The following is a 55715-nucleotide window of genomic DNA, read 5'->3' as shown; positions in this document are numbered from 1 at the left end:
TTTTCCTTGCACCGCAACGGGTTCGGGCGTGTCCGCACCGACCACCACGGCGACCACCCACCGCACTCACGCCGTTACGCGGAAAGGCTCAATGACCGTCGGAGCCGGCTTCGCCGGTGTCACCCGGCTGTTGTTCGATCGGGAGACCGACATTCCCGGCGTCGTGGGGAAACTGCGCGACCCCCGACAATGGCCCGGCCAATCGGTGCCGGCGGTGCAACCGCACCATGTGCTGATCGGCCTGGGCAACATCATGGGAAACCCGGGTGGGCCACCCCGCTCGGCCGCGGCGTTGCCGCCCCCCGACCCGGCCCGGTCCGGCGAGGGCGCAGGTGTCACCGTCGGAATCTGCGACACCGGGATCTGGCGGCAGGCTGGCGACTATCACCCACAGTGGCTCGGCGGCGCATATCTCCCGCAGCTCGACGACGAGGATCCGCTCTACGTCCACACCGACGTGCTCGCCCCGCAGGGCGGGCACGGCACCTTCGTCGCGGGGTTGGTCCGGCAGGCCGCGCCGGGGGTGCGCGTCGACCCGGAGCAGGCCCTGGACCCGAACGGTGTGGGGGACGAGGCGATGGTGGTGGCCGCCCTGAGCCGGCTCGCGCCGCAGGTCTCCGTGTTCAACCTCTCGCTGGGGGGATACACCCTGGACGATCAGCCTTCGCTGCCACTGGCCAACGCGTTGGCTGTGCTGCCGGCGACGAGCGCCGTGGTCGCGGCGGCAGGCAACGCCGGCACCAGCCGTCCGGTCTGGCCTGCCGCCCTGGACCGGGTGCTGGCGGTCGCGGCGGTCAGCCAGACGGCCGGTGGTGTGGTGCCGGCGATCGACAGCGGCTTCGGGCCCTGGGTGGACGCCTGCGCCCTCGGTGAGCGCCACAGCACCTACGTCGAGGGGCAGCTACCGTTGCCCGGTCGGCCGGTACGGCAGTTCCACGGGTTCGCCACCTGGGCTGGCACCTCGTTCGCCACCGCGTACGTCTCCGGGCGGCTCGCCGCCCTGATGACCGCCGGGGGCCTCAGCGCGGACGAGGCGCGCGCGACCCTGCTCGCCGCTCCCCGCTGGCATCCCGACTACGGGGTGCTCGTCGGATGAGCCGCGTCAGCGGTCGGGCGGTGGCCCGGTGACCGGTGCAAGCGTGACCAGCCTGTTGTCCGCCGCCGCCGACGGGGACGAGTCGGCCTGGGCCGAGTTGGTTCGCCGGTACACCCCGCTCGTCTATTCGGTCATCCGGGCGTACGACCTCGGTCGGGCCGATGCGGCCGATGTCAACCAGACCGTCTGGCTTCGCCTGGTGGAGCAGTTGGGTCGGGTACGCGAACCTGAGGCGCTGCCGGGCTGGCTGGCCACCACGACCCGGCGCGAGTGCTACCGGTTGTCCCGCCTGAGCCGCCGGGACCAGCCCGTCGACCCGTACGACGACTCGCTCGAGACCTACCGCGGGTTCTCCCGTGAGCTGGCCGGGATGGCTCCTGCCCCGGACGACGAGTTGCTGCGCGCGGAGCGGCGGCAGGCGTTGCGCGAGGGTTTCGTGCAGCTTCCGCCGCGCTGCCAGGCGTTGTTGGCGCTGCTGACCGCCGACCCGCCGATGAGCTATCGGGAGGTCGCCGCGCGGTTGGGCGTTCCGGTCGGCAGCATCGGACCTACCCAGGCCCGTTGCCTGCGTAGGCTGCGGGGATGCCCGGCGATCGTCGAGTTTCTCGGCGCGTCCACCATCGGTACGAACGGGGGTGAACCGGATGGAGCCGTGGCTGCCGGCCGATGACGAGGCACTGACGACAGAGTTGGGCGCGGCGTTGTGGGACACCGGGCCGGTCTCGGAGGCGTACCTGAGCGCGGCGTTGGCAGCGTTCACCTGGCGTGCCGTGGACGCGGATCTTGCCGTCGCCGAGCTGACGTTCGACTCGGCGGTTGACGCCGAGTTGGTGGGAATGACCCGGTCCGCTGCGTCCGCGCGGACGCTCTCCTTCCGCAACGGGCCGGTGGTGGTGGAGATCGAGGTGAGCGAGGCCGGGATCGTCGGGCAGCTCTCCCCGTCCGGTGGCGGACGGGTGAGTGCCCGCACGGCCTCCGGCACGTACGACGAGGCGTCGGTGGACGCGGTGGGCTTCTTCTCGTTGGGCGTCCCACCGCCGGGCCCGGTCCAGTTGTGCGCGCGCACCGTCGGGTACGCGGTGTCCACCGCCTGGGTCTGTCTGCGCTGACCGCTGGCCCGCTTCCGGGGCGACGGTGCGCACCCGATGTCCGATCCTGGCCGGACCGACGAGGGTGGGGCATGGGCCGGATGGCCCACGCCCCACCCGGAGGTGGCGACGACCGGCGTTACTTCTGCTCGGTGTCCATCAGGTACTGCACCCCACCGAGGTCGGCGCGCTCAGTGCCGTCGGCGTCCGGCCCGAACTGGGTCACGTTGAGCACGGATTCCTTGGCCAGGGCGGTTTCAGCCGAGAAGGCCAGTGAGAACTCGAGGCGCTCACCGGGCTTCAACAGCAGCCCGCTGATGCTGGCCTTCGCCGGTTCCACGATCTCCAACTCGGTCTTGCCGACCTGGCGGACTCCCGTACCGACCTTGCCGGTGGCCTGCCAGCGCTCGAACAGGGTCGGGCCGAGGTCGACGAAGACCCTGGCACCCCGAACCTGCTCTGCCGGCTGGGTGAAGACCAGGTCGTTCTTGGTCTCCACGGCGAGCACGTTGCCGATGGCGAACGGCCGGACGACCCGCGGCCCGCCCGGCGTGAGCCGGACCGAGTCGACGTTGCGCCAGGCGATGTTGTTGTTGTGCAGGGTGTTGACGCTGTTGCTGGGGCCCTCGAAGGTCATCGGGTCGGTGGGCGACACCCAGCGCGCCAACAGGCAGAAGTGGCCCGGTCCGGGCACCCCGGTCCACGGGATCGTCACCGTGGTGACACCCGGATAGACGGTCACGCTGGCCGCGCCGATCTGGGTCCAGTGCGTCGGCCAGGTGGCGCCGCCGCCCGGGGTCGTCCGGTAGATCCGCAGCACCCCGTTGTCGACGCCCGAGCCGTACGGGCCGGCGTTGCGCAACTTCACGAAGAGGTAGTTGGTGACGCCGACGATGGGGTTCTGACTGACGGCACACTCGACGGCGGTCGGGCAGACCTTGATGTCGGGGCTTGCCCACAGCGGGCTGTACGAGTGTGGCTGGACGCCGATGTCGGCGGTGACGTCCTTCATGTAGACGTCGGTACGGGCCGCCGCGGCGGCCTTCTCCTGCTGTGCCTCGCCGGGTGCCGCGGCGGCTGTGGTGACCGCCAGCAGACCCGCAAGCGCCGCGCCCGTGAGTACAGCCAGCGTCGAGCGGCGGACACGTTTCCCTACCTTGCCCATGACAGGCTTCTCCCATCGACGGGGGGGCGTCGAACTCGGCATGTTTCCATGCCGTTTCGGCGCGATGACGTAGTGGAAGAGTCGTGACTGCGCCGGGAAATACCGTCACCGGGCTTTGCCGTCAGATGGCGCCAGGACCGGCAAAAGAGACCTGCATCGATGTCTGTGGGTGGGTCATCGACGGTCAGCCCACACAGGTCCCGCCGCGCCCGCCGACGCGGCTCCGCCCGGCGAAACCGCACCCCGAGCCGAGCGGTGCAGTACTAGCCCTAAGCCGTCTCGCGCCGACCTGCGCCGAAACGCCTGAAGTCTGAGCTCTCGCTCAGCGGCTTCGACGCTGGTGCCGGGGTTGCCCCGATGCACCTCATCGGCCGTTGCGCGGTAGTAGTCGTCCTCGCCCGACCGGACCGCCTCGTGGTAGCCGAAGGCGAAGCAGCAGTCGTGGCCCCGTAGCAGTTCGGGGGGCTGACCCGAACGGCCCGCCAGATAGCCGGCGGCAACGCCGAGGATCACATGGGACGGATCGTGGAAGGCCGGGTGTGTCGGCCGGTGCCAGTCGCCACTCACCGTCGGCAGTTCGGCGTAGGGGGTGCCCGGTCGCACACTGCGGCGATCGCGCTGCCCGGCCCGGGTGCCCGCGGCGAAGCCGTACTCGGAACAGCAGTCCGGCTCCTTGCGGGGGCCCGGCGGGGTGACCGGTGGCCGACCGGTGTAGGCGGCACGGTAACCGTTGAGGGCGGCCTTGGCGACCAGCAACGGGTGGTGGGGACCGGGGTGCGTTGCCGTGATCCGGTCGGCCCCGGCGGGGACCGACTGCCACCGTCCTGACCGCGAGCGCGCCATCAGTCGACGCACCGCCGCCCAGGCGGACTCCTTACCGGCGAACCGGCGGCTGCCGTACCGCGTGTGCCGCACGTACCAGCCGCCCCCGGCCAGGGTGCCCACCGCGATGAACGTCGGATCGGCTTCCGAGGTGTCCTTCAGTTCCCACCACATGAAGCAGGCGTCATCGACGCTGAGCGGTGGTCCGATCGGCTCCCCGGCGTCGACGTCCACGATGGACGATCGTACGCCTGGTTGGGACGCCGACGCCGTCCGCGATGACGTTCGTGAGTGGCTGGTCGAACGGCTCGGCCACCCCGACGCGGTGCTGGCCTGCGTCGAGACCGGCTTCCTGAGGAAGGTTCTGTGCTCGGTCGGGGTGCAGCGGCAGTACACCGGCACCGCCGGCTGGGTGGAAAGCAGCCAGGTCGGGCTGTTCCTGGCCTATGTGTCACCCGCCGGGCGGGCGATGATCGATCGCCGGCTCTACCCACCCGAGGCAACCTGGTGCGCCCAGCCCGACCGCCTCGCCACCGCCGGCGTCCCCGACCCGGTCCGGTTCGCGACGAAGCCCAGCCTCGACCGGCAGATGATCACCGCCGCGCTCGACGTCGCCGTCCCGTTCAGGTGGGTGACCGGCGACGAGGTCTATGGTGCCGACCCCGGTCTCCGCGCCGACCTGGAACACCGCGAGATCGGCTACGTTCTGGCCGTCAGCTGCGGCCGACGCGTGCACGTCAGCGCTACCACCGGAGCACTGGTCGTTCTGGCGGTGAACATCCCAAGCCCGAGCCCGCCGATCCCACTACCGGCGCAGACAGGCCAGGTGACGTTGGAGTACCAGCCAAGCCCTTCTAGGCGTAGGCGCGGGCCTGAAGGTCGTACAGCTCCGCGTAGAGGCCGCCACTCGCGGCGAGGTCCGCGTGGGTGCCGACCTCCGAGACGCTGCCGTGTTCCAGAACCACGATCAGGTCGGCCATACGCACCGTGGAGAAGCGGTGCGAAACCAGGACGGTGATCGCACCCGTGGCCGCGCGGGTCTCGGTGACGAGGTCGGCGAAGCGCTCGAAGAGCGCCTGCTCGGCGGTCGCGTCCAGGGCGGAGGCGGGTTCGTCCAGGGCGACCAGAAGCGGGCTGCGGCGCAGCAGCGTGCGGGCCAGCCCGAGTTTCTGCCACTGGCCGCCGGAGAGTTCGGTGCCGTCGCCGTACCCGCGGCCGAGCAGGCCGTCCAGGCCGTCGGGGACCAGCGCCTGGACAGGGCCCGCCTCGGCCGCGTCGAGTGCCTGCTGCAGGGCCTGGTCGTCGTCGATCCGGTCGAGGTCGCCGATGCCGGTGTTGTCCCGCAGTCGCAGTTCCAGCCGGGCGAAGTCCTGGAACAGGGTGGACACCCGGCGCTGCCAGTCGGCAGGGGCGGCGGAGGCGAGGTCGAGGCCGTCCACCAGGATTCTTCCCGAGGTCGGCCGGTACAACCCGCACAGCAGTTTGACCAGGGTGCTCTTGCCCGCCCCGTTCTCGCCGACCACGGCGAGCGCGGTGCCTGCCGGGATGTCGAGGGTGACGTCGTCGAGGATCTTCCGGTCGGTGTTCGGGTATGTGAAGCTCACGTGGTCGAGCCGGATGCCGCGAGTCAGGACGGCGGGTGGTTGCGCCGAGCCAGGCCCGGTACGAGCGGCGGACGCGGCGGCGGCAGCGCGCAGTGTCCGGATCCGCTCCATCGTGCCACCGGCCGCCTGGAGAATCGTCAGCAGGCCGAGTCCATTGGACACCTGGAAGGAGATCTGCGCAGCCAGAGTGATCACCAGAATCACGTCGCCCAGCCCCGAGCCGCCCTGCAGCGCCTGCCGGACCACCAGATAGATCGCACCGCCGTAGGCCGCGGCGAAGGTGAGCTGCCCTGCTGCGCGCAGCAGGGCAGCGGAAGTCTGGGCCCGGCGCAGCGCGGTCGTCGTGGTGGCCCAGTCGCGCTGGTGGCGTTCGATAAGTACGGCCTCAGCACCCGACAGGCGGACCTCCTTGACCGATGCGAGCGTGGTGGAGGTCTCCAGCAGGTGCCGGCCGAGGCGCGTCAGCGGGGCGGTGCCCTCCTTCGCCCGATCCACCAGACGCTGAGCCCGGTTGCCTGCCAGGACAGGGATCGCTCCGGCGAGGGGAAGCAGCAGCAGCCACGTGTTGAGCGAGCCGAGCAGGACCGCGGTCAGGCCCATCTGCAGGATCAGGCCGCCGATCTGCAGAACGGCCTCCAGGGAGGCGCGGGTGCGGGGAAGTTCCTCGCGAACCAACGCGAGGGTGTCGGCGTAGGCGGGGGTGTCCAGTTGTTCGAGGCTGCCGACGCCGTGGGCGAGCGTGATCAGGTCGTTCTGGAGTTCGACCTCGCTGAGGTCGCCCAGTTCGAAGTAGGAGAGGTGAGCGAAGTGGTTCATCATGAGTTCGAAGACCAGCAGCGCTGCCGTTACCAGCGCCAGCCGCGCGGCGGTGCCCGAGTCGTGATTGACCGCTGCGGTGGTGAGCGACTTGAGGCACAACGCGATCAGCGGGGTGGACAGGAATCCGGCGGCCAGCATCGCTGCGGCACGCGCGAGGCGCCCCGGATCGCAGCGGAAAGCGAGCCGGAGAAGTTGGCGGACCGCAAGGATGGTGGTCATCGGGTCGCTCCATCGATCCTCGGCAGGAGTCGTTCGGTCGTCGACGGGCCGGCGGCTTCGTCCGCGGTGAAGCGTTCCGCCTGAATCCTGAAGAGCTCGGCGTAGCTTCCGTCGAGTTCCATCAACTGCTCGTGCGTGCCGGATTCGGCCACCCTGCCGTCGGCGAGTACGACGATGCGGTCGGCACGACGCACGCTGGAGAAGCGGTGCGAGACGATGACGCTGGTCACGCCCTTGGTCATGTCCAGAAAACGTTCGAAGAACGCGGCTTCCGCACGGACGTCGAGTTGGGCGGTGGGTTCGTCGAGCACCAGGAGGGAGGCCCCGCACTCCAGCGCCAGCAAGGCTCTGGCCAGGGCGATCCGCTGCCACTGGCCGCCGGACAGGTCGGTGCCACCTTCGTACTCGGCGCTGAGGACCGTGTCCAAGCCGTGCGGGAGGCCGTCGATGATCTCCAGTGCGCCTGCGCGCCGGGCCGCGGCGCGGAGCGCGCTGCGGTCGTCGAACAGATCCGGCCGGCCCAGCCCGATGTTCTCGGCGGCGGTGAGGTGGAAGCGGGTGAAGTCCTGGAAGATCACGGCGATGCGCCGGTGCCAGGCCGACGACGAGGTACGGGCGAGATCGGCGCCGCCCGCGGTGATCCGGCCGCTGGTGGGCTCGTGCAGTTTGATCAGGAGCTTTACCAGCGTCGTCTTTCCCGCGCCGTTGAGGCCGACGATCGCCGTCGAAGTCCCGGGTACGAGTTCGAGGTTGATCCCGTCGAGCACGGCGGGGGCGCCGTCGTGGTAGCGAAACCCGACGCCTTCGAAGCGTATCGCCTCGGCCGGATCGAAGACGTGACCATGGTCGTGCTGCCGATCGTGGCCGCCGCCGTCCGCAGCGACCTGTTCCAGGCGGGTCAGCGCGTCGTGGGCGGCCAACCCGTAGAGCGTCTGGATGTCGCTCTCCGGGAAGTGCACGCCGAAGCGCATGGGAATCAGCACGGCCTGAAGAGCAACCGACAGTTGGAGCAGCGTCAGCGAGCCGTCAGTGCCGTCCTCGGCCAGGGCCGACAGCGCCGCGCCCCCGCCGAGCAGGCCGAACACGGCCAGCCCGACGAAGGGCCAGAACAGCAGCCTGCGCCGGGTCGCCCACAGCGGTTCCAGGTAGCCGCGCGCCTCCTTGCCGTGGCGTTGCCGGAGCCAGGGGACCAGGCCGAGCACCCGTGCCTCTTTGGCCAGCCCAGCTCCGGTCGCCGTCCGCCGCAGGTAGGACAGTCGCCGTCTCGGACCGGCCAGGGTCGCCCGTACCGCGCCGAAGCGGTTCAGCGATCCGCGCTGCCCGAACCTGATCACGATGGCCGTCACGGCCACGAGCACACCGGTGCCCGGTCCCAAGACCAGGGAAACCATGACCGCAGCCCCGACAAGTTGGGTGTAGCGGGCGATCAGGGCCAGAGCTCCGGCGGCGGCATCGCCCGGAGTGGGGACCACGCGTTCGAAGCCGTTGCGGGCGTCCGAGAGCACATCGAGCACGTCCTGCCGCTCCAGGTCCGCGACCGGAAGATCACGCAACGCACAGGCCATCAGTCGGACGATGCAGGCGCCATCGACCTGACGCACCACCAGTTCGGCCAGCACCGACTGGAACGGGACAAGAAGCTGTTGCAGCACGAAAGCCGCGACGGCCAGCATCAGCGCGAGCCCGATCCGACCCATGCCGCCACGGCCGTCGAAATGTGACATAGCATCAGGGATTTTCGATATCAGGCTACTTGTCGCGAGGATGAAGGCGATCGGGAGCAGGCCGACTGCGAGGTGGAGCGCAACCACGCCGGCGATCAATCCCGGGTGGGCGTGGCGCAGCAGCCGGACAGTGGCGAGCCATCGAACGGCGCGTCGTCGGAGCGGTCCGGCGCCCGGGGCGGGCGTCGTGGCAGGCATCACGGAACTCCGTCAGGGCGTGAAGAGCGAGCAAACGGCGTGGATGAATGGGCAACTTGCCGGGATTTGATTGCGATCGGAGGAAGGAAACAGTGGGCTCCTTCTCGCCCGGGAACGCCGCTGTCACCGGGAGGCTCGCGGTCCAGAGTCTGACCCAGACCTGGTGGTACGTCAAGAATTTCACTGATCGTCATCTACGGATGCTGTACAAGGGATTGACCTTCTGATCCGCCGGACGAGTCGGTCTAGACATACCTCCGTCGATGTGGTTACCGTTGCACCCCGTGTTCGGTCGGACCTGCGTGTCCAGTCCGGTCCGCTTCGCACCCTTCGCGCTCTCGAGGGTGACGCGCAGCGATTCCGGGCTTGTCGGCTGACGGTTCTGCCCTGCCCCGGCGACAGTTCGTGCACGAGCGCAAGGCCGTTCCGAGCCGGGTCTCAGTGCTGAGGCACCCGTCCCGACGCTCCTTTCGTCAGTCTCCTCACCGGTATGCCAGATTCTCCGCCATGTCCGTGCGTCGCCGACCGCTCAGCCGTCGCCCCACCATCACTCGTCCGTCGTCTTGTGGAACCTTCTCCCGCGTCGCCCCGGGGTGACGCCTGACCTGAGGAATCCGGCAATGCAGCACCTCGGTGCCCGTTCGTTGACGTTTCAAGGAAACCGATCCGAAACCGCCCCCATGACGTGGGGTCAGCGCGCCATCTGGAAGGCCATTCGCTGGCTCGACGACGATGCGCACTACTTCAACATCCGCCGTATCGCGAAGGTCCCGCCCGGTGTCACCACGGCACAGGTCGAGGCGGTGCTCAGCACATTCGTCTCGCGCCACGAAGTGCTGCGTACCCGCTTCCACGAGAGGGCCGAAGGACCCGTCCAGGAGGTCTGGGCCGAGGGTGCACTGTCCCTCGCAGTGGTGGAGGCGGCCTCCGGTGCGGCCGACGACGTCGCTGCCGAACTGGCACGAGAGCTGGTGAGCGTCACCTTTCGTCACGCCGAGGAGTGGCCCTTCCGGTGCGCGCTCGTCCTGGAGGACGGATGTCCAGCCTCCGCCGTGCTGGTGTTCTCGCACCTGGCGGTCGACTTCTGGGGCGTGCGGGAACTCGAGCGCGACCTGCAGCAGCTGCTCGCCGGAACCGGGTCGCCGGAACCGGAGTGGCGGCCGATCGACCAGGCACGCTTCGAGACGGAGGGTCCTGGTGCCGCCCGTGGTGCGGCGGCGGTGGAGTACTGGCGTCGGACGCTTCACACCGTGCCGCCGACGCTGTTTCGTACGGTGGACGGCGAGGCCAGGCCCGAGCGCTTCGTCCGGATGGGGATGGACTCCCCGGCCGCTGCGGTCGCCGCGACCGTGCTCGCCGAACGCTGCCAGGTCAGCACCGGCACCGTGCTGCTGGCTGCCACGGCGGCCGTGCTCGGCGCCTACACCGGGCACGACACCGTGGCGCTGCAGCTCATCGCCGTCAACCGGCATGACGAGCGCACCCGTCGGCTCGTGGCCCCCATGGTGGAGAACGCGCTGTTCGCATTGGATGTCGGCGACGACACCTTCGAACAGACGGTGCGTCGGACCTTCCTGACCGGAATGAACGCCTACCGTCATGCCCAGTACGACCCATCGGCCGTGGACGAGATTCTTGACGAGGCGCGCAAGCGCAGCAACGGCGCACTCAACCTCGGCTGCTTCTTCAACGACAAACGTATGCACGACCGTTGGGAGAACCTGCCGGAGACCGATGTGGGCCCGGACGGGCTGCGTGCACTCCTCAGCCGGACCCGGGTCACCTTCGTGGGTTCATGGGAGCGCCAGGACGCCACATTCTTCCTGCACACCGGATACGCGCCCGACACCTGCCTGCTCTATCTCTTGGCCGACACCGAGCTGATCCCGCGCAATGACATCGACCTCCTGCTGCGCGCCTTCGAGACTCTCCTGGTCGACAGTGCCACAGGCACTCTCGACCTGGCCGACTTCCGGTCGACCCGGGCAGCAACCAGTATCGAGAAGAACCTTGGAGAGACCGCCCCATGACCAATACCGCGACAATCTGGGACGACGAAGTCGTCACCGCCGTCACTCGGCTCACCGCGGCGGCCGAGAACGAATACTACAACCCCTACCAGACCTTCGACTGGCCCGACAGCATCCCCGAGGGCGCGCTGTGGATGAGCGAGGACCTGGTGACGGTGCACGGCACCGCAGCCGCGGCAGAGTTGGATCGCGAGCAGTATCTCGCCCTGTCGAAGTGGGAGAGCATCAACTTCTACAGCCTCAACGTGCATGGGATCCGCGAGCTGATGCAGGAGGTGGTGCAACGGATCCACGCGCCCGGCTACGAGATCCCCACCCCGTTCTTCCACCACTTTCTGGGCGAGGAGAACGAGCACATGTGGTTCTTCGCCGAGTTCTGCCTGCGCTACGGCGGAAAGCTGTTCGCCAACCGGGCCATGGCTTTCCCCAAGGAACAGCACTCTGCCCTGCTGGACAACTTCATCGTGTTCAGCCGGATCCTGATCTTCGAGCAGATCGTCGACCACTTCAACAGCAGGATGGCCGCCGACGTCGCCCTCCCGGAGACCATCCGCGCCATCAACCGCGTACACCACCAGGACGAGTCCCGGCACATCGCCTTCGGTGCCCAGTTGGTGCGCGCCCTGTGGGTGCGGCTGCGTGCGGACGGCGACAAGCAGGAGATCGCCATCGCCCGCCAGTACGTGGAGAAGTACATCGCAAGTTCGCTACAGCAGCTCTACAGCGTGGACGCCTACCGCGACGCGGGAATCCCCGACCCGTTCGCCTTCCGCAGCCGCGTTCTCGCCGACCCATCCCGGAACGCCGCCCACGACGCGATCACGGCGCGCACCGATGCGTTCTACCGCAGGATCGGCCTGTTCGACCAGGCCGCCTGAGGCAACTCCACCGTCCCGCCCACCTCCACAGGATCAGGTCACCCATGGCACTGCGCACACCACCCGCCGCCCCGGCCGGAGATCTCACCCTGCTGAATCCCGGCCCCGGCCTGGTCGTCCTCGAACCGCAGCGAGCCGCACTCCTGCTCGCACTCGACGACCTGTTCACCGACCTGGCCGCCGAAGTCGGCGCCCCCGCAGTGGTCGGACCGCCCCTTCTGCCTGCCGAAGGTCTGGCCCGACTCGACTACTTCCGCAACTTCCCGCACCTCGGCGTGACCGCCGCCCGATTTCCGGACGATGCGGTCGAGGCACTGGCATCCGGGGCCCCGGTGGCGAAGCAGCCGGTCCGACCCACCGGCTATTTGCTCCCTTCGGCCACGTGCTACGGCCTGCTGCTCTCGCTGGCCGGCCAGGATGTCGGCCCGGGACTGAGGCTGACCGCGATCGGCCGTTGCTTCCGCAACGAGGAGCACTACGACGGGTTGCGCCGCCTCTGGGGCTTCCACATGCGCGAGGTCGTCTACTTCGGCACCGCGGAGGGAGCCCGCGAACACCTGGCCCGCTCGAAGGAGTTCATTGAGACTCTGGCCGGACGACTCGGCATCGAGCTGTCCTACCAGCCCGCCAACGACCCGTTCTTCGACAAGAGCGGCTCGCGGGCCAAACTGATGGCCCTCGACCCCGTCAAACACGAATTCGTCGCCACCGACGGCACCGCTGTCGCGTCGGTCAACCGGCACCGCAACTTCTTCGGCGAGCGGCTCGGCATCACCGGTGAGGGCGCTGTCGCACACAGCAGTTGCACGGCTTTCGGCGTCGAACGCTGGGTGCACGCGATGGTGCTGGCGCACGGCACGCCCGAGGAGGCGCTGCGGCAGGTCCGTGATGTTCGTGGCTGCTGACCTTCCGGATGCTCCGGCCGCAAGGGCGGCTGCGGCGGCGGAGCGGGGTGCGCGCGCCCTCGGTGTCGACTTCCCCCTCATTCAGGCAGGCATGGGCGGCGTTGCCGGACCGGCGCTCGCGGCAGCGGTCAGCGACAGCGGCGCGCTCGGCACCGTCGCCCTGTACAAGAGCAGCCCGGACCAGAGCGCCGCGCTCGTGGTCGACACCGCCGCCCGCACCCGGCGCACCTTCGCGGTGAACGTGATCCCCGAGGTCGCCCGACGACTGCTCACCGGACAGATAGGCGCACTGCTCGCCACCGCGGACCGGCCACTGGTCCTGAACAGCTACGGTCTGCTCCCCGAGGCGGAGGCGGCACGGGTGCTGGCCGCCGGACACCGCCTGCTGATCCAGGTGGGCACCGTCGCCGACGCGTCGGTCGCGGCAGGACTGGGCGCCCACGGCGTGGTGCTCCAGGGCATCGAGGCCGGCGGCCACCACCTGGGGGAGTCGGGCGTACGCGAACTGCTCGCCCGATACGACCAGGAACCTCCGGTGTTCGTCGCCGGGGCGGTGGCCACCGGCGCTGACCTGCTCGACGCGCTGCGGGCCGGTGCGTCCGGCGCGCTGTGCGGCACGGCGTTCGTGGCCACGGCCGAGTCCGCCGCGCACCCCTCCTACAAGGCGGCACTCCTGCAGGCCGGCACCGGGGACACCGTCGTCACCGACCGCTTCTCGATCGGCTGGCCGGGGCGTCCGCACCGGGTGCTGCGCGGCCCGGTCACCGACGCGCCGCAGCCGCTGCCCGCGACGCTGATCGCCTGGACCAGCGTGATGGGCGGGCGTCGACCGGTCCCGCGAGGCTCCGCCGCCGCACCCACCGAGGAGGCCGAGGGTCAGGTCGAGCAGATGGCCCAGTACGCGGGACTGGGGTGCGCCGTGCTCCGGACGGTGCGGCCGGCCGCAGCCTATGTCGCCGACTTCCGCGCGGAGTTCGCCGCGGCCCTCGCCGCCCTGCACGAGGACGGGACGGCAGCGGCCGTCCCGGTCCCGTTCGGGGGGCTGCGATGACCGGATCGCCACTGCACGCGGCGCTGGAGCGGCTCGCGAGCGTCATCCACCGTTCGACCACAACCCTGGAGCAATCGTGAAGCGGATCGCCGAATGGATTCAGACCAAGAACCCCGACCTCGACCGCGAGCCCAGCCCGACGGAGGACCTGATCGAGGCCCGGCTCATCGACTCCCTGGACTTCCTGGAGTTCGTCTACCTGCTGGAAGACCTTTCCGGTAGGCCCATCGACCTGCAGGAGGTCAGCGTCGACGACTTCCGTACCTTGGAACGCATCGAGCACCGCTTTCTGCGCCCCGCAGCCGGAACCACGTCGTGACCGTGGCCCCGGCGGCCCCGGTCGTCAGATTCGGCAGTTGCGACGCGGAACACCGTTGGCGGCCGGCCGGGTTGGCGCGGCTGCCCGCCCTCCGCGATCCGCACGCCGAGCGGCTGCTGCGCGGGATGGACGAGTTGCAGGCCGTGCTCTGTCGCCCCGACGACGTGCTGCTCACCCATTATCGGCCGCCTGCGGCCTTCGGCGAGGTGATGCGTGCCGCGGGTTTCGGCGCGCGGCACCTGGTGGTTCCCGGCGATCCCGCGCTCCCGGTCGAGGACCGCCTGGCGGCGGTCGGCCTGCCAGGGCTCAGCGGCGCGAGGCCCGAACCGTATGCGGTGCTGCCGGGGACGGCCGCCGCGGTCAAGAACCTGGGACTGGACGCGGCTCTGCCCGATCTGGACGCCGTCCGGCTGGTCAACTCCAAGACCTGGTCGACGCGGCTCGGGCTACCCGGCTCCGGACGGGTGGTCACCTCACTGGCGGAACTGCGCGAGGCGGCGGTCCTGCCGTGCGTGGTGAAGGACCCCTACGGCGTGTCCGGGCAGGGGAACATCATCCTCGACTCACCGGCCAGGCTCGCGATGGTCGAACGCAGCCTGAGCCGGCGACCGGAGGACCTGATCGAACTGGTGGTCCAGCCGCGGTATGAGCGGTCCGACGACTTCGCCGCGCATCTGACGATCGATCAGGAAGGAGAGTCGGTGTGGCACGGCGTTCGCCAGATCCTCAACGTCGGTCACTCCTACCGGGGTTCGTCGTCGCCGACGCCGCAGTTGATGCAGCGGCTCGACCGCGCGGACTACCGGGCCTGCGTGGAGGGGGTGGCACGGGCCGCCGCGGCGGAGGGCTACCGCGGGCCGCTGTCCGTCGACTCGATGACGACAGCGGCAGGGGAGCTGATCCCGGTGCTTGAGGTCAACGCCCGACTCTCACCCGGGATGATCGCCCAGCAGTTGGGCGTACGGTTGCGCCTGGCGTTCGTGAAAATCGGCGGCGACGACTGCTTCGGGCGACTGATCCAACTGCTGGACGAAGCGGGGCGGCTCGCGACCAACGGCCGCGACGGCATCCTTCCGCTGGCGGCCAGCACACTGGTTCCTCCTCGCGGCTGGCTCTTCTACGCTGTCTTCGGCGAGGCGGACGCGGATCTCGGGGACATCACCGAGAGACTCGCCGGCGATTGAACGACAGTTTCGGGCAGAGCGCTCCGGACGTGGAGCACAGGGAGCAGACAAGCATGGCTGGAACACGTTACGACAGCCAGGCAGCCGCGGACTACCAGGCGGCTCGTGAGATTCCCCGGGACGGCCTCGACGCATGGCGTGCGGCGGTGTCCGAAGCGGCCGGTCTCGCATCGGGCATGACGGTGCTCGACGTGGGTGCCGGGACCGGGGCGTTCGCGAGCGCGTTCCACGCCTGGTTCGGAGTACGGGTGCTGGCCGTCGAGCCAGCCGCGGAGATGCGGGCGCTGATCCCGGCGTCCGAGGCGATCCGGGCGCTCGACGGGACGGCCGAGGCGCTGCCGGTCCCGGACGGCTGCGCGGACGCGGCCTGGCTCGGCTCCGTGATCCACCATCTGGGCGATCTGGAGGCAGCGGCCCGCGAACTGCGCCGGGCGCTCAAGCCGGGCGCTCCGGTGCTCATCCGCAACTCCTTCCCGGGCCGCTGTGACCGGGACCTGCGGGTGCGGTTCTTCCCCGAGGCGGCGGGTCTGGTCGACGCCTACCCCACCGTCGACCGGGTCTGCGCGGCCTTTGCAACGGCAGGCTTCGCCCAGGTCTCGCTCCGCCCGCTGCCGCAGCGCAGCGCACCCACCCTGACCGTCTACGCCGACGGGCTCCGCCGTGCTGCGGACTCCAAGCTCCGCGCCCTCCCCGACGCCGCCTACGCCCAAGGCCTCGCCCGCCTCCGCGCCGCCGCCGAGGCCGACCCGACCGAACCTGCCACCAGCTGGATGGACCTCCTCGTCCTGGCCTGACGCTCGGCGCTGAACCGGCGGGTGTGTTCGAGTGAGTCGAAGCAGTCGGGGCACGCGGGGCAGTACTTGACCGTGACCTGACGTGGGGCTTGTATCTCAAGCGGCTTGAGATCGCACAGTGGGCGTCGTGGACATGAACGAGTGGTATGCCATCGGGGACGTGGCGCGGCGGACCGGACTGAGCGTGAGCGCCGTCCGGTACTACGCGGATGCCGGTGTCGTCGCGCCGGCCGCGAGCACCCCGGCCGGTCACCGTCTGTACGACGTGTCGGCCATCGCCCGGCTCGAGTTGGTCCGGACGCTGCGGGAACTCGATGCCGGTCTGGACGAGATCCGGCGGGTGCTGGCCGGCGAGGCGACGTTGCGCGAGTTGGCCGCCACGCACCTGGCCCTGCTGGCACGGCAGGAGGCGCGGTTGCGTAGTCGTCGGGCGGTGTTGTCGGTCATCCTGCGGCAGGATTCCACGGCGGAGCAGGTCACGTTGATGCACAAGCTGGCCGGTATGTCGGATGAGGAGCGGGACCGGTTGATCGACGAGTTCTGGGCTGAGGTCTCCGCCGGTTGGGAGCCGCCGGAGCGGATGGTGGAGTGGTGGCGGGCGGCCCGGCCCGAGTTGCCGGAGCATCCGACCGCGGCCCAACTGGAGGCGTGGATCGAGTTGGCCGAACTGGTGCGGGACGCCGAGGTTCGGCAGGCCGTGCGTCGTGAGTTGTTCGAGGTGTGCACCACGGGGGCGGGGCCGTTGATGACCTCGTCGCCGATGCTGGACGCGCTGGACGAGGGCGCGGCGATCGGCCAGCCGGTGATGGACGCGGCGCGGGAGGGGGTGTCGCCGGAGTCGGCCGGGGGGCGGGAGATCGCCGACCGGTGGATCGGATGGCTGACCGGTATCTTCGCGACGCCGGACAGCCCCGGGATACCGGACACGCCGGAGTTCCGGATTCAGGCGGCAGACCGCATGTTGGCGGGCGCGGAGTGGGATCGCACGCCGTCGGAGCCGGAGGGGCCGTTCGACCGGTACATGGAGCTGGTCGCCGTCGTGAACGACGTGCCGCCCGAGCGGTTCCCGTACGAGTGGCTGGCCGCGGCACTGCGCGCGTCCGCCGTACCGGCTCCCTGAGCTGGACACCAGGGATCAGGCCGCCGGTGATGGGCGGCTACCCGACCTGCCCGTGTCCGGGGGTGGACAGGCGGGTCGACACTCCCGCCCGGGGGAACGCCGCGTCGCCGGACGGGCGCTGTCGGTTGGCCGCCGGCGTCCGGGCACGGACAGTGCTCGCTGTTCAACGCCGGCTGCAACCCGGAGCCGCACCACGCGGCGGAGGTCGGGGAGGTCGGGGTGCTCTCCGCGGCGGAGGGGCAGCGGTTGGAGGACTGGTTCCTGCAGCGGTATCCGACGTCCCATCCGGTGGTGCTCAAGAATGGCGGGAAGTGGCACCTCGCCCTCACCCGTAGCCGCCGTCGCCGCAGAGCTGCGCGACCGTGGTGGGACCGGGATCACCTGCCGCACGGACGTCACCAGCAGCGCTGACCTCGACCAGTTCGTGGCGCGCACGGTCGAGGAGTTCGGCCGGATCGAGGGATGGCCGGGAAGACAGTGGCGAGCGATGGGGCAGGGGCTACGAGGTGAGGGGGAGTCTGCTTCCCGGGAGCGCGGTTCGGATGTGCGGATCTCGGCCAGGGTGCTCTCCAGCGCGGCGACGACGGCGTCGAATCCGCCGCTGCCGAGGACCAGCCGCCGTGGAGGCGGTTCCTGGGACATGGCGGCGATCACCGCTCGGACTCCGCGCCGCGGGTCGCCGGGCTGTCTGCCGTCCTGGTCGATCATTGCGGCGCGAACATCGTCGAGCATCGGCCGGTACTCCGCGATGCTCTCGGTGATGGGCTCGTCGGCGAAGCCGGCGTATGCCCGGGTGCGGAAGGCCCCCGGTTCGACGGCCATCACCCGGATGCCCAACGGTGCCACCTCCTCGCGGAGCACGTCGGTCACGGCTTCGATCGCGTGCTTGGTGGCGCTGTAGTAGCCGAATCCGGTCACCCCGCGCAGGCCGGCGACTGATGACATGGTGACGATCCCGCCGTTGCGTCTGGCGCGCATGCCAGGAAGCACGGCTCGGATCACCGACAGCACGGCGAAGAAGTTCAGCTCGAACATGCGGCGCACGTCGTCGTCCTCCGTGCCCTCGACCGACCCGTACCAGCCGCGGCCCGCGTTGTTCACCAGCACGTCGATGCCACCGAAGCGTTCCTCGGCCGCGCGCACCACCTTCCGCACCTGCCCGGCGTCGGTGACGTCCAGTGGTAGGACCAGCACCCGGTCGCCGTGCGCCTGCGCCCACTCCCGCAACTCTTCGGGCCGCCGCGCGGTCAGTGCCACCCGGTCACCCATCTCCAGCGCGGCCTCGGCGTACGCCATGCCGAACCCTCCCGGCGTTCCGCCGGTGACAAACCATGTCTTCATCGGAATCCCCGAATCCTCAAGCCGGAAAGACAGGACACACCAGCTCAGGGCTCGATCGTCAGGTGGGTGATCAACGCGCCACTCGTCGTGAACCGGTAGTGCAGGTCGACCACCCCACCGGGGAAGTCTCCTTCGAGATGCTGTGTCACCACGAAGTGCGTGTCGTCGACGCTGGTGGCGCTGGTCAGCTCCGTGGTGTACCGGTACTCGCTGGCGGTGCCCTCCAACCAGCTACGGATCTCATCCAGCCCGCGGTGGGTGCGGCCCTCGTCGACCACGACGGCGTCGGCCGCGTAGGACGTGATCGCGACAGCTGTCTCGTGGGTCCGGTGCGCGGCAAGGTAGGCCGTGATCGCGGCCGGCAGTTCCTCCGGCGGGATCCTGGTGCCCTCGCCCCGGTCAACATCGTTCATCCGCCTACTGTCGGCTCTCCCCCGGGGGGAGGGTCAAGGATGCAGACTGGGGATCATGCGTACGGGGTTGACCATCGGGCAGTTCGCCACACTGACCCACCTGAGCGTGCGGACGTTGCGCCGCTACCACGAGGCCGGGCTGCTGGCGCCCGCGAGGGTCGACCCCCACACGGGCTACCGCTACTACCTGCCCGAGCAGATCCCGCCCGCGCAGGTCATCCACCGGCTACGTGAGCTCGACGTGCCACTGGCCGAGGTCGGATCCATCCTCGCGACCGACGATCCGCAGCAGCGCGCTGATCTGATCCTGGGTCACGTGCAACGACTGGAAGATCAGCTGGACCGTACCCGCGCCGCAGTCGTGTCGCTCCGCCGGCTGCTGCGCCCTGACCCGGCAGACCTGCACGTCGAACTGCGATCCGTCCCCGCCCGTACCGTCGTCGCCGTCACCGACGAGGTCGACATCGACGACTCGCTCGCCTTCTACGACGCTGCGATGGCGGAGCTGGACGCGGCCTTCGCGCCGGCCGAACGTACCGGGCCGCCCGGCGGGCACTACGCCAACGAACTGTTCACGCAGGGTACCGGTGCCATGACCGTCTTCCGGCCGGTCCGTGACCCCCGCAGATCCGGCCGGATCGAGATCGTGGAACTCCCCGCAGCCGACCTGGCCGTCGCCGTTCACGCAGGGCCACACGACGACATCGACGTCACCTACGGCCGCCTCGGCGCCTGGGTGGTCGCGCACGCCCTGGGAATCGACGGACCGATCCAGGAGACCTACCGCGTCGGCCCGCGCGACACCGCCGACTCCGACAGTTGGCGCACCGAGATCGGCTGGCCGACCTTCCGCCTCGCCCCTGACGACTCCCCTGCCTCTTCGTCGGCGGGAGCCAGGTCCCACGGGTGGTGATCGCAGCCGTCAGGGGTCAGTTGCTGCAGGCCGATCGCGGCCACCAGATCGAGCTTGCCGCCCGCGTCCGTGCCGGGCCGCGGCATGTCGACCACCAGACGCCGACGCCGACGCGGCCCAGGCGGCGAAGCCGCGCTGGAAGGAGACCACGGCGTTGTCCGCGCGGATCCACCCCGGTCCTGCCCGGCGGACGCTGGTGGGTCGACGACACCCGCGAGGGCATGGCGGTCGCCCGCCGGGCCGACGTCGAAACCTGTTAGCCCCGCCGATCCGGCCCGTGCGATGATCCACACCTGGGTCGCTAGCTCAACTGGTAGAGCATTCGACTGAGTAGCGCGTCCGCTCTCCGCCTGTGTGGTCATGGAGGCGCTTCCTTCTCCTTGTTGGATCGAAGGGTTCGGGGTTCGAATCCCCGGCGACCCACTGTGCGGCGGCGGCGAGCAGCGACTGCCGGAGTCGGTTCCCGGCGGGCTGGCGATCCGCCGCGCCGTCGGGGTGGAACGTGCGGAACGGAGGGCCGGATGCGGGAGAAGCTGCTCATTCAGAAGACGCTGCGGGTGCCGGCGAGCACCGGCGAGGCCGGTGACGGCACGCCGGTGGCCCGGCAGCTCGACGCAGTGCTGCTGGATGTCGGGTTCTCGGCGTCGCGGGCCCTGCTGGAGCACATCGGTGCCCTGGCCCCCGGGCCGGCGTCGGATCTCGCCGCCACGGTCGTGTCCGCGGTACGCGAGCTGGTCGGCGACCACGTTCGGCACAACGCCTACTTCATCGGTTTCCCGCACGACGTGCCGGACACCGTCGAGTTCTGGATGGAGCGGCTGCGGGCGGCCGTACTCACCGGCGGCGGCACGGCGACCGACGCCCAGCTGCGGGACACCGTCGTGTCGGGCGGGGTGAACCTGCTCGACCTGCCGGCCTACGGCACCTACCAGCACACCTACGCCGAGCTGCTGGCCGCGCACGACACGCTGATCACCGCGGCCGGCGACCGGGTGACCCTGCTGCGTCTCGGTGACACCACCGAGGTGGAGTCGGCGCGGCTCTATCTGGCCCTGGCCGGTAGCCCGACACCACACGGCGAGGCGGACCTCGCCATCCTCAGCGAGCTGGCGGTCGCCTGCATGGACGACCCGCAGCCGGACGGTATCCCGGTGCGGGAGAACCGCGCGGTGGTCAACGGCATCCGGCTCGTCCTCGGCAGGCCGCTGGTCGGCGTGGACACCACGACCGACGTGCTGCGCCTGGCCTGTCAGGTCTCCGGCGGGGACGTCTCGCTCACGACGCCCACGCGATTCCGTGCCTTCCCGCGCCGGGAGCGGCGGGTCCTGCTGGCTGCGCTGAACGAGGTCGTCGGCGCGAACCCGGACAAGCTCGGCGACGTCGCGCGCTACGCGGAGCGGTGGAAGCGGCTCGGGGAGCGGCTGCACCCGCACGAGCACGCGCAGTGGCCGTACGCGCAGGCGGTGTTCTCGGTCGCGCGCGGCGAACGTCGCGTGCGCAGCCTCGCCGGCCGCGCCGAGGAGGCGGTCCGCGCCGGCGCAGTCGGCCCGGCCGCGGCGGTGCTGTCCACCGCGCCGGGCCTGCTCCTGCGATCCGCGGACCGGCTGCTGCGGCTGGCGTCCGCGTCCGAGCAGACCGCTGTGGTCGACGCGGTCACCGCGGCGCTGGGCTCGGCGTCCGGCCGGGTGCTGTGCTCGCTGCGGGAGCACGTCGACAACCGGCTGGCACCCGCGTCCGCCCGGATGTTCGTGGGCCGCTCGCGGCGGGCCTGGACGGGACGCGACGAGCGGCCGCCGCTGCCGGCCGGTCTGGTGGCCGAGCTGTCGGCACTGCTCGATGCGGAGATCAGTGCCCGCCTGCCGGAGCTGGAGCGACCGCTGGTGGTGGATCCGGAGGTGCTCGACGTCGCGTTGCCGCTGTCCGGCAAGGCGACCGAGGGCGGCTTCGCCGTGCTTCCGAGGGGTTCGCGGGCATCGGTCTCCGGTGACCTGCTGCGCTTCTTCACGTACTGGCGTCAGACCCGCCGCCGTACCGACTACGACCTGTCGGTGCTGCTGCTCGACGAGGAGTTCCACAGCGCGGGCCAGGTGTCCTGGACGAACTACCGCCACGAAGGGGTGGTGCACTCCGGTGACATCACCGACGCGGCGAACGGCGCGACCGAGTTCATCGATGTGCCCGGCACGATCGGCGGCACCTATGTGATTCCGCAGGTCCACATCTACGCGGGCGAGTCGTTCGACGAGGTCGCCGAGTCGATGTTCGGCTATCAGACCCGCGCGCCGGAGCAGCGTGGCGCGCCGTTCGACGCCCGGACCGTACGGGCCCGTTCGCAGCTGCGCGGCCAGGGCCGCATCGCGCTGCCGCTGGTGTTCGCCCGGGAAGAGCACAGGTGGCGGGCCACGTGGCTGCACCTGTACCTGCGGGGGCGGCCGTCGTTCAATCGGGTGGAGGAGAACACGTTCACCACCGCCGACCAGGTGCGAGCACTGCTGCAGCGGCGCTACCTGACGATGTCCTACCTGGTCGAGCGGTGGCGCGGGCGGGCCGAGGTGGTCACCTGGGACGGTCGGCTACCGGACGGGCCCGTCACGTTCATCGGCGTCGAGGCACCTGACGACCTGCCGGAAGGATCGGAGGCGTACACGCTGGATCGACTCGCCGAGCTGATCCCTCGGTAAGTCGCGACGGCCGAGGCCAGGTGGGCGCTTCCTGCTGATCCGTTCGATTCGGGACCTCCGCGCAGGCGGAGGATCTGGTATTCAGCGCCCACGCTCTCCTCGGCCGTCGCCGGCGGAGGCCGAGGAGTGACACACCCCGGGCCCTGCCCCGACATCTGCGGTCCGGCGGGGCCGGCGATGGCGGGTCGCGTCCGTGGACGCCCAGTTCAGACCCACCTCGGTCGACCGTGGGGCGGCACTGGAACCCTGCCCGGGTAGTACGTGGCGTACGACCTAATGCGTATTCGGGATGCGCCGATTCGCCACTGAACTCTGGCTCTTCACCCTGCTAGTTTGGTGCCGATCGTGGGGAGAGGTGGGTGTTTCCGACAATGACTACCCGGCGCGGAGTGTACTTCCTGGCCAATGATTACGTGCTGGATCGGGCCATTGCCTTCCTGAACAGTTTCCGGGCTCATCACGAATCGTTGCCGCTGTGTCTGATCCCATTCGCGGACGATATCGACGGTCTGCTGCGGCTGCAGTCGCGATTCGATTTCACGGTCTGGTCCGGCGACCCGGCCCTCCTGGCGGCCTGTGACGACATCAGCCGAGCATTCCACGGCGAGGTCAAGGGGCACTACCGCAAGCTGGCCACCTGGGAAGGTGACTACGACGAGTTCATCTACGTCGACACGGACACGATCGTGTTGCGGGACATGAGCTTCGCCTACGACTTTCTCGACAGGTACGCTTTCGTGACGACCGCCTCGGACCATCCGGCCAACCTGAAATGGGTGTGGCGCGAATCTGTCCACGGCGCCGCAGCGTTGACCCCCGAGCAGATCGCCTATGCGGCCGGCACCCAGTTCATCGCCTCGCGCAAGGAGTGCCTGCGGTTCGCCGAGGTGGCCCCTCGGTTGGACGCCGCGCTGGCGCTTGCGGAGCACATGGCGTTGGTGACCCTGGAAATGCCGCTGCTGAATTACCTGATGGTGACGTCGGGTCGGCCGTACACCAGCCTGCGGGTGCTGGCCGGGGCCGTGGGTGAGGATCAGCCACCGCCGGGCGACATCCCGCAGGAACGGTGGGCCGGCGACCCGATCGGGGCCGTGCGTGACGGCCGGCTGATGTCGGCCGGGTCGCCGCCGATCTTCCTGGTGCACTGGGCGGGAATGTGGTGGGAACTCGAGCGGGGTGAACGTGCCGAGCTGCCACACCTCGACCTGTGGAGCTACTACCGGTGGCTGGGCAGCACCGAGGGGCGTTCGGTGGACCTGCCCTGATTTCCTTCGATCAGGTAGGCGGCCGCCGCCTTGCGTACCGCGTCGACCCGGGAGACCGCGTCCAGTTTTCCGTAGATGTTCGTCAGGTGGCGTTTGACCGTCGACTCGGTGATTCGTAGCCGGGTGGCGATCTGCGCGTTGCTCAACGCCTGTGCCGTCAGGCGTAGGACCTCCAGCTCCCGCTCGGTCAGCGCGCCTTCGCACGGCATGCGCCGCTGTTTGACCAGGCGCTCGATGGTCCGCCGGGACACCGACAGTCGGACGGTCGCGGACTCCCCGGCCGCCGCGATCACCGCCGCGATCAGTTCGGCCCGGTGGATGGTCTTGACCAGGTACGCGACGGCCCCGCACTCGAGCGCCTCGTACACGACGTCGGCGTCGTCATGCATGGTCAGCACGACGGCCCGGGTACGCGGACACAACCGGCGAAGCTGCCGCAGCACCGCGGCGGTGCCGGGGCCGGGCATCTCCACGTCGAACAGCAGCACGTCGGGCTGCCGTTCGACGCAGAGCGCGATGGCCGCCTCGCCGTGCGCCGCCTCGCCGATGACCCGGAGGCACGGATCGTTGGCGAGCATCTCGCGGACGCCGTGACGAAACAGGGTCTGATCATCGGCGAGGGCAACCGTGACTTCCGCGCTGGCCCGGCTCACCGGTGTCCGCCGGGCAGCAGTGTCCCGGAGTGCGAAGATGCGCTTTCGCGTACGTCGCCCGCATGACGCCCGCAATTCCCACCGGCTCGAGCGCTCCGCAATAGAACGCTGTTCTCACGGGTGAATTGACTTCTCAGGACATCCAGAACTTTCAGGTCGATTTCCGACATCCGTGCCTCCTGGAGGAACGCTGTACGACTTATCGGAAGTGCTGGAAGCGCTCCCATCCAAGATACCCAAAGAGCGTCCGGCGGTCATCGACGTGAACGCCCGCATCACCCCTGCAGGAGGACGGACATTGGGTACTGTTCCGGCCCGCCGCTCGGCGGCGGTGCGGCGGTGCGGCGCGGCGGTGCGGATGAACCGCTCCACTCGCGGGGACGGATCCGCCGGGTACCGCTTTCGTCGTAGGAGTGGCTACGACCTTCGTATATTGGCGCCGGCCTTCGTGGGTTCGCTATCGTTCTCGCCAGTCCCGCAGCGAGGGCACAAATGGCGGAGGTGTTCGGGTGTCCACCAACAATGCGTCGTTCCTCCGGGTGAGCGGGTCGGACATTGTCGACTCCAACGGCACGCCGATCACGCTGTTCGGCATCGGAGTCGCCGGCTGGCTCAACATGGAGAACTGGATAACCGGATTTCCTGCCTACGAGGAGGGGCAGCGGGCGGCGGTCGGGCAGGTGCTCGGGCCAGGATTGCGGGATTTCTTCTTCGACCGTTTCCTCGAGCACTTCTTCACGGCCGACGACGCGGCGTACCTCGCCTCCCTCGGCATCAACATGGTCCGCCTGCCGTTCAGCTACAAGTACCTCGAGAGCGACGACGCGCCATTCGAGATCAACGAGAACGGCTTCCGCTACCTCGACCGGGTGATCGATCTCTGTGGCGCGCAGGGCATTCGTACGGTGCTCGACCTGCACACCGTTCCCGGTTGGCAACACCAGGACTGGCACTGCGACAACCCGACGCACACCTCACAGTTCTGGGTGCACCGGACGTTCCAGGATCGGGTGGTACACCTGTGGCGGGCGATCGCGGCCCGGTACAGGAACAACCCGTGGGTGGCCGGCTACAACCCGATCAACGAGCCGGCGGACCCGAGCGCCGAGAAGGTGGGCCCGTTCTACGAGCGCCTCGTGGCGGCGATCCGGGAGATCGACCAGAACCACATCCTCTTCCTGGACGGCAACCGGTACGCGCTCGACTTCGACTTCTTCGGCGACCCGTTGCCCAACACCGTCTACTGCCCGCACGACTATCCGGCGCCGGGATACACCCCGGGCAGCCGCTACCCGGGCAGGCACCGACCGATCCACGTGCTCGACGCCGGCCGGGGCGTGGCCGGCGAGTCGGAGGCCGAGGCGTACTGGGACAAGGCCGAAGTGGAGCGCAGCTTTCTCTACCGCACCGTCTATATGCGGGAAACGAAGACACCCATCGTGGTCGGTGAGTTCAACGCCGTGTGGCCGGACGTGGAGGAGGAGCGCCTGCGACTGCTCGGCGACCAGCTCGACGTGTTCCGCAAGTACAACGCGAGCTGGACCTACTGGTCGTACAAGGATGTGGGATTCGCGGCACCGCTGCGCCTCGCCCCGGACGGTCCGTATCTGGAGCGCATCCGGCCGATCCTCGACAAGAAGGCACGCCTGGCAGTCGACCTCTGGGGCGGCGACCGCCGGAAGATGGGCCACGTGCTCGGCCCCATTCACCAGGCCCTCGCGCAGGAGTGTCCCGACTGGAACCCGTACCCGTGGGGAAGCGAGTTCATGGTCTGCCGGTTGGTCCTGCAGATCCTCTTCTCGGAGGCGCTGCTGCCGCAGTTCGGCGAACTCTTCCGCGGCATGGGCGAGGACGACATCGACCAGATGATGCAGTCCTTCCGGCTGGAGAACTGCCAGCCCTGGCAGCCGCTGGTCGACCTGTTGCGGCGCGACATCGCAGCCCGCAGCCCGCAGTCCGCCGTCGTCATCTCCTGATCAGGGCCCTGGATGCGAGGAAGCAGGCCTTGCGATGCCTGACGTGGTAACGAGCGTCCCGTCCGGACCGGCGGAGGTGACACTGCGGGCGACCATGACTGCGAAGTTCCGGCTCGACGTGGTCCGAGACCTGTTCGCGCCGGAAAACCCGGCCCTGGCGGGCGCCTGGGGCGCGGCCCGGCGGCTGCTCGTGGTCCTCGACGACGTGGTCGGCGAGCGTAGCGAACTGCTCATCGGGTACCTGCGCGCCGCGCAACACCGCGGCGACCTGGACGACTTCTACTGCATAGACGCGGACGCCGCCGGCGAAACCCGGGCGGCCGGGGTGGGTGCCTGCGGCTATGTCGTCGAAGCGGCGGTGAAGGCCCAGCTCGGGCGGCGCGACGCGATGGTCGCGTTCAGCGGTGAGCGTACCGGCCGAGTGGTGGCGGTGGCGGCGGCCTCGCTGCGGCGGCACACCGAGGCGCTCCGCATCCACGGTGACCTGACGGCCGTGCTGGGTTGCCTCAGGGACGGCCTGCGCGCGTCCCTGGGCGAGGAGGGGATCACCGCGCTGGCCCGCCACACCCACCTGATCGTCGACGAGGACGGCGTGCTGGCGCGTCCGGTGGAGCCGGTCACGTTGCTTCTGCTGGCCGTGCTCGACCGACACCTGCTCGGTCAGCTGGATCGGTCCGACGTGGACGGGTGCCAGGCCGACGCGCTCTGCTCGATCCTCCGGCTGTGCCGGCGGCTCCGCCCGGGTCACCCGGCGTGGCGGATCGGCGAGGCATGGCTGCCGCTCGCCCCCACCGCGCTGACCGAACCCGAACGGCGTGCCTGGTCGCTGATGACCGCCGCCAGGGTCGCGCACCGGCTCGGCCGGCTGCCGGCACAGGTGGTGGGCGCGCTCGAGCGCCTCGCCGAGCGGCTGGATCTGGACCACGCCGTCGCCGCGGCGGCGGACGCCTCGGCGGCGCGGCGCTGGGCCGCCTACGCCGGATCCGGCGACGGCCCGGTCACGTTGACGCTGCCCGCCACGGATGGTGGCGGCGAGACGGTGACGGTGGACCGGACCACCCTGGCGCGGATACTCAGCGGCCGGACGGAGGTCTTCGGTGGGACGAGGCCGCCGAAGATCGGTGCTCCGGACGGTGTGTCCGGTCCCGAGGGCACGGCGGTGGCGGGGGTACCGCGTGGGGGTGCCGGGATGACCATGGGCACCCGACTCCGGGTCGAGGTGCCGACCAGCTTTCCCCTGCGCTTCACCGACGACGTGCTCGCCCCGCACACCGCCGCCCTCACCGACCTGCTGCCCGAGCGCTGCCAGGTGCTGGCGGTGGTCGACCCGTACGCGCCGGACCAGGTCGACAGGGTGCAACGGCTGCTGTCCGGGTGTCGGGACCGGGGGTACCTCGCCCGATTCACCGTGCTGCCGGTCGTCGCGACCGAGCACACCAAGAACCTGACCCAGGTGGCCGAAGTGCTGCGGGTCGCCGAAGGGCTCGGACTGGGCGCGGACGACCGGCTGCTGGTGGTCGGCGGTGGCACTCTGATGGACAGCGTCGGGTATGCCGCCTACCTCTACCGGGGCGACACCCCGTACATCCGGGTGCCCACCACACTTGTCGGCATGGTCGACGCCGGTGTCGGCCTCAAGGTGGGCGTCAACCTCAACGGGCACAAGAACCTGCTCGGCGCGTACCATCCGCCGCTCGCCTGCCTGCGCGACGTGGCGTTCCTGCGCACCCTGGCACCGGCGGAGCTGCGCTGCGGGCTCGCCGAAGTGATCAAGATAGCGGTCGTCTGTGACGCCGAGCTGTTCGCTCTGGTCGAGCAGCACCACGCCGACGTGCTGACGGCCCGCGACACCCCGCAGGTGCGGGAGATCCTCGACCGCGCGACCCAGGCGATGCTCCGTCAGCTCGCCGCCAACCCGTGGGAGGAGGACCTGCGCCGGCTGCCCGACTTCGGTCACGAGTTCGGTCATGCCCTGGAGTCGATGTCCGGTTACCGGCTGCGCCACGGTGAGGCTGTCGCGATCGGCATGGCGCTCTCGTCGTACCTGGCCTTCCGGACCGGGTACCTGGGCCACGACGACCTCGAACGGCTGCTGTCGCTGCTCCGCCGGACCGGCCTTGCGGTGTGGAGCCCGGTGTGCGACCCGGCCGCGCTGTGGCGTCGGCTGCACGGGGAGGTGGTACCGCACAAGGCCGGGTGGCTGCACCTCGTGGTGCCGCGTCGCATCGGCGTCGGTGACTTCATCGACTCGATCGACGAGATCAGTGCCCACCTGGTCGCGGATGCCTGCACGGAACTCGCAGCCCGCGCGCAGGAGCCTGCGCGGTGACGAACCTGGGCGAAGGAGGGACAGCGTGACGTCGCTGACCGATGCTGCGGTGATCTGTGTCGACATGGGTGGCACCACCACGCGGATCGGGGTCTTCGCCAACGGGCGTCGGCTGCCCGGCGCGGTGCGAATCGCCACCCCGAAGCCGGCTCGGGGCGGCTCGATCCGTACGGAGCACCTGGACCAGATCGCCGACGCCGTCGCACGCGTACGGTTCGAGGCCCCGGGGCAGGGGCACGAGGTCGGACTCGCGGTGGGTGCCACCGTCGACGCCGCGGGCCGGATCCGCAACGCATCGATGCTGTGGCACGAGCCGAGCGAGGGCTTCGACCTCGCCGCGGCGATGGCGGCCCGGCTGCCGTGGGCCAGCATCACGGTGGCGAACGACATCGCCGCCGCGGCCTGGCGGTACCGGTCGCTGGGCCGGTTCGGCCTGGTCACGGTCAGCACCGGCGTCGCGGTCAAGGTCTTCGACGACGCCCTGCCGTTCGACCGCAAGCTGCTCCTCGACGACGATGGGCTGGGCGGCGAGGTCGGCCACGTCCGGGTCGACCCGCCGACCGAACTCGTCGAGGCCGGCACGCCGTGGTGCGAGTGTGGCAACACCAGCGACCTCTGCTCGTACGTGTCGGGGCCGGCCACCATGCGGCTCGTGGCGCTGCTCGCCGCGGCGCAGCCGCAGCGCTGGCGCGATTCGAAGCTGTCCGCGCTCGCCGCAGGCGTGCCGGAACGCCTGACCAGCCGCGAACTCGCCCTCGTCGCCGGTGCCGGCGACGAGTTCACCGCCGAAGTGCTCCGGGTGTCCACCCGGCCGCTCGCCGCGCAGTTGCTGCACATGTCGGCGCTGCTCGGGCTGCGGCGATTCGTGGTCATGGGCGGGTTCGCCAACGGCGTCGGCGCGCCGTGGTACGCCGCGCTGCGCGCCAACCTGGACGAACTGCTGCCGCAGGGCGGCTGGTTCACCGGATGGACCGCAGGCGACCTGGACGTGTTGGTGCGCCCGTCGTACGACGACGACGACAGCCTCCTCGGGATGGCGGAGTTCCTGGCCGCCCGCCGCCACCAGTACCGCGAGCTCCACAAGCCGGTGGGCGAGTCGACCACCACGGTGCGCTCGCGTTCCCGGCCGCGCTGCGGCCGCGAGCAGTTCCTGGCACGCGTCGCATTCGCCGGCATCTGTGGCACCGACCTGCAGATGTTGCGCGGCGATCGCGGTTGCGAACCCGGTGTGCTCGGCCACGAGTGCGTCGCCCAGGTCGTCGAGGTCGGGGCGGCCGTGCGCGCCGTCGTTCCCGGCCAGGTGATCGGGGTCAACCCGAACCACCCCCACGACGACCACGACAAGATCGGCCACAACCAGCCCGGGGTGCTGCGCGAGCTCGCGGTCTGGGACGGCGCCCTCGCCGAGCGGGGCCAGGCGGTGCGGCTGCCGGATGAGGGCCGGGCCGAGTGGGTGCTGCTGGAGCCGCTCGCGTGCGCGGTGCGCTCCCTGCGGCTGGCCCGCGACGCCGGCCGGGGCGGGCGGATACTGGTGATCGGCGGCGGAATCTCCGGCCTGCTGCACGTGCTGCTCGCCCGCCAGTGGGGAGCGGAGCGTGTGCTCCTGGCCAATCGCGGCGGCGATCGGTTGCGTCTGGCGGTGGACCGGGGGGTGTTGCCCGCCGAGGACTGCCTGCCGGTCTCCGCCGGACTGGCCGCCGCCGTGCGCGATGCCACCGGCGGCGCTGGCGTCGACGCGGTCGTGGTGTGCGTCTCCGGCGCCGGGCCCGACATCCTGGCGGACCTCTGGCCCGCGTTGGCCGACGACGCCACCGTCCACCTGTTCGGGGGTTTCCTGCCCGGGGACACCGTGCGCCTGCCCGGCGGCGACGCGGTGCCGACCCACCCGATCCGGTGCGGACAACGGCGGACGGTGCGACTGCCGGCCGGCCGCACCGGCACGTTGCTCGGGTCGCGGGGAGCTTCGGCCGACGAGTACCAGGAGGCGCTCGACCTGTGCGCAGGCCCGGCTGGGCTGCGGCTCGGCCCGCTGGTCAGCCACGTGGTGTCGCTCGACGCCGCGCCGGCGGTCCTCGCCGGCCTGGCGTCCACCGGTCGGGTGAACGGTGATCCGACGCTGCGGGTGGTGGTCGACCTGACGCTGCCCGGCCGGTCGGTCCGCGCGGTCGACGGTTCCGCGCTGCCCCGCCTGAAAGCGCCGTCATGACCGGGCGTCCGCGCGCGGACGGGCCAGCGCGCAGCGACACGACCGGCCTCGCCGGGCTCGACGCCGACGCTCTCTGGTCCGCGGTGCTCGCCGCCGCGGCGGGCTCCCGCGCGGGCCCGGCGCGGGCCGTGGCCGAGCGCTGCACGGTCGCCGGCTCGCCACGGCTGGGCTGGGCCTCGCCGCCGCCGTGGCGCACGGTCAGCCGCAGCGTCGCCGCCGTCCGGGCCGCTCTCGGCGTGCCGGTCGGGGCACGGGTGGTGATGTTGAGCACCGGCGGCTGGTGTTTCGCCGCGCAGGCGCTGATCGAGACGACCGGCGGATGTTCCGTCCTGACCCCGCTGGACAGTCTCGACCCTGCCGCGATCGCGCACGTCCTGGCCACGCGCGCCGAGGCGCCGCGCGGGGTCCTCGCGGTGTCCGGCTCCGGGGCGACGCTGGAGACCCGGCTGCTGGCCGAGGCGGTACCACCGCGCGGTGGCGGCCGGCTCGTCTGGTTGCGCGACGAAGGGGCACCGCCGGAGGCGTTCGCGCTGTCCCCGCGCGGCGGCCCCGACCAGGTGGCGATGCTGGGTGCTCCGCTGTCCACCGCGTTCCTGACCGCTGCCGCCGTCGTCGACGACGCTGCGCTCGCCGAGGCGTACCCACGTTTTCTGGCCCGCTGTCACCGGATCGGCAGCACGGCGGCCCGGCGTGCCGTCACGGTGCCGACAAAGGGCGATCCGCGGATCCGGATCGTCGTGCCGGCCTGGGGTGGGCCGGGACTGCGGCGCTGGCTGCTCCAGCTCGGCCGGCAGCTGCTCGGCGGGAAGTCCGGTGGCTTCCGCCCCACCGTGGAGTGCCGGTCCGTGGTCGAGGTGGCACCCGACGACGTCGACGCGGGCCCGCCCGACGCCGTCCTCGACCTCGGTGGTCTGCGCCGTGACCTGCCCGCGCTGTTCGACGGGCTCTACGCGGCCGGGGTGTTCGTGGCCTGCGTCGGCCTGCGCGCGGGCCTCGACGTCGTCGACCACGCGAACGTGCGCGCCTACAAGGAGCGCCTGGCGCACGCCGACGCCGACGCCCCGCCCCGCCGGCCGGTCGCCGCCGCCGACCTGCCCGACGCCGCCGCGACCTGGCTGGCGCGCCGACCGGACCTGACGCGGCTGCACGTCGTCGGGTACTGGTCGGACGCCGAGCGGAGCCTTGCGCCCGCCGGACGGTTCGCCGCAGCCACCGGACGCCGGTGTGAGGTACACGAGGGCAGTGCCTGGAACCACCACTCCTTCCAGGCGGTGTACGCCGATCCGACCGTCGCGGTGCTGATCGTCACGCGCGGTGCCGACGCCGAGGCCGGTGCCTCCCCGCCGGTCCGCGTCGTCGCCCGGACGCTGCGCGAGATCGCCGCAGCCACCCACCGGTCGCTGCCGGAGCGCAGCCTGCTGGTGCCGTTGGCCGCTGCCGCGGGGGCCGACGTCCCCGCAGCGCTCACGGGAGGTGACTGAGGTGCGCGCTCCCGCCGCGGTGCTCTTCGACGTCGACGGCGTGCTGCTCGACACCGGCGACCTGTTCCGGCAGGTGTGGAGCTGCTGGGCGGTCGGCCACGGGCTGGATCCGCAGCGGGTGCTGGCCCGCACGGCCGGCCGCCGCACGGCCGATGTGCTGGCCGAGGTCACCCCGCACCTCGATCCCACGGTCGAACGGCAGGCGCTGGACGCCCTCACCCGGCAACGGATGGTCGAGGTGCGTCCGGTGCCGGGTGCCGCGCCGCTGTTGCGGGCCTGCCGGCACCTGCCGTGGGCCATCGTGACCTCCGGCAGCCGATGGTTCGTGGGCGAGTGCTTCCGCGCGGCCGGACTCCCGCTGCCCGCAGTCGCCGTGTACGACGAGGACGTCCAGGACGGCAAGCCCTCTCCCGAGGGCTACCTCCACGCGGCCCGGCGGCTGGGCGTCGCCCCGGAGCACTGCGTCGTGGTCGAGGACGCGCCTGACGGCGTACGGGCGGCCAAGGACGCCGGATGCACGGTGTTCGCGGTCACCACGACGCATACGCCAGCGCAGCTCGCCGTGGCCGACGCGTGCGCGCCGACCCTCGCGGTGGTGCGTGAGCTGCTGTGGACGGCACGGGACGAGGAGGCGATGGATGACTGACGACATGGTGTTGCGGGTGCGCGGCCTTCGTAAACGGTTCCGGCAGGTGACCGCCGTCGACGGGGTGGACCTCAGCGTCGCCGCCGGCGAGCGGGTCGCCCTCGTCGGGCCCAACGGCGCCGGCAAGACCACCACGCTGATGAGCTGCCTGGGCGCCGTCCAGCCGGACGGCGGATCGGTGGAGTTGCTGGGTCAGCGCAGCCGCCGGGCCCGCCGCTCCGCACTGGCCAGGGTGGGGTTCGCCTCCGGCTACCTGCCGCTCCCACCGCACCTGCGGGTCCTGGAGTTCCTGACGCTGTACGCCCGGCTGTACGGCTCCGCGAGCCCGCGCGAGCAGGCCCGGGCGGGGCTTCGCCAGTTCGACGTGGATGGTCTGGCGAACCGGTGGGGCGCCGACCTCTCCAGCGGGCAACGCACCGTGATCGGTGTGGTCAAGGCGACCATGCACGCCCCCGCGTTGCTGGTGCTCGACGAGCCCACCGCCTCGCTCGACCCCGACGTCGCACTGCGGGTGCGCAACGGCCTGCTCGGCCTGTGCCGTCAACAGGGCACCGCCCTGTTGATCACCAGCCACAACATGGTCGAGGTGGAGCGGCTGGCGCAGCGGGTGATCTTCCTGGCCGCCGGCCGGGTGCTTGTCGACGGGCCGTTGGAGGCGATCGCCGCCCAGCTCGGGCAGACCAGCCTGGAGGACGTGTACCTGCGGCTACAGGAGGCCACCGCGAGCGAGAAGGCCACCAACGCGGGAGCGGCCTCATGAGCACCGACGCGACGGCCGAGACGGCGGGCGGCGCGCTGCGGCGGATCGCCGCCGTGGTGGTCCGGCACTGGTACGTGACCCGGCGCAGCCCGCACCGGTTCCTCGAGATCGGGGTCTGGCCGGTCTTCGACATGCTCCTGTACGGCTCGATTGCGATGTACGTGCGCCAGGCCGGGGGTGACGCCGCGAGCCGTACCGCGCTGTCCGTGGTGGCCGGCATCGTCATGTGGCACGTGGTGTACCAGTCCCAGATCGCCGTCTCGGCCAGCTTCTTCGAGGAGATCTACGCCCGCCAGTTGCCGAGCCTGCTCACCACGCCGCTGCGGCCGGTCGAGTGGGTGGCCGGCGCGGCCCTGCAGGGACTGATCCGCGTCGGCGTGGGTATCGCCGCGGTGTCCGTGGCGGCGGCGCTGCTGTTCCGCTTCGACCTCACCGAATCGGGCGCCGCCATCGTGCCGGTGATGGCGCTGTTGCTGCTCACCGGCTGGGCGATCGCGATGATCGTGATGGGTGTGGTGATGTTCCTCGGCTCGGGGACCGAGACGCTCGCCTTCACGCTGCTGTTCATCGTGCTGCCGCTGTCCGGCGCGTTCTACCCGGTGTCGGTGTTGCCGGAGGCGATCCGGCCGATCTCGGCGGTGCTGCCGACGACGTACACCTTCAGCGCGGCCCGCGCCGTCGCGACCGGCGACCCGTCGCCCTGGGGCGAGATCGGGGTGGCCGCCCTGGCCACCGTGGCGTTGATGGCGGCGGCGCTGGCGTTCGCGACGTTCTCGCTGCGGGTGTTCCAGCGGCGCGGCTTCGTCAGCCGTTACCAGTGAGGGCGGGTGACGGCGATGCTGACGACCACACCGATGCCGAGTGTCACGCCGACGCACGTGACCGCGTCGGAGTACCTCGCTCAGCTCGCGCCGGGCGCGGAACCCGGGGTGCCGCAGTCGTTCGACGGCGACGCTTCGGCTTCCGGCGTGACGGTGCTCATTCCCACCTACAGCCCGCCTGGCGGCGGGCGCACCGACAGCCTGTCGCTGTGTCTGTCCACCGTACTCGCCACCGCGCCGGCCGCCGTCCTGCTGGTCGTCGACAACGGGCTGTCGACGCCGGACGCCCGGATCGTCGGCGAGCTGCTGCGGGGCACCGGCCGCGAGTACCGGATCGTGGCCGCGCCGCGGCTGCCCGGCACGCGCTACACCGCGGCGCAGGCGCGCAACGCGGGGCTGGCGTTCCTCGCCCACCCGGAGGGGGCGGCGCTGCGCCGCCGGTCGCTGCTCTTCCTGGACGACGACACCGCGTTGGCACCCGACTCGCTGGTCCGGCTACAGGCCGTCCTGGACGCGAACCCGCGCGCCATCGCCGCGTGTCCCCGAGTCGTTCCCGTGCCGGACCTCGACAGCTGGCGCAGGCCCCGACCGGGCGGCCAGGCGGTGCCGACCCACGGCTGGCCCGGGTCGGCCGGACCGGTCCCCGCCATCGGGTCGCGGCGGCTGCCCGGCGCGCTCAACGGCGACGGATACGACCTGCTGTCGGTCACCTCCCACGGCAGCCTGATCACCGGACGCACGGTCGGGCTGCTGGTCCGGCAGGACCCGGTGCTGTGGTGGGTCCGCCACCGTGGGCCGCTGTTCTTCGAGGGCACCCCCTACGGCAGTACCGAGGACATGCTCGCGATGGCGGTGCTGTCGCACCTCGGTGAGCTGTGGGCGGTGCCGGCCGCCGAGGTCGTCGACGAGGCGCGCAAGACCCCCGGCGCGACCCGGGCCCAGCAGTTCGCCTGGGGGTACGACCATGCCTGGCTGGCCCGTGCCCTGGCCGAGGCCGGCGCGATCGGCTCCGGGGTCAACGCGCTCGTCTGGCGCGGCACCGGGTGGGAGGAGCAACGGTGCGGCGACTGGGGCCCGTACGCCGGGTTCCTCATCAACCCGGCCGAACTGCGCCTGGGCTACCGCATGCTGCGCGCGATCACCGCGGAGCGGGAGGTGGCGGAGGCGATGTTCAGCGTGGACGCCGACCGGGTGCGGGCCGGCACCCACGCTCTCGGCCGGGTGGTACGACGCTGGCGCGCGGACGCCGACGCGGCGCGGCGTCGGCCACGTCCGGATCTCCCGCCGCTGGCCGACCGGGACTGGGCCGGCCTACGCGACGGCATGGACGCCCTGATCGGCCATCTGGCCGGCAACGTCGTGGGCAGCCTCGACCACGGGCCGTTCTTCCTCTATGGCGCCCGGCAGCCGGCGGTCGCCCCACCTTCTGATCGGAGTACGCCATGAGCTACCGCGTCGGTATCGTCGGAGCCGGCTTCCTCACTCGGCACTCGCTGATCCCGGCCCTGCGCGACATGCCCGGCGGCTGCCTCGTCGCAGTGCTGGACCCGGACCCGCAGGCCCTCGAGATGGCACGCCGGGAGAGTCCGGACACCCTCTTCACCACCGAGGAGGATGCCTTCTTCGCCGTCGCCATGGACGCGGTACACGTGGCCACGCCCAACCATCTTCATGAGCGCTTCGCCATCGGTGCCCTGGAACGCGGCCTCGCCATCGTGGTGGACAAGCCGCTGGCGCACACCGTCGCGTCCGGACGGAACATCGTGGCCGCCGCGGCGACCGCCACAGCTCCCGCGATCGTCGGGTACATGTCGAAACACAACATCTACAACCGGGAGGCACGCCGCCTGGTGGCTTCGGGCGCCATCGGCACCCCGCAGGCGATGGTCGCGGCCCGCCTCGGATGGCGTAAGGACGACTGGCGCAGCAGGCCGGCCGAGAGCGGCCTGGGCTGCCTGGCCGACCTCGGCATCTACCCGGTGCTCACCGCGATCGACATCTTCGGTGCCGACCCGGTGCGCTGCCAGGCCGCCGCCTGGCCGGTGGGCGACCCGACCCGGACGGATCTCTACGCGCAGGCCACGCTCTGGTTCGACGACCGCCGGTACCTGCACTTCGAGACCGCGGCCACCTTCCACGAGCAGCCCGCCTCCGCCGAGGTGGCGAGCTACACCGTGGTCGGCGACGCCGGCATCATCCAGGTCACGGGGGCCTGGCAGATGGACGGCACCGGCGCGTTGCAGATGTGCGACGCCTCGGGTTGGCACCCGGCCGCCCGGTTGGTGCCGACCGACCCGTACCGCAGCCAGTACGAGCTGCTCGCCCGGTGTGCGGCCGGCGAGCCGGTGCCCGGCGAGGTGGGCCTGGAGCGTGGGCTGCGTGACCTGGAGATCCTGTACGCGATCGCGGACACCGCTGCCGCCGGGGCGGGTGCCGCCGCTGTCCGGCTGTCCGGCGGCGCGCCGCTGGCCGAGGCCAGGTGAGTGGCGTGCGTCCGGTACTGCACAGTTACGCACTGCGCGACTACCCCCTGGAGCACGTGCTGCGGGTCGCCGCCGCCGACGCGTGGCCGGCGATCGAGCTGTCCTCGTGGCACTTCGACCCGGAGTTCGATGCCGACAACGTCCGCAACGGCATCGCCGCCGCCGTGCGGACCGGTCGCCGGTACGGCGTGGAGGTGTTCTGCGCCGACTACTGGGCGGTCTTCACCGCCGCTGACGAGGCGGAACGTGACATGTGGGTGGAGAAGGCGTGTCTGGTCGTCGACGCGTGCGCCGCCAACGGCATCACCCTCGTCAACGGCGCGGGCGGTTGGTTGGTGCGCGACGGGCAGGACTGGGACCGTGACTGGGCGGGCAACGGCAGCGCGTTGGCGTCCGACGTGCAGCTGCAGTGGGTCGCCGACTGTTACCGGCGGGTGGCCACGTACGCGGCCGAGCGGGACGTACGCGTGGCGGTGGAGGTGCATCCCAACACGGTCCACGACACGGTGGCCAGCACCGCCCGCCTCCTCGATCTCGCCCACCATGACAACCTGGTCGTCACCCTCGATCCCGCCAACGCCGCCGCGATCGGTGCCGACGACCGCGACCCGGCGGTGATCGACCTGGTGGCCGGCCGGGTGGCCTACTTCCACCTGAAGAACTGCCTGATCCGGGACGGTGCCACCGATTTCACCGTCGACGCCGCCGCCGGAGTCGTCGACAACTACCGGTGGCTGGCGCGGCTGGCCCGGATACCGGCGGTGACGGAGATCTGTGTGGAGTACTGCGGCGACGGTGATCCGCATCCCCGGCTCACCGCCGGCCGCCAGTACCTGGAGGACACCCTGCGGCTGGTAGCCACCGACCGGACCTAGCTCCGTCAGACGGTGGAGGCGGCTTAGGTCAGCGGGATTTCCGCGTCGCGGGGTCGCTGAAGCGGCCGTTCAGGCTTACTCGACGTACGCCAGCTGCACGAGCGTCGGGCGACGACCGCGACGCACCAGCCGCCCTCGACCCGGAGGTTGGACGGAAAGATGGGTCTGCGGCCAGAGCTGGCCCTCCTGCCGCTCACCCGAGAGCAGCAGGCCCGTGCAGCCGACCTCCTTCATCCGCTGCGGCACCGGCTCGTGGACCGCTCGGCCGGCGCCCCCGCTGCGCCGCGCCACCACCAGGTGGAAGCCGAGGTCGCGGGACTGCGGCAGGAAGTCCAGGAACGGCGCCAGCGGCCCGGCCCCGGCACCGGGAAGCAGGTCGTAGTCGTCGCACAGCACCACGATCTCCGGCCCGGCCCACCACGAGCGGGCGCGCAACTGCTCGACGGTCAGCGTGTCCGGGGGCAACCGCCGGCGAACCTCGCCGGCGACGCCCTGCACCAACCCCTGAGCGGCGCTCGCGGTGCCCGCATACGCGCCGCGATACGGCTCGGGTACCACGTCCAGCATCGTTCGCCGTAGGTCGATGACCGCGAAGACCACCTGGTCATCGGTGAACTGCGCGGTCAGATCCCGTACCAGGAGCCGCAGCAGCGAGGTCTTGCCGCTGGCCGCGTCGCCGAAGACGAGCAGGTGCTGGTCGGTGCCGAAGAGATCGAGCATGGTGGGGCGCAGCTCGGCCTCGTCGAGCCCGAGCCGGACCCGCCCGTCGTGCGGCATCCCGGTGGCCACTTCGGCGTATCCGATCATGGTGGGCAGCATCCGGATGGCCGGGGCGGTCGGCCCGGTCCAGGCCGTCGCCACCCGGGACACCAGATCGTCCAGGCCCTTCGGCAGCGTGCTGACGTCGCCGCTGCCGTCGATGCGCGGTAGCGCGACGTGCGCCGACAGGGCGTCCTGGGTCAGGCAGCGGCCCGGGGTGTCGGCCCGCAGGTTCTCGGCCGCCTGCCGTTTGATCGTCGAGTCCAGCGGGTCGTTCAACCGGAATTCGATCTTCGAGCCGATCACCGCCTGGAGCTGCATCCGCAGGTCCGCCCAGCGCCCGGCGGTCAACACCAGGTGTACGGCATAGCCGAGCCCCCGTGCGCCGATGTCCTGCACGAGGTCGGCCAGATCCTCGAACTCGGTCTTCAGCACCGGATAGTTGTCGATCACGAGTACGACGTCGGCGGCCGGCAACTCGGGCAACCGCCCCTCCCGGTGCATTCGCCGCATGGTGTCGATCGAGTCGATCCCACGCGCGGCGAAGAGCTCTTCCCGCTCGGCCATCAGCATGCTGACCTCGGAGACCGTCCGGCGGATCCGGTCCGGGTCCAGCCGGCCGGCCACCCCGCCGACGTGTGGCAGCCCGGCCAGCGCGTTCAGCGCCCCACCGCCCAGGTCGACGCAGTAGAACGCGATGTCCTGCGGGGTGTGGGTCAGCGCGGCGCCGGCCACCAGGCTGCGCAGCAACGTCGACTTGCCGGTCTGCGGCGCACCGAGCACGCAGACGTGCCCGCCGCTGCCGGAGAGGTCCAGCACGAACGGCTCCTGCTTCTGTTCGGTGGGCCGGTCGAGCAGACCGACCGGGATCCGTAGTCGTCCGCGCCGTTCCACGGGGGCCACCAGGCCGTACGCCGGATCGACCGCCAGCGGGCCGGTGACGGCGTCCAGCGGCAGCGCGGCGGGCAGCGGCGGCAGCCAGATCCGGTGCGCCTGCCGCCCGTGTTCGCGCAGTCGGTCGACCACCACGTCCAGGGTGCTCGGTGCGGTCACCCTCTCGTCGTCCGGCTGCGGCTCGTCGGTGGTCAACGGTTTCGGCAGGTGCCGGGCCACGTTGTACATCAGGAAGACCACCGGGTCGGGTGCGGCGTCCACCACCTCCTCGCCCGCCGGCGGCCGGTACGTGTCGGAGACGTACGCCGCCTTGAACCGCTCGAAGACCGTGGTGTCGACCTTCAGATAGCCCGAACCGGGCAGCGACGGCAGCCGGTACGCGTCGGGCACCCCCAGCACGGTCCGGCTCTCCTGCTCGTTGAAGGTGCGCAGCCCCAGCCGGTAGGACAGGAACGACTCCAGCCCGCGCAGCCGACCCTCCTCCAGCCGTTGCGAGGCGAGCAACTGGTGGATCCCGATCGACCGCCCGATCCGGCCGATGGCGATGAACAGCTCGATGAAGTCCGGCTTGGCGGTCAGCAACTCGCTGAACTCGTCGATGATCACCATCAGGTTCGGCAGCGGCGGCAGCGGTCGGCCCGCGTCGCGCCGCCGGTTGTACTCGGTGATGTTGGCCAGTTGTCCGGCGTCGAGCAGGATCTGTTGCCGGCGCTTCATCTCGCCCTGGATCGCGTCGTGCAACCGGTCCACCAGCCCGGCGTCGTCGGAGAGGTTCGAGATCATCGCCGAGGTGTGCGGCAGGTGCTCCAGCCCGGCGAAGGTGGCCCCGCCCTTGTAGTCGACCAGCACCAGGCTCAGCCGTTCGGGCGGGTGGGTCATCGTCAGGGTGAGCACCAGCGTCCGCAACACCTCGGACTTCCCCGAGCCGGTCGCCCCGACGCAGAGCCCGTGCGGACCCATGCCGCCCAGCGCGGCCTCTTTGATGTCCAGGTACGCCGGGTTGCCGTCCGGGCCCACCCCGAACGGCACCCTGAGGAAGTCCGGCAGCAGCCGGGGCGCCCACAGCGCGGACACGTCGTAGCTCGCCTCGTCGACGATGCCGAGCAGGCCCCGCAGGTCGACGGTGGCCTCCAGCGGGGTGTCGTTCGTCGTGTCGGCGACCAGCCGCAGCGGCGACACCCGCCGGGCCAGCAGCTCCATCTCCGGCAGGTCGAGCCGGTCCACCGTGCCGGCCGGCGCGCCGCGCGACCGCTCCCGCCGGGCCAGGATCTCCTCGGCCCTGCTGTCGGTGACCTTCCGCAGGTCCTGCACGGTGACCCCGTCGCCCTCGCAGCGCACCCGGACGTCCACGTCGGACGGCTCGAACTGCTGGTCCTCGACCAGTACCACCACCGCCATGCCCAGGTCGGCGGGGTGCAGGCCGGCATCGAGGTGGCCGAGCGGGTCGGCCCGTCCGGCGGAGATCTGGTCGACCACCACGACCAGCCGACCGCCCCGGAACCGGTGTTGCGGATTGCCGAGGCGGCGGGCCCGGTTGACCTCACCGACGCGGCGGGACAGCTCGGCGGCGAGCAACGACGCCAGGGCTGCCGGCTCTGCGGCGACCAGCCGCTGCGGGGCCGGGCCGTCGTACTCGCTCGGGTGCAGGCAGTGCGGCAGCCACTTGAGCCAGTCGAACTCCGGCCCGGCGGTGCCGCCGAGCAACCAGGCCAGGCGTACGTCGTCCGGGGCGTGCAGGGTGACGAGCTGCGCCACCAACGCCCGGACCAGGTTGCGGGTGGCGGCCGGGCTCCCGACCACCGAGACCACGCCGGTGACCGGCACCGCGACCGGCATGCCGTCGAGCAGCCGGTCCCGGTCGACCACCAGCCTGGCGGCGGCGAGGGTGAGCGGGTCCAGCTCGACCAGCGGGTTGTGTTCGTCGGCGGCGAGGGTGATCCGACGCCGGAGGCGGTCCTGCCCCTGCCCGACCCGCAGCACCAGGAAGTCCGGGTCGGTCAGCCGCCGTTCCCACCGCCGGTGCGGGTCGCGGAGCAGATCGGGCAGCACCTCCGGGGCGGGGTGCCGATGCCGGGCGGCGGCCCGCTGGGTCGCCGCGTCCGCCCGGATCTGGTCGCGTACGCCGTCGATGTACTCCAGGTACCGCTGCCGTTGCCGGGCGAACCGGCGGGCCGCGCCGGTGCGTTGGGTGACTAAGGCGGCGATCCCCCCGAACACCGTGGCGATCAGCATGCCGAGCCCGGCGATCATCATGATCGGGTTCTGGTTGGCCATCATCATGAGCAACATGCCGGTGCCACCCATGATCGGGAGGAAGACCTGCATGACGCCGGCGAACCCGCCGCCACCGTCGGGCATCGCCGGTGGCGAGACCACGTCGAGCGCGGTCGGCTCCGGCTCCGGTGGCAGGACCCGGGCCGGTCGGTGGATCACCCGTTGCGTCATCGCGACCCCTCCCGGGCCGGGCCGATCAGCGCCTCGGCCAGGTGACCGGTAGTGCTCCGACTGCCTAGAGTAGTACCGGTCGACACACTGAGCCGACCGTGCGGGGACGGAGGGTCATGGCAACCCGATTCACCCGGGTGACAGTGGTGGCCGGCGGACGCAGCCTCGACGTCAGCCTGCCGGCGGCCCGCCCGCTGCTGGAGTTCGTGCCGCAGGTGTGCGAGCTGCTCTCGCTCGCCCCCGAGGCGGCCGGCCGCTGGAAGCTGTCCACGGTGGGCGCGGGCGGGCTGGATCCGCTCCGGTCGCTCGACGAGGCCGGGATCATCGATGCCGACACGCTCTATCTGACGCCGCCCGAGCAGGCGCCGCTGCCACCGCTCGTCGACGACGTGGTGGACGAGGTGCAGGCCACCCTGGACGACGACGGCAGCGAGTGGCGGGACACCGTCCGGATGACGGGCTGCGCCGGGTTGGCCGGGGTGGCGGTGCTGACGTTGACGTACGCGCTCACCACCACGCCGGTCCTCGCGTCCGCCGCTGCGGCGATGCTGTTCACGGTGGCGGCCCTGTCGGTGTTGGCCGGCCGCCTGCTTGGCGCGACCGGTGGGACGCTGCTGATCGCCTCGGCGGTGCCGGCCTGGCTGGTCGCCGGCGTGGCGGTGGCTCGGGCGGCCGGCTGGCCGGAGCCGGCCTGGCGCACCGCCGCCGCCCTCGGCGTCGGGATCGGCGCGACCCTGCTCGCCCTGGCCGGCGAGCGGTGGTACGGGGCAGCGTCCGGCGGCCTCGCGGTGGCGGTGCTCGGCGGGCTCGGCACCGCGCTGCTCGCCGCCGGGCTCGATCCGCAGCGGACGGCAGCGGTCGGTGCGATCGTGGTCGTCTTCGCGGTGGGGGTGGCGCCGCAGTTCGCCCTCAGCTCCGCCGGCCTGGTCGACCTGCTGCGCCGGCAGGAGGAGAGCCAGTGGGTCGGCCGGCGCCTGGTCGTGGCGGCGGTACGCCGTGGTCAGTCCGTGCTCTCCGGCACGGTGGTCGGCGTCGCCCTGGCCGCCACCGCCGCCTGCGTGGTGCTGCTGACCGGGCCGGCCGGTGTCGGCGCGCTGCTCGGTGGGGTGCTGGGACTGGTGTTCGCGCTGCGGTCGCGGGTCTTCACCCGGCTGGGGCAGGTGCTGCCCATGCTCGTCCCGCCGGTGGTGACGGCCACCGTGCTGGTGATCGGCGCGGTGCGGCTCGCCGACGCCGACGAGGTGGTCACGGCATGGTCGACAGTGGTCGGCGTCCTGGCGGTGGCCGCGGTGGTGCTCTGGGCCGGCCGGCCGCGCCTGGACGATGTCGGTGCCGCCCGGTTGCGACAGCTCTTCGACCTCGTCGAAGTGGCCGCGGTGGTGAGCCTGGCGCCGTTGGCGATCGCGGTCTTCGGCGGCTTCGACTGGGCGGCCGGCTGAGCCCCTGGCCGAAATCCGGCCGGGGTGAGCCCTCGGCGGCCTGCCGGCCGGTTGAGCCCATGGCTGTCCGCATCCGCTGATCAGGCGATTCGCGCAACCGGCGGGCCGAGTGCGATCAACGGGCCGAGTGCGATCAACGGGCCGGGCGTGGCCGGCGGGCCGAGCGCGATCGACGGACCGGGCCTCAGCGGGTTGGCGGTGATCGGCGGGTCGGTCGTCATCGGCGAGACCGTGGCGGTCGGCGCGGTCGGCTCCAGCGCCCGGTTGCGGCGTTGTTCGGCGAGCAGCCCGCCGATCGTGGTGATCGCCCAGACCGCCACCAGCAACAGCGCGCCGACGACCAGGCTCGCGATCACCGCCGCGTAGGGACGGCGCAGCTCGCGCGGGCCGCGCCGTGATCCGTGCAGCAGCGCGGCCTTGGCGGTGGCGGTGCGCAGCGCGTGCGCCTCGACCACCACCCGGTCCCGGCCGTCAGCCATGGTCGCGCCGGTGCTGGCCGTCGGCTGCGGTCGGGCCGGTCCGTCGCTCAGTCATGGCCGGGGCCGGCTCCGTCCCGCCGGTGTCCGTCCGGCTTGTGTCCGTCCCGCCGTTGTCTGTCCGGCCGGTGTCCGCCCCACCGGTGTCCGCCCCACCGGTGTCCGCCCCGCCGGTGCGCGCCACGTCGTCCGGACCGGCCGGGGCGATGCTGCGGCCCACCGCGACGATCACGTCGTTGAGGACCTGTTCCAGCTCCGGATGCGGCGTCGCGGCGCTCAACACGGCCGTCCAGGTGGTGCCGGGCAACGGCAGGAACAGTTGCAGCACCGTCGAGCGCACCCGGGTCAGGCCGCCCGGCGGCACCGTGGACGCGACGTCACGGTGCAGCAACCCCGGCCCGATCGGGGTCTCGACCTCCTCCACCGTGCCGGTGCGCGGCAGGATCTGTCGGACCAGGGCGAGGCCGGCGGGCTGGGGCGCGGAGTCGAACCAGCCCAGGTGCAGCCCTGCACTGCCGACCGCGCCGGTGGACATCCGACCCAACTGGACCAGGCTCAGCGAGGTGCCGGCGCGTTGACAGTCGGCGACGAGCTGTTCGACGAAGTCGAGCGCGGCCCGGCGCTCGGCCGCGCGCAGCCGCTGGCCGAGGAACCGGTCGTCGACCAGCCGGACGGCGTTGCGCTGCCAGGACTCCGGATGGGTGTCGAGCAGCGCCCAGTCCGACGGGATCCCGATCCGCCACGGGAACCCCGGATGCGGCGCGTGGGGGTTGAGCTTCAGGTCGTGCGCGGGCAGTGGGTCGAGCATGGAGACGTCACTCATGCCGTGCCCTACGGGCCCTTCGGACGCAGCGCGGTGGCGACCTGGTTGTCGAAGTCGGCGACCATCTTGCCGATCGCGCTGGAGAGTCCACCCCATTCGCCGATGTTGTTCATCAACTCCAGCAGGCTGGTCTTCCACTCGTCGCGGAAATCGGAGATCGAATCCTGGATCTCGGAGTGATCGACGGTCAGGCCGGCGCAGTCGACCACGCCTCGGTGGTCGGTCTCCAATTGTTCTCCCAAGGTGGTGAGATTTCCACCTAGGCCCACTAGCGTCGCATAGGGATACTGAACATAGGACATTCGCACCTCCCCAGCTGTCGCGCAGCAAGGATAACAACTCTCGTCTATGTGGGAGCGCCGATGACCGATGTCCGACAGGTCGGGCGGATGATGCTGCGTGCTCTCGACCCCCGGCTCACCGCCCTGGTGCGGGCCGAGCGGCACCGCGCGGCGATCCTCTCCGCCCGGCTCCGGCCGGCGACGATCGCGGTGGTCGGGCCGGGTCCGGGCAGCGGGCGTTCGACCGTGGCGGCCCTGGTGGCCACGGTGCTGGCCCGGCATCAGGGCGCCGGGGTGCTCGCCGTGGACGCCGGCCATGGCGGTGGCCTGCACACCCGGCTGGCGGTGCGGCCCGGCGGGTCCACCCGGGTGGTGCTGACCGGTCTCGGTCTGCGGGGCGAGACCACCGGCCGCCGGCCGGTCGTGGGCCACGGGTGGCTGCGGGAACGTCTGGCGCTGGCCGAGCGGGCGATGCTGTTGGCCAGCGATCCGGACGACACCGAGCCGCCGGTCACGGCAGCCGAGTTCGGGGCCGTCTCGGCCGCCCTCGGCCGGTGGTTCCCGGTCCGGGTGGTCGACACCCCGCCGTTGACCTCCGATCCGGTCGTGCCGGCCGTGTTGACCCGGGCCGACCGGGTGGTGCTCGTGGGGGTCGACGACGAACGCGGCCCCGGACGGCTGGCCGACTGCCGGTCCTGGATCGCCCCGCTGCTGCGCGAGCCCCTCGACCGGATCGGCGTGCAGGTGCTGGTCCGCCGGGACGGGCCGCCGGTCGACGCCGTGGTCCCACCGGCCGGCGGGTTCGGTGGTGTGCCGACCCATGTGCTGCCGTTCGACCCGGCGCTGCGGACCGCCGGTGCGCTGCGCTGGCCCGAGTTCGCCGACGCCACTCGGGAGATCATTTCCGAGATTACTGCTCAACTGCTGTCAAAAATGCGCTAGTGAGGTGGTCAGGGATTCGGCCAGCATCTATGTTCGGATGAACGCGGATCGGGCTCACGGGAGGCTTCGATGGGTGCGAAGTTTTCGATCACCGACAATGCCGTAAATCAGCATTCCTCCAATCTGGACACTTCGGTCGCCGCGCTGAACAGTCAGGCGCGATCTTTCATCAGCGCGATCGAGCCGCTGCCCGCCGTCTGGAAGGGGTCGGCGTTCCAGAGTTGGGACCAGCTCACCCAGCGGTGGAACACGGCGATGGCCGACCTCAACAAGGCCTTGACCGACATCACGGGGCGGGTCGGCTCCGCCGGGCAGCTGTACGACACCTACCACTCGGAGCAGACCAGCCAGTTGCAGTCGACCATGGGGTCGGCCAACTGGGATGGCGCCAAGTTCCGGGCCTGACGGAAGGGTCACGGGTTCATGGCTGACGTCTTCAGTTACGACGAGTCGACCGCCGGATCGGCGCAGGGCGACATCGCCTCGGTCGCCAACGGGGTCCAGGCGAGTCTCGACGACCTGACCAACTTCGTCACCCGGGTCAAGGCCAACTGGGAGGGCGACGAGATGGAGATCTACAACGGCATCCAGACGCAGTGGAACACTGCGGCGGACACCGTCAAGCAGATCCTCGACTCGGTCAAGCAGGCCCTCGGGCAGACCACCACCTCCGTGCAGGAGATGCGCGGCCAGGTGCGGGGCACCCTGCAGGGCTGACCCGCCATGCGGCGGAAGCGTCCGGCCGCCGACCAGATCCGGACGCGTCACCTCAGCACGCTGGCGCTCCACGGGCGGCGTACGAGCGGCCCTACCCGCGTGAGCACCGGTTGGCGTGACTGGCATCCAGGCGTGGACGCGGGGAAGGTCCGGGCGAGATGGCTGAGTTTCCAGCGCATCTGTTCAGGATGGAAGGCGACCCGTCGGCGATCCGTTCGTCGGCGACCACATGGCACAGTTTCGGGTCGGCGGCGACGCAGGCCGCCAGCCAGATCACCGGTCTGGACACCAGTCAGTTCGTCGGGCCGGAGGGCGACCTGTTCCGGCAGGGGCTCAACGCCCAGATGCCGGCGCACCTGCGGATCACCGGCGACGCGTTCGGCAGGGTCTCCACCGGCCTGACCGCCTTCGCCGACAAGCTGGCCTCGTTGCAGGACCGGATGCGTCCGCTGGCGCAGCGTGCTCCGGCCCTGTGGGCGGCGTTGCAGGGTGTCCGGGGCCGGACGGAGCGCGCGGCGGAGGCCGACCGACGGCACCAACAGGAGCTGGCCGACCGGCCGCCGGAGGACAAGGCCACCACCGAGCCCGACCCGTACCGCTCGGACAGCGGGCCGGCCGGGGCGGCGCTCTCCCAGGCCCAGCGCGACTGGGACGAATGCGTCGGCCAGGCCGCCGCGCTCCGCACCGAGCTGTCCACCGCCGTCCGGGACTGCGTCCGGGTGGTCAACGAGGCCAAGGGCCTGCGGTTCAAGGAGAACCCGAAGTGGTGGGACCTGAAGGGCCGGGCCACCAACTTCATCCGGGACAACCAGGAGCTGCTGCGACAACTCTCCGGCGCGTTGAAGATCGTCTCCCTGGTCGCCGGACTGCTCTCGTTCATTCCGGTGCTGGCGCCGATCATGGGTCCGATCGCCATCGCGGCCGGCGTCGCCGCCCTGGTCATCGACGCCTCGCTCTACGCGGCCACCGGCAAGGGCAGTCTCACCGACCTGCTGATCGACGCGGCGCTCACCGTCCTGCCCATCGGCAGGATCCTCAAGCTCGGCAAACCGGTGCTGGCCCTGGCCAAGCGAGGGTTGCCGGCGCTGGGCAGGGGCCTGGGCAAGGCACGCTCGGCGATCGGGAACCTGCCCCGTCCGAGCATTCCCATGGGGGCGCGCAAGTGCGCCGGTGACCCGATCGACGTGGCCAGCGGCGAGGTGGTCCTCACCCAGACCGACGTCGAGCTGCCCGGCCTGCTCCCGGTCGTCCTGAGCCGTAGTCATCTGTCGTCCTATCGGCTCGGCCGGTGGTTCGGGCCGGCCTGGGCGTCCACCCTCGACCAGCGCATCGAGGTCGACGACGCCGGGGCCTGCTTCGTCAGCGAGGACGGGATGGTCCTGACCTACCCGTCGCCCACCGTTGCCGAAGAGCCGGCGATGCCGGCCGAGGGACCACGCTGGCCGCTCACCCCGACCCCCGACGGCTACCGCGTCGACCAGCCCGAGACCGGCCACAGCCTGCACTTCCAGCCGGTGGCTGAGCACCCGGAGCCGGAGGGGGACGGGCAACCCGTCCAGGTGCTGCCGTTGTGCGCCGTCACCGACCGCAACGGCAACCGGATCGACCTGGAATGGCAGGCCGGCGAGATCACGGAGATCCGGCACACCGGCGGATACCGCATCGCGGTGGACACCCTGCGTGGCCGGGTGGCGGCCCTGAGCCTGCTCGGCGCGGATCCCGCCGACGACGCCTGGACGCTCGTCCGGTTCGGCTACGACGAGGAGGGCCACCTCGCCGAGGTGGTGAACGAGTCGGGGCGTCCACTGCGGTTCACGTACGACGACGAGGGGCGGTTCACCCGCTGGCAGGACCGCAACACGCAGGAGTACCGCTACACCTATGACGAACAGGGGCGATGCGTCGCGGCCGACGGGTCCGGCGGATATCTGGCCGCCCGGCTGCACTACGACCCGGCGGCGCAGCAGACCACCGTCATCGACTCACTCGGCCACCGCACCGTCTACCAGCTGAACGAACGTGGGCAGGTCCAACTGCTCACCGACCCGCTGGGTAACGCCTCGGCGGCCACCTGGGACCGGTTCGACCGGAAGCTGACAGAAACGGATGCTCTAGGGCGAACCACTCGTTACTCCTACGATGACGACGGGAACCTGGTCGAGGTCACCCGCCCGGACGGTGCGCGGGCGACCGCCACGTACAACGAGCTGCGTCAGCCGGTGGTCGTCACCGACGTCGACGGTGCGGCCTGGCGGCGCGAGTACGACGAGCGCGGCAACCTGACCATGGTCACCGATCCGACCGGCGCCGCCACCAGCTACGCCTACGACGAGGCCGGGCACCTCACCGAGGTGACCGACGCGCTCGGCGGCGCCCTGCGGGTGACCACCGACCCGGCCGGACTGATCAGCCAGCTCACCGAACCGACCGGCGCGGTGACCAGCTACCGACGCGACCGCGCCGGCCGGGTCACCGCGCTCACCGACCCGGTCGGCGGCGTCACCCACCTCGGCTGGACCGCCGAGGGACGGCTCGCCTGGCGGCGCACCCCGGACGGGGCGAGCGAGGAGTGGACCTACGACCCGGAAGGCAACCTGGTCACCCACACCGACCAGACCGGGGCGACCACCGAGTGCGAGATCGGCGCCTTCGACCTGCCGGTGGCGCGTACCGGGCCGGACGGCGCGCGGCTGACCTTCGACTACGACACCGAGCTGCGCCTGACCACGGTCACCAACCCGCAGGGGCTGACCTGGCACTACGACTACGACCCGGCCGGGCGGTTGACCGCCGAGACCGACTTCAACGGCCGCGTCCAGACGTACACCCATGATGCCGCCGGTCAGGTCGTCGCCCGGACCAACGGTGCCGGCTCCCGGATCGACCTGGTTCGCGACCTCACCGGCAACATCGTCGAGAAGCGCACCACCGAGGGCACCACCACCTTCGGGTACGACCCGACGGGTCGGCTGCTGCGCGCCAGCTCACCGGAGGTGGACCTCCGGTTCGAGCGCGATCCGCTGGGGCGGGTGCGCGCCGAGATCCGGGACGGGCAGGCGGTCACCTCGTCCTACGATCCGCTCGGCCGGCGGACCCACCGGCGTACCCCGTCGGGGGTGGAGAGCGCCTGGGAGTACGACGCCGGTCACCGACCGGTGGCGTTGCGCACCGGCGGCGCGACGGTCGGTTTCACCCACGACGCGGCCGGCCGGGAGACCCGGCGGGCGGTCGGCAGTCTCGCCCTGACCCAGAGCTGGGACGCCAACCACCGACTGCTCTCCCAGGTTCTCACCGCGAGCCACGGTGGTCCATCCGGGGTGCCCGAACTCGTCGCCCACCGCGCCTACCGGTACCGCGCCGACGGCTACCTGGTCGGCATCGTGGACCAGCTCACCGGCGAGCGCCGGCTGGAGCTCGACCGGACCGGCCGGATCACCGCCGTGCGGGCCGCCGACTGGACCGAGCGGTACGCCTACGACGAGGCCGGCAACATCGCCAACGCCACCTGGCCCGACGTCCCGGCCGAGGACGGCGATGTCGCCCGGGGCGAGCGTGAGTACACCGGCACCCTGATCCGCCGGGCCGGCAACGTCCGCTACGAGTACGACGCCGCCGGCCGGGTCACCCTGCGGCAGGTCAAACAGCGCTCGACCAAGCCGTCGACCTGGCGCTACGCCTGGGACAGCGAGGACCGGCTGGTCGCGGTCACCACCCCGGACGGCACCCGCTGGCGCTACCGGTACGACGCGCTCGGCCGCCGGGTCGCCAAGCAGCGCCTCGACGCCGACGGCGGCGTGGTCGAGCAGGTCGACTTCGCCTGGGATGGCCCCCGCCTGGTCGAGCAGACCCACCGGGGCGCGACCGGCGACCGCACCAGCACCTGGGAGTACGCCCCCGGCACGTTCACCCCGATCAGCCAGACCGACGCCTCGGCCGACCAGGACGAGGTGGACCGCCGCTTCTACGCGATCGTGACCGACCTGGTCGGTACGCCGACCGAGCTGGTCAGCCCGGACGGCGAGGTCGCCTGGCAACAGCGGACCACGATCTGGGGGATACCGACCCATGTCAGCGCCACGGGTGCCGACTGTCCGCTGCGCTTTCCCGGCCAGTTCCACGATCCGGAAACCGGTGCCTCGTACAACTTCCACCGGCATTTCGGCCCGGAGATCGGTCGGTACCTCTCGACCGATCCGCTCGGCCTCGAAGCGGGCTTCGATCCGCACGCCTACGTCAGCAACCCGAGCCATGAGATTGATCCGTTCGGGCTGGCGCCCGGAAACTGCAACCCGATCAGTCGTGACCAGTCCGACGACATCGCGAAGTACCTGGGCTATACCAAGACCAACAAGCGGTCGGCGGGTGGACCGCCCATCTGGGAGAACAAGAAGGCTCCCTCCGGGGAGCCACGCTATATCACCTGGGACCGGACCGGGCACAAAGGCGGCATCTTCAAGGGGGCCAACTTCCGCGAGCCCTTTCAATCGACCAAGGACTCGGCCCGCGACGGCACATATGACCTGAACGTGTCGTCGGCCGGCGACGTGCTGGGGCTCACATGGGTGGCGAAATGATCGTCGAGTTGGTACTGAGTCCCCGCGACGAGGCCGTGCAGAGCGGGCTTTCCGACGCGCCGGGGTGGAGTGCCTTCGTCACCCAACTGCGGGACACTCTCCGGGAAGTCATGGTGGCGAACAGGGTCGACTCCCTGGAGGTCGACGAGTTGCTGGTGAGCCAACCCCTTCCCGATCGGTATTCGTGCCTGCGGAACGGCGTGAAGGTGGACCCGGGAAAGGCGATCGACCTCATTGTCGGCATGGTCGACGGTCACGGACCCTACTGTCGGTTGTCGAGCGACGAGGGGCTTCATGTCGACGCGGGGTGGGACGGCGCCATGCACCTGTCCATGACGCAGGAGGCGGCCAGGAGCCTGACTGACCTCGCCGGGGGGCAGGTCCAGGTGGAGTGGCGTCGGGTGCGGCCGGAACCGCCGAACGATTCGCGGCCGGTGCGGGCCGCCGCTGACGAGGAGTTCTGGAACGCGGTGCGGTCGGCGGCGGCGGAGGCCGAGTTGACGCTGCTGTGCGAGCGTTGGGCGCACGGAGTCTACGGCAGCAGATGGTTCAGGGTGACGCCGGAAAACGTCACGCGGGTGGCTGGCTCCCTGCGACCCAGGTCTCTCGTATCTGTGGTCACGAACCCGGATCTGCGGCTCAGGGTGGAGATCCTCGACGACGGCTTCGCCGCTTTCAAGGCCCCTCTCCGGCCCGGCGAGTTGGATTCCCGCTCCTATTTCGGTGGGGCGGACAGCCTCGATGAGGTGACGAGTCAGGGATATTCGTTGATGCTCGGCGACTCGGTGCTCTCTCGCTGGTGCGCCGTGGTGCCCGACCCCGACGGTGAAGTGCGCGGCTCCTGGGAGGACTGCGGGGAGAGCTGAGCCCCGCGTATGCGGCCTTCGCGGCCGTCCGCGATGACTGCCGGCCGATTCTCCTGCAATCGGTCGACAATGTCGCCGCGAATCCATCGATGACTGCCGCTTGTTTCGGGTTTCACATTTCTGCTACGGTCGATGTCATGTCGCTTCGGCCCGACGTCAGTCCCGATTCCACTTCGGACGCCGATCAGGAGAGCCGGTCACTTCGCGGGTGGAACGGCCCTGCTCGAAAGAAGATCATTTGGCTGACCGTGCTTGTGGCATTGACGGTGGTGGGCGGCGGCGCGCTCGGTAGCGTGGTCTATCTCAAGTCGGTTGAATCGGACGTCGGGCGGGTGGACGTGTTCACCGAGGTGCCGGCCGAGGCCCGGCCGCCGAAGGCGCCCGAGGCGAAAGACGCCCGGAACCTGCTCGTCCTCGGCTCCGACTCCCGCGACCCGGAGAACACCGGCGGCTCGCGCAGCGACACGATCATCCTGGCCCACATCCCCAAGGGCGGCGCCAGCGCCCAGCTCGTCTCCATTCCGCGCGACACCTGGCTGCACGTGCCCGCCTCCAAGAACGGCCGACACGGCAACCGGGACGCGAAGATCAACGCCGCGTTCGCCTGGGGTGGCGTGCCGCTGCTGGTGCAGACCGTGGAGAAGTTCACCGGCGTACGGATCGACCACGTGCTGATGGTGGACTTCGCCGGCTTCAAGGAGATCGTCGACGCCCTCGACGGCGTGCAGATCGACGTCGAGCGGAGCTTCACCTCCACCCACTCGCTCAACGCCAACGGCCGCCGGGAGTTCGTCAAGGGCCCGCAGACCATGGACGGTGCAGCCGCCCTGGACTACGCCCGGGAACGCTACGCCTTCCCCGACGGTGACTTCGCCCGGATCCGGCACCAGCAGCAGCTCATCCGAGCGGTGCTGGACAGGGCCGCCTCCGGTGGGCTGTTGACCAATCCGGCCCGGCTCGACGACTTCCTCCGGGCCACCGCCGACGCCGTCACCGTCGACGAGACGCTGTCCATTGTCGACCTGGCCACCGAGATGCGGCATCTGCGCGGCGGCAACCTGACCTTCGCCACCAGCCCCAGCAGCGGCACCGGCATGATCGGCAGCGAGAGCGTGGTGCTGGCCGACGAGGCCAAGGCCCGCGCGCTCTACACCGCCATCCGCCGCGACGCCGTCGGCGACATCCTCGCCGCGAGCAAACCCAGCCGGTAGCCGCCGGAACTCCGGGCGGCAGTCGCCCTGGATCTCGTCGGTCGGCGCGAGCATCGCCGTCAACCAGCCGACAGCCGCCGGAACGTCGGCCGACAGCCGCCAGCACACCGGCCGACAGCCGCCCGTGAATACGGACGGGTCGGTCAGGTGGCGCGGAACAGGGGGAGTGGGTGGCCCCGATGCCCGAGCAGGAACTGCTGCGGGTCGGCGTCGAGCACCGAGGCGAGCACCGCCCCGAAGACGTCCCGGAAGTCCGTGGTCGCCCGCAGGTCACCCCGGTCCAGGTCGGTCAGGCTCGGCGGCTCGCCGTGGAAGCCGCCCGCCACCCGCGCCCCGGCCACCAGCACCGGCCCGGCCGTGCCGTGGTCGGTGCCGTCGGAGGCGTTGGCGCGTACCCGTCGGCCGAACTCGCTGTAGACGACCACCGCGACCCGCCGGCCGGCCTCGGTGCCGGCCATCCGGTTCACGAAGCCGGCCACCGCGGCGTCGAGCTGGCCGAGCAGCGCCTCCTGGGCGGCCCGCTCGGCGGCGTGCGTGTCGAAGCCGCCGAGGCTCACCGAGTAGACCCGGGTCGGCACCCCGGCCTCGACGCAGCGGGCGACCAGCGCGAGCTGCGCGCCGAGCGCGCCACCGCCGCCGGTGCCGGTGGCCGTGACGGCCGGGGCCGCGTCGGTCGGGCCGGCGGCCGGCGCTGCCGCCTGACGGACCACGCGGCCCATCTCGACCAGATCGGCGTACGCGGCAGCCGCCCGCGCCTGCATCGCCGGCTCGCCGGCCTGGGCCCGACCGAGCGCGCTCACCATCCCGGGCTCCACCCAGTCGGGCAGCTCGAGCCCCTGGTAGCTGACGCAGGCGCCGACCCGCCGCCGCCCCACCAGCAGGGGTGGGAGCACCGGCTCGAAGCTGACCGCCGCCTCGACCGGGGCCCGGGTGTCGTCCAACCACCTGCCCACCCAGCCGGTGTCGGCCGGGCCGCCCGGTGCCGCGGTCTGCCAGATGTCCATCGACCGGAAGTGGCTGCGGTCCGGCTTCGGGTAGCCGACCCCGTGCACGATGCCGAGCCGACCCGCCGCCCAGAGCCCCTTCAGGCCGCGCAGCGCCGGGTGCAGACCATGGTCACCGTCCAACCGCAGCACCTGCTCCGGCGGGTACGCCAGCTCGGGCCGGGCCGCCCGGTAGGCCGGATCGGCGTACGGGATGACGGTGTTCAACCCGTCGTTGCCGCCGTAGAGGGTGACCAGGACGACGGTGTCCACCGGCTGCCGCGCCGGTGGCCGGCCGGGGCGGGCGGTGTCGAGCAGGCGGGGCAGGGTGAGCGCGCCGGCCCCGGCGGCGAGGGCTCCGGCTCCGAGCACCCCGGAGGCGAGCAGGAAGCGTCGACGGGTGGGCCGGTCCATCTCAGGTCACCTGGTATTCCGGGCTGACCAGCCCGAGGGTGAGCATCAGCCGCGAGTTGCGGGCCGCCCGCAGCACCTGGTATGTCCGGTCGGTCCAGGTTTCCACGCAGAGCAGGTGGGCCACCTCCTCCGGGGTCAACCGCTGCGGGCTGAGCTGGCTGGCGAGCTTGCCGGCCAGCGACAGCTTCAACCGGGCGGCGGCCGAGGTCAGCCAGGCCGCCCCGGCGGGCCAGCCGCCCACGCTGGGTGGGGCGAACGGGCGCTGGCCGAGGCCGCCGAGCCCGTCGAGCAGTCCGACGATCGTCTCCGGTGGCAGGGCGGCCGGGCGCAGCCCGAGCTGTCGCAGCGCGCCGACCAGCCACTCGACCGGCTGCTTGACCATGGTGGCCCGGGTGGACGGGAACGCCTCGTCGGCGAGCATCGTCCGCAGCATCGCCATCGGCTCGGGGAAGACGGCGGCCATCGCCTCCCGGGTGCGCGCCGGGATCGGCCGGGTGCTGGAGCCGTAGCGGTGCCAGAGCCGGGCGGCCACGAACCGGGGGCACGCCCGGTGGGCCAGCACCAGGTCGACCAGGCTGTCGGCGGTGAAGCGACCGGTCACGCCGAGGATGGTCGACTCGCCGTCGTCGTGCCGTCGAGGGTCGAAGACCGACCGCTGCGCAGCGAGGTCGATCGACCACCCGGTCAGCGCCCGGCCGGCCTGGTGCACGTCGGACTCGGTGTACTGGCCGAGGCCGAGGGTGAACAACTCGAAGAACTCCCGGGCGAGATTCTCGTTCGGTGCTTCCCGGCTGTTCAACTGACCGTCCAACCAGTGGACCAGGGCCGGGTCGACAATCATCCGGTGGGCCAGTTCGCGGAAGTCGCGGGATTCCCGCATGGTGCAATGTTGGGTCAACATTAATTGCGGGCTTTTGACCTTGGCGATCGAGGTGGCCCAGTGAGCCTTTCCGCGTAACGGCGTGAGTGCGGTGGGTGGTCGCCGTGGTGGTCGGTGCGGACACGCCCGAACCCGTTGCGGTGCAAGGAAAA

The 55715-nt window shown here is 71.1% G+C and carries 44 protein-coding genes, 1 tRNA gene and 1 pseudogene; 33 read left to right on the top strand and 13 right to left on the bottom strand.

The features are described from left to right. The first annotated feature begins 91 nt into the window (after positions 1-91). Genes ACIG87_RS30380 through ACIG87_RS30370 form a run of 3 tightly spaced genes read left to right on the top strand, consistent with a single transcriptional unit; the run spans position 92 to position 2205 of the window. Complete coding sequence (locus ACIG87_RS30380) at positions 92-1096, top strand: S8 family peptidase (protein WP_396855054.1); 1005 nt, start codon at positions 92-94, stop codon at positions 1094-1096. Positions 1097-1139: 43 nt separating this feature from the next. Then, entirely contained in the window at positions 1140-1766 is a 627-nt protein-coding gene (locus ACIG87_RS30375; RefSeq protein ID WP_396855053.1) for an RNA polymerase sigma factor, read from the top strand. Further along, positions 1741-2205: a hypothetical protein gene (locus ACIG87_RS30370; protein WP_396855052.1), complete on the top strand. Its 465-nt coding sequence runs from the start codon at positions 1741-1743 to the stop codon at positions 2203-2205. Before ACIG87_RS30375 ends, ACIG87_RS30370 begins: the two co-directional genes overlap by 26 nt. A 118-nt stretch (positions 2206-2323) precedes the next feature. Here ACIG87_RS30370 and ACIG87_RS30365 read toward each other — a convergent pair whose 3' ends face one another. Together ACIG87_RS30365 and ACIG87_RS30360 are read right to left on the bottom strand one after the other, a co-directional pair. Then, complete coding sequence (locus ACIG87_RS30365) at positions 2324-3349, bottom strand: hypothetical protein (RefSeq protein WP_396855051.1); 1026 nt, start codon at positions 3347-3349, stop codon at positions 2324-2326. Between the two features lie 174 nt (positions 3350-3523). After that, positions 3524-4405: a hypothetical protein gene (locus ACIG87_RS30360; protein ID WP_396855056.1), complete on the bottom strand. Its 882-nt coding sequence runs from the start codon at positions 4403-4405 to the stop codon at positions 3524-3526. Between ACIG87_RS30360 and ACIG87_RS30355 the strand changes: the two are divergent. Then, positions 4299-4853: pseudogene (locus tag ACIG87_RS30355) on the top strand (transposase); the annotation flags it as partial. The gene ACIG87_RS30360 and the pseudogene ACIG87_RS30355 sit on opposite strands and share 107 nt — an antisense overlap. Positions 4854-5025: 172 nt before the next feature. Here the strand turns inward: ACIG87_RS30355 and ACIG87_RS30350 are convergent. Beyond that, complete coding sequence (locus tag ACIG87_RS30350) at positions 5026-6813, bottom strand: ABC transporter ATP-binding protein (protein WP_396855050.1); 1788 nt, start codon at positions 6811-6813, stop codon at positions 5026-5028. Next, a complete protein-coding gene (locus ACIG87_RS30345; RefSeq protein WP_396855049.1) occupies positions 6810-8735 on the bottom strand; it encodes an ABC transporter ATP-binding protein in 1926 nt (641 codons plus the stop codon). The genes ACIG87_RS30350 and ACIG87_RS30345 overlap by 4 nt, the downstream gene beginning before the upstream one ends. A 620-nt stretch (positions 8736-9355) precedes the next feature. Here ACIG87_RS30345 and ACIG87_RS30340 point away from each other — a divergent pair. The 8 genes from ACIG87_RS30340 to ACIG87_RS30305 all read left to right on the top strand — a co-directional run bounded on the left by ACIG87_RS30340 (position 9356) and on the right by ACIG87_RS30305 (position 17016). After that, complete coding sequence (locus tag ACIG87_RS30340; RefSeq protein WP_396855048.1) at positions 9356-10765, top strand: condensation domain-containing protein; 1410 nt, start codon at positions 9356-9358, stop codon at positions 10763-10765. After that, positions 10762-11643 (top strand): diiron oxygenase, encoded by an 882-nt coding sequence (locus ACIG87_RS30335; protein WP_396855047.1) that lies wholly within the window; start codon positions 10762-10764, stop codon positions 11641-11643. Before ACIG87_RS30340 ends, ACIG87_RS30335 begins: the two co-directional genes overlap by 4 nt. Positions 11644-11687: 44 nt before the next feature. Next, positions 11688-12548, top strand: a complete 861-nt coding sequence (locus tag ACIG87_RS30330; RefSeq protein ID WP_396855046.1) for an aminoacyl--tRNA ligase-related protein — start codon at positions 11688-11690, stop codon at positions 12546-12548. Beyond that, on the top strand, positions 12532-13599 hold the full coding sequence (locus ACIG87_RS30325; RefSeq protein WP_396855045.1) for an NAD(P)H-dependent flavin oxidoreductase: 1068 nt from the start codon (positions 12532-12534) through the stop codon (positions 13597-13599). Before ACIG87_RS30330 ends, ACIG87_RS30325 begins: the two co-directional genes overlap by 17 nt. A gap of 76 nt (positions 13600-13675) precedes the next feature. After that, positions 13676-13918 carry a hypothetical protein gene (locus ACIG87_RS30320; RefSeq protein ID WP_396855044.1) on the top strand — a complete coding sequence of 81 codons (243 nt, stop codon included), beginning with the start codon at positions 13676-13678 and terminating at the stop codon, positions 13916-13918. Positions 13919-14043: 125 nt separating this feature from the next. Next, positions 14044-15102 carry a hypothetical protein gene (locus ACIG87_RS30315; protein ID WP_396855043.1) on the top strand — a complete coding sequence of 353 codons (1059 nt, stop codon included), beginning with the start codon at positions 14044-14046 and terminating at the stop codon, positions 15100-15102. A 53-nt stretch (positions 15103-15155) separates the two neighbouring features. After that, on the top strand, positions 15156-15896 hold the full coding sequence (locus tag ACIG87_RS30310; RefSeq protein ID WP_396855042.1) for a class I SAM-dependent methyltransferase: 741 nt from the start codon (positions 15156-15158) through the stop codon (positions 15894-15896). Between the two features lie 127 nt (positions 15897-16023). Beyond that, positions 16024-17016 (top strand): MerR family transcriptional regulator, encoded by a 993-nt coding sequence (locus tag ACIG87_RS30305; RefSeq protein ID WP_396855041.1) that lies wholly within the window; start codon positions 16024-16026, stop codon positions 17014-17016. A 15-nt stretch (positions 17017-17031) separates the two neighbouring features. Here ACIG87_RS30305 and ACIG87_RS30300 read toward each other — a convergent pair whose 3' ends face one another. Further along, positions 17032-18357, bottom strand: a complete 1326-nt coding sequence (locus ACIG87_RS30300; protein ID WP_396855040.1) for an SDR family NAD(P)-dependent oxidoreductase — start codon at positions 18355-18357, stop codon at positions 17032-17034. A gap of 44 nt (positions 18358-18401) precedes the next feature. Further along, on the bottom strand, positions 18402-18770 hold the full coding sequence (locus tag ACIG87_RS30295; RefSeq protein ID WP_396855039.1) for a nuclear transport factor 2 family protein: 369 nt from the start codon (positions 18768-18770) through the stop codon (positions 18402-18404). 55 nt (positions 18771-18825) lie between these two features. Between ACIG87_RS30295 and ACIG87_RS30290 the strand changes: the two genes are divergently transcribed. From ACIG87_RS30290 to ACIG87_RS30275, 4 genes are all read left to right on the top strand, one after another. Continuing rightward, positions 18826-19683 carry a MerR family transcriptional regulator gene (locus ACIG87_RS30290; RefSeq protein WP_396855038.1) on the top strand — a complete coding sequence of 286 codons (858 nt, stop codon included), beginning with the start codon at positions 18826-18828 and terminating at the stop codon, positions 19681-19683. Positions 19684-19978: 295 nt separating this feature from the next. Further along, positions 19979-20106 (top strand) — tRNA-OTHER (locus ACIG87_RS30285). Between the two features lie 98 nt (positions 20107-20204). Next, positions 20205-22364 carry a hypothetical protein gene (locus tag ACIG87_RS30280; protein ID WP_396855037.1) on the top strand — a complete coding sequence of 720 codons (2160 nt, stop codon included), beginning with the start codon at positions 20205-20207 and terminating at the stop codon, positions 22362-22364. A gap of 389 nt (positions 22365-22753) precedes the next feature. Further along, on the top strand, positions 22754-23629 hold the full coding sequence (locus ACIG87_RS30275; RefSeq protein WP_396855036.1) for a hypothetical protein: 876 nt from the start codon (positions 22754-22756) through the stop codon (positions 23627-23629). On the opposite strand, the gene ACIG87_RS30270 is transcribed toward ACIG87_RS30275, so the two are convergent. Next, a complete protein-coding gene (locus tag ACIG87_RS30270; RefSeq protein WP_396855035.1) occupies positions 23581-24282 on the bottom strand; it encodes a response regulator in 702 nt (233 codons plus the stop codon). The two genes, ACIG87_RS30275 and ACIG87_RS30270, sit on opposite strands and share 49 nt — an antisense overlap. A 509-nt stretch (positions 24283-24791) precedes the next feature. Between ACIG87_RS30270 and ACIG87_RS30265 the strand changes: the two genes are divergently transcribed. From ACIG87_RS30265 to ACIG87_RS30220, 10 genes are read left to right on the top strand one after another with little or no spacing between them, the layout of a single operon-like run. Beyond that, on the top strand, positions 24792-26258 hold the full coding sequence (locus ACIG87_RS30265; RefSeq protein WP_396855034.1) for a glycoside hydrolase family 5 protein: 1467 nt from the start codon (positions 24792-24794) through the stop codon (positions 26256-26258). A gap of 34 nt (positions 26259-26292) precedes the next feature. Then, positions 26293-28587 carry a hypothetical protein gene (locus tag ACIG87_RS30260; RefSeq protein ID WP_396855033.1) on the top strand — a complete coding sequence of 765 codons (2295 nt, stop codon included), beginning with the start codon at positions 26293-26295 and terminating at the stop codon, positions 28585-28587. 25 nt (positions 28588-28612) lie between these two features. Then, positions 28613-30793, top strand: coding sequence for an ROK family protein (locus tag ACIG87_RS30255; protein WP_396855032.1), 2181 nt, complete (start codon positions 28613-28615; stop codon positions 30791-30793). Beyond that, positions 30790-32274: a hypothetical protein gene (locus ACIG87_RS30250; protein WP_396855031.1), complete on the top strand. Its 1485-nt coding sequence runs from the start codon at positions 30790-30792 to the stop codon at positions 32272-32274. The genes ACIG87_RS30255 and ACIG87_RS30250 overlap by 4 nt, the downstream gene beginning before the upstream one ends. Before the next feature lies 1 nt (position 32275). Beyond that, positions 32276-32920, top strand: a complete 645-nt coding sequence (locus tag ACIG87_RS30245; protein ID WP_396855030.1) for an HAD family hydrolase — start codon at positions 32276-32278, stop codon at positions 32918-32920. Then, positions 32913-33680, top strand: coding sequence for an ABC transporter ATP-binding protein (locus ACIG87_RS30240; RefSeq protein WP_396855029.1), 768 nt, complete (start codon positions 32913-32915; stop codon positions 33678-33680). Before ACIG87_RS30245 ends, ACIG87_RS30240 begins: the two co-directional genes overlap by 8 nt. Next, positions 33677-34501 carry an ABC transporter permease gene (locus ACIG87_RS30235; protein WP_396855028.1) on the top strand — a complete coding sequence of 275 codons (825 nt, stop codon included), beginning with the start codon at positions 33677-33679 and terminating at the stop codon, positions 34499-34501. The genes ACIG87_RS30240 and ACIG87_RS30235 overlap by 4 nt, the downstream gene beginning before the upstream one ends. Before the next feature lie 15 nt (positions 34502-34516). Continuing rightward, a complete protein-coding gene (locus ACIG87_RS30230) occupies positions 34517-35947 on the top strand; it encodes a glycosyltransferase family A protein (RefSeq protein ID WP_396855027.1) in 1431 nt (476 codons plus the stop codon). Next, entirely contained in the window at positions 35944-36984 is a 1041-nt protein-coding gene (locus tag ACIG87_RS30225) for a Gfo/Idh/MocA family protein (RefSeq protein ID WP_396855026.1), read from the top strand. Before ACIG87_RS30230 ends, ACIG87_RS30225 begins: the two co-directional genes overlap by 4 nt. A gap of 5 nt (positions 36985-36989) precedes the next feature. Continuing rightward, complete coding sequence (locus ACIG87_RS30220; RefSeq protein ID WP_396855025.1) at positions 36990-37859, top strand: sugar phosphate isomerase/epimerase family protein; 870 nt, start codon at positions 36990-36992, stop codon at positions 37857-37859. 75 nt (positions 37860-37934) lie between these two features. Here ACIG87_RS30220 and eccCa read toward each other — a convergent pair whose 3' ends face one another. Beyond that, on the bottom strand, positions 37935-41957 hold the full coding sequence (eccCa, locus tag ACIG87_RS30215; protein ID WP_396855024.1) for a type VII secretion protein EccCa: 4023 nt from the start codon (positions 41955-41957) through the stop codon (positions 37935-37937). A 116-nt stretch (positions 41958-42073) separates the two neighbouring features. On the opposite strand from eccCa, the gene eccD reads away from it, so the two are divergent. After that, positions 42074-43396, top strand: coding sequence for a type VII secretion integral membrane protein EccD (gene eccD / locus ACIG87_RS30210; protein ID WP_396855023.1), 1323 nt, complete (start codon positions 42074-42076; stop codon positions 43394-43396). A gap of 80 nt (positions 43397-43476) precedes the next feature. Here the strand turns inward: eccD and ACIG87_RS30205 are convergent, their stop codons facing one another. From ACIG87_RS30205 to ACIG87_RS30195, 3 genes are read right to left on the bottom strand one after another with little or no spacing between them, the layout of a single operon-like run. Next, positions 43477-43875, bottom strand: a complete 399-nt coding sequence (locus tag ACIG87_RS30205; RefSeq protein ID WP_396855022.1) for a hypothetical protein — start codon at positions 43873-43875, stop codon at positions 43477-43479. After that, entirely contained in the window at positions 43868-44695 is an 828-nt protein-coding gene (locus ACIG87_RS30200; protein ID WP_396855021.1) for a hypothetical protein, read from the bottom strand. Before ACIG87_RS30200 ends, ACIG87_RS30205 begins: the two co-directional genes overlap by 8 nt. 8 nt (positions 44696-44703) lie before the next feature. Next, complete coding sequence (locus ACIG87_RS30195) at positions 44704-44925, bottom strand: hypothetical protein (RefSeq protein WP_396855020.1); 222 nt, start codon at positions 44923-44925, stop codon at positions 44704-44706. Between the two features lie 132 nt (positions 44926-45057). Here ACIG87_RS30195 and ACIG87_RS30190 point away from each other — a divergent pair, with 132 nt between their 5' ends. The 6 genes from ACIG87_RS30190 (at position 45058) to ACIG87_RS30165 (ending at position 53286) form a co-directional block, all read left to right on the top strand. Continuing rightward, positions 45058-45918, top strand: a complete 861-nt coding sequence (locus ACIG87_RS30190) for a hypothetical protein (protein WP_396855019.1) — start codon at positions 45058-45060, stop codon at positions 45916-45918. 69 nt (positions 45919-45987) lie between these two features. Then, positions 45988-46323 (top strand): WXG100 family type VII secretion target, encoded by a 336-nt coding sequence (locus ACIG87_RS30185; protein WP_396855018.1) that lies wholly within the window; start codon positions 45988-45990, stop codon positions 46321-46323. Positions 46324-46341: 18 nt separating this feature from the next. Then, the gene (locus tag ACIG87_RS30180; protein WP_396855017.1) at positions 46342-46635 is read left to right on the top strand and encodes a WXG100 family type VII secretion target; all 294 of its coding nucleotides are present in this window, start codon (positions 46342-46344) and stop codon (positions 46633-46635) included. A 158-nt stretch (positions 46636-46793) separates the two neighbouring features. Next, the gene (locus ACIG87_RS30175) at positions 46794-51209 is read left to right on the top strand and encodes a toxin C-terminal domain-containing protein (RefSeq protein WP_396855016.1); all 4416 of its coding nucleotides are present in this window, start codon (positions 46794-46796) and stop codon (positions 51207-51209) included. Then, entirely contained in the window at positions 51206-52075 is an 870-nt protein-coding gene (locus ACIG87_RS30170) for a hypothetical protein (protein WP_396855015.1), read from the top strand. Before ACIG87_RS30175 ends, ACIG87_RS30170 begins: the two co-directional genes overlap by 4 nt. Positions 52076-52317: 242 nt before the next feature. Continuing rightward, complete coding sequence (locus ACIG87_RS30165) at positions 52318-53286, top strand: LCP family protein (protein WP_396855055.1); 969 nt, start codon at positions 52318-52320, stop codon at positions 53284-53286. Between the two features lie 143 nt (positions 53287-53429). On the opposite strand, the gene ACIG87_RS30160 is transcribed toward ACIG87_RS30165, so the two are convergent. Then, positions 53430-54683 carry a DUF1501 domain-containing protein gene (locus ACIG87_RS30160; protein WP_396855014.1) on the bottom strand — a complete coding sequence of 418 codons (1254 nt, stop codon included), beginning with the start codon at positions 54681-54683 and terminating at the stop codon, positions 53430-53432. A gap of 1 nt (position 54684) precedes the next feature. Then, positions 54685-55715: DUF1800 family protein (locus ACIG87_RS30155; RefSeq protein ID WP_396855013.1), on the bottom strand; the 1031-nt coding region annotated here is incomplete at its 5' end.

It is taken from the genome of Micromonospora sp. NPDC051925 (assembly GCF_044548625.1).
GTDB lineage: Bacteria > Actinomycetota > Actinomycetes > Mycobacteriales > Micromonosporaceae > Micromonospora.
Note: the sequence above shows the minus strand (reverse complement) of the source record. Positions and strands in the feature narration are given on the sequence as shown.

Coding starts and splice junctions, on each gene's coding strand:
- ACIG87_RS30380 (WP_396855054.1), top strand. CDS start 92: ATGACCGTCGGAGCCGGCTTCGCCGGTGTCACCCGGCTGTTGTTCGAT.
- ACIG87_RS30370 (WP_396855052.1), top strand. CDS start 1,741: ATGGAGCCGTGGCTGCCGGCCGATGACGAGGCACTGACGACAGAGTTG.
- ACIG87_RS30365 (WP_396855051.1), bottom strand. CDS start 3,349: ATGGGCAAGGTAGGGAAACGTGTCCGCCGCTCGACGCTGGCTGTACTC.
- ACIG87_RS30350 (WP_396855050.1), bottom strand. CDS start 6,813: ATGACCACCATCCTTGCGGTCCGCCAACTTCTCCGGCTCGCTTTCCGC.
- ACIG87_RS30345 (WP_396855049.1), bottom strand. CDS start 8,735: ATGCCTGCCACGACGCCCGCCCCGGGCGCCGGACCGCTCCGACGACGC.
- ACIG87_RS30340 (WP_396855048.1), top strand. CDS start 9,356: ATGCAGCACCTCGGTGCCCGTTCGTTGACGTTTCAAGGAAACCGATCC.
- ACIG87_RS30335 (WP_396855047.1), top strand. CDS start 10,762: ATGACCAATACCGCGACAATCTGGGACGACGAAGTCGTCACCGCCGTC.
- ACIG87_RS30330 (WP_396855046.1), top strand. CDS start 11,688: ATGGCACTGCGCACACCACCCGCCGCCCCGGCCGGAGATCTCACCCTG.
- ACIG87_RS30325 (WP_396855045.1), top strand. CDS start 12,532: ATGTTCGTGGCTGCTGACCTTCCGGATGCTCCGGCCGCAAGGGCGGCT.
- ACIG87_RS30315 (WP_396855043.1), top strand. CDS start 14,044: ATGGACGAGTTGCAGGCCGTGCTCTGTCGCCCCGACGACGTGCTGCTC.
- ACIG87_RS30310 (WP_396855042.1), top strand. CDS start 15,156: ATGGCTGGAACACGTTACGACAGCCAGGCAGCCGCGGACTACCAGGCG.
- ACIG87_RS30300 (WP_396855040.1), bottom strand. CDS start 18,357: ATGAAGACATGGTTTGTCACCGGCGGAACGCCGGGAGGGTTCGGCATG.
- ACIG87_RS30295 (WP_396855039.1), bottom strand. CDS start 18,770: ATGAACGATGTTGACCGGGGCGAGGGCACCAGGATCCCGCCGGAGGAA.
- ACIG87_RS30290 (WP_396855038.1), top strand. CDS start 18,826: ATGCGTACGGGGTTGACCATCGGGCAGTTCGCCACACTGACCCACCTG.
- ACIG87_RS30280 (WP_396855037.1), top strand. CDS start 20,205: ATGCGGGAGAAGCTGCTCATTCAGAAGACGCTGCGGGTGCCGGCGAGC.
- ACIG87_RS30260 (WP_396855033.1), top strand. CDS start 26,293: ATGCCTGACGTGGTAACGAGCGTCCCGTCCGGACCGGCGGAGGTGACA.
- ACIG87_RS30250 (WP_396855031.1), top strand. CDS start 30,790: ATGACCGGGCGTCCGCGCGCGGACGGGCCAGCGCGCAGCGACACGACC.
- ACIG87_RS30240 (WP_396855029.1), top strand. CDS start 32,913: ATGACTGACGACATGGTGTTGCGGGTGCGCGGCCTTCGTAAACGGTTC.
- ACIG87_RS30235 (WP_396855028.1), top strand. CDS start 33,677: ATGAGCACCGACGCGACGGCCGAGACGGCGGGCGGCGCGCTGCGGCGG.
- ACIG87_RS30230 (WP_396855027.1), top strand. CDS start 34,517: ATGCTGACGACCACACCGATGCCGAGTGTCACGCCGACGCACGTGACC.
- ACIG87_RS30225 (WP_396855026.1), top strand. CDS start 35,944: ATGAGCTACCGCGTCGGTATCGTCGGAGCCGGCTTCCTCACTCGGCAC.
- eccCa (WP_396855024.1), bottom strand. CDS start 41,957: ATGACGCAACGGGTGATCCACCGACCGGCCCGGGTCCTGCCACCGGAG.
- eccD (WP_396855023.1), top strand. CDS start 42,074: ATGGCAACCCGATTCACCCGGGTGACAGTGGTGGCCGGCGGACGCAGC.
- ACIG87_RS30205 (WP_396855022.1), bottom strand. CDS start 43,875: ATGGCTGACGGCCGGGACCGGGTGGTGGTCGAGGCGCACGCGCTGCGC.
- ACIG87_RS30200 (WP_396855021.1), bottom strand. CDS start 44,695: ATGAGTGACGTCTCCATGCTCGACCCACTGCCCGCGCACGACCTGAAG.
- ACIG87_RS30190 (WP_396855019.1), top strand. CDS start 45,058: ATGACCGATGTCCGACAGGTCGGGCGGATGATGCTGCGTGCTCTCGAC.
- ACIG87_RS30185 (WP_396855018.1), top strand. CDS start 45,988: ATGGGTGCGAAGTTTTCGATCACCGACAATGCCGTAAATCAGCATTCC.
- ACIG87_RS30180 (WP_396855017.1), top strand. CDS start 46,342: ATGGCTGACGTCTTCAGTTACGACGAGTCGACCGCCGGATCGGCGCAG.
- ACIG87_RS30175 (WP_396855016.1), top strand. CDS start 46,794: ATGGCTGAGTTTCCAGCGCATCTGTTCAGGATGGAAGGCGACCCGTCG.
- ACIG87_RS30170 (WP_396855015.1), top strand. CDS start 51,206: ATGATCGTCGAGTTGGTACTGAGTCCCCGCGACGAGGCCGTGCAGAGC.
- ACIG87_RS30160 (WP_396855014.1), bottom strand. CDS start 54,683: ATGGACCGGCCCACCCGTCGACGCTTCCTGCTCGCCTCCGGGGTGCTC.